This window comes from Mycobacterium sp. DL440 (assembly GCF_011745145.1).
Taxonomy (GTDB): domain Bacteria; phylum Actinomycetota; class Actinomycetes; order Mycobacteriales; family Mycobacteriaceae; genus Mycobacterium.
On sequence record NZ_CP050191.1, the window covers coordinates 3,066,011 to 3,123,681 of the forward strand.

The following is a 57,671-nucleotide window of genomic DNA, read 5'->3' on the forward strand; positions in this document are numbered from 1 at the left end:
CGACTGCTTCTGCGCCTTCTGCACCCGCCAGGGCGGCATCCCCAGTTCACCGGCCAGCCGGTACGGATCCCCGGAGAGCGGGCCGACCCGTGCGATCGTGTGCACCGCCTCGGCCAGCGCATCGGCCAACACCACCTGGGGCTCACCGGCCAGCATCGCCCATCGCAACGCCTCGGCCGCGCCGGCCACATCGCCGGTGACGGCCTTGTCGGCGATGTCGAAGCCCTTCACCTCCGCCTTGCCGCTGTGATAGCGACGCACCGCTACGGCGTCGACCTGGCCGGCCGTGTCGGCCACCAGCTGTGAACACACCGCGGCGAGCTCACGGATGTTCGATCCGACCGCATCGATCACCGCGGTCACCGTGTCGTCGGAGACCTTGACCCGCAACTGGCGGAACTCGGCACGTACGAAATCCGCACGCTCTGCCGGTTTGGTGATACGCACACACGGATGCACCTGTGCGCCAAGCTTTTTCAATTGATCGGCCAGCGCCTTGGCCCGCCCGCCGCCGGAGTGGATGACGACCAGAACGGTGCCGGGGGGCAGATCTGCTGCGGCCGAGGCGATCAGGGCCACGGCATCCTTACCCGCCTCGGCGGCGGCCTCCAGCACCACCAGGCGCTCCTCGGCAAACAGCGACGGGCTCAGCAGCTCGGCGAGCTCACTGGTGCTGACCTCGCCCGCCCGCATCCGGTCCACCGGAACGTCATCGGAGCCGGCCTGCTGGCGCAGCGCCCGCAGCACCGCCCCCACTGCTCGTTCGACCAGCAGTTCCTCATCGCCCAGAACCAGGTGCAGACCGTCGATCTGTTGACTCACACCGATGATCGTGTCACGCCTACCCGACAGCTCCGACCACCTGGCCCGCCAGCGCCCAGGCCAGCAGGCCGAGCACCAAAGCCGCCAGTCCGCGACGCATCCAGCGCAGCCGCCACAGCACCGTCAGCGCCACTCCTCCCAGCGCTACCGACACCACGCCGGCCAGCCCCGAGGGCGACGGCAGGGCGGCCGCCGGGAGCGCCGAACCCCACCGTGCCACCGACAGCAACCACCACAGCTCCGGTCCGGTGAACCGGATCAGTAGTTGGGCTCCGCCCGGCCAGACCGCCGAGCACACGGCCGCCGCGGTACCGAGGACCGTGATCGGCGGAATCACCCCGGCCACCGCGAGATTGGCGGCGACAGCCACCAGGCTGACGGTCCCCGAGATCCCGGCCACCAGTGGGGCGGTGACCAACTGGGCCACCACCGCGACGCTGACCGCTGCCGCCACCGGGCGCGGCCAGCCACGGGCCTGCAGCCGGCCCGACCACACCGGGGCGAGGACGACGATGCCTGCCGTCGCACACACCGACAACGCGAACCCGACATCGACCGCAAGTTCGGGGGTGGCGGTCATCAGCGCGATCACGCTGGCCGCCAGCGCCGGCACCGCCTGTCGTCGCCGATGGGTCAACACCGCGAGCAGCGTCACCGCACCCATCACGGCAGCCCGCAGCACGCTGGCCGAGGGCTGCACGACGATGACGAAACCGACCAACCCGGCGCCGGCGAGCAGCACAGCCGCACTCGGCCCGACCAGTACCGCGCTGAGCAACAGCGCTCCCCACACGATGGTCACGTTGGCCCCCGACACCGCGGTCAGATGTGTGAGACCCGACGTGCGGAACTGCGCGGTGGTGGTGACGGTGACCGCCGAGGTATCCCCCAGCACCAATGCGGGCAGCATGGCGGCCTGATCGGCGGGCAGTACCGCACGGGCCGCCTCCGCGAAGCCGGCCCGGATCCGTTGGGCGATGCGCTGTACGGCCGAGGCCTCCCCCAGCGACGGCTGTCCCGACGCCGCCAGCACGGCAACACTCAGGTCCCTGCGGCCCGGGCGCCCCAGGGAGGCCCGGAATGTCGCCGGACGCCCCGGGCCTACCTCGCCGAAGCCCGCTGGAGCGAACACCAGGACTCGGCCCGACATCGGGACCTGATCGACCCGGCGCAGCTCGGCCCGGAACATCATCCGACCGCCCTTGATCGTCCGCGGTGTCTCGGCAGGAACGACCTCGACCGTCGCAGTTCCGCCGTAGAGACGACCGAGCGGATGATGTTCGACCTGGTGCACGCGCAGTCCGACAGCCACGGTGAATCCGGCCGCGATGGCCGCCACAGCCAGAACCGCAGCGGCGACGCCCGTACCGTCACTGCCTCCCCACCGTGCGGCCAGCCAGGTCAACCCCACGGCGCCGAGGCCCACCACCACCGCGGCGCCCGGATGCCAGACGATTGCGGCGGCCGACACCGACCACGCGGTCAGGGCGGCCGGGACGAGGCGCAGATCCAGTGGCTGCCCCGCGGCCCACCCGTCGCCGGTCTGCCCGTCCCTGTCGGAGGCATCACGCCCGGACCAGCTCACGCAGTTTCTCCAGCCGGGCCGGGCCGATGCCGTCGACGTCGCCGAGTTGATCGACACTGTCGAACCGGCCGTGGGCGGCCCGCCAGGCCACGATCGCCTCGGCGGTCACCGGGCCGACACCAGGCAGCGTGTCGAGGTCTTCGACCGTCGCCGTGTTGAGGTCCACCGGCCCCGACGGCGCCCCGGCCTTGGCTTTCGGAGCCCCTCTTTGCGATGCACCGGGTTGTGTCGGAGCCGGCGGGTCGCCCGCGACCGAACTGCCCATGGTCGTCGGTTGTCCCGGCGGCGCGTCGACACCGACCACGATCTGTTCACCGTCACCGACCCGGCGGGCCATGTTCAGCCCGATCAGGTCGGCACCATCGAGTGGCCCACCGGCGGCTTCCAGCGCATCGGCGATCCTCGCCCCGGGCTGCAAGGTCACCAGCCCGGGCTTGTGCACCAGGCCGACCACGCTGACCACCACCGGTCCTGGCGGGGCGTTCGCTTCCGGTGTCGGGCCTGCCGACGAAACCATTTGCACCGGTGGCAGATTCGCCGAGGCGACCGGCGGTGGCTGCTGACGGATCAGGGTGAAAACGGTGACCAGAATCGCGAGGACCCCGACACCGGCCAGCACCAGGGCCCCGGCGCGGCCCGGGTCGGCGCGCACCCTGGTCAGCCAGCCCGGGCCGTCCCCCGGCGCGGTATCGGGCAGCCATCTCGACAGCGCGCTCTCAGACGCGGTGTCCTGGTCGGCGCCGCCGCCTTCTTCGGTATCGGGATCATCCCCACCACCCGGACGGCCCCCACCCAGGCGACGGAGGCGCTCCACCGCCAATTCGGTTCCCATGCCCGCGACGGTAGGTGCGGGTCACGACGATTCCGGGCTCCCCGACCTTCGGCACCGGCCGACTGTGGATGAATCTCGCGCTGTGGATTACCTATCCCACCGACCTGGTGGAGGGGCGCTGGGGCGTGGCCCGTTCCAGGTATCGCAGCAGTTCCACCGGGAACGGCAGGACCACGGTGGAGTTCTTCTCCGCGGCCACTTCGACGACGGTCTCCAGCAGTCGCAGCTGCAGGGCCGCCGGGTCCGCGGACATCACATCGGCCGCCGCGGCGAGTTTCTCGGACGCCTGCAGTTCGCCGTCGGCGGTGATGACCCGGGCCCGCCGCTCCCGCTCCGCCTCAGCCTGACGCGCGATGGACCGTTTCATCGAATCCGGCAGCACGACGTCTTTGATCTCGACCCGGTCGATGTGTATCCCCCAGCCCACCGCAGGGTTGTCGATGAGCAGTTCGAGGCCCTGGTTGAGCCGCTCGCGGTTGGACAGCAGGTCGTCCAGATTGCTCTTGCCGATGATCGACCGGAGCGAGGTCTGCGCCACCTGACCGATCGCCGACATGTAGTCCTGCACGTCGACCACGGCCCGTACCGGGTCGAGCACGTTGAAGTAGATGACCGCATCGACCCGCACGGTGACGTTGTCGCGGGTGATGCCGTCCTGCGCGGGGACCGGCATCGTGATGATCTGCATGTTGACCTTCTGCAGCCGGTCCGCGACGGGAATGAGCATCGTCAGGCCGGGCTGCCTGACGTTGTCGCGGACCCGGCCGAACCGGAACACCACACCGCGTTCGTACTGTCTGACGACCCGGATGTTGCTCAAACCCAGCCAGACCAGGGCGATGGCGCCGGCCCCCGCCGATGCGAGCGCGTAGAGCATGTCCATGATCTGACCTCGATTCATGGCTTCGCGGGGCGAACTCGCCCCACAGTTCGATTGTGCGACGCCGGCGAGTCTCCCGCCAGCAGGGACCGGTGCGCCTACCGCGGGTGAACAAGTCCCCGATAGTGTCTAGAGTCCAGCGCAGGGCTCAGCGACGGAGGCGATCATGACCGCAGTGGGTAGGCCGATTCGGGTCATCCAGTGGACCACCGGCAACATCGGACGACGCTCGCTGCACGCGATCATCGGCCGCGACGACATGGAACTGGTCGGCGTGTACGCCCACGGCGCGGACAAGGTCGGTGTCGATGCCGCCGAGTTGGCCGGCTGGCCCGAGCCCACCGGCATCAAGGCCACCAACTCCATCGACGATCTGATCGCTCTGAAACCCGACGCCTGCTGCTACAACCCGATCTGGCCCAGCATCGACGAACTGGTCCGCCTCCTGGAGGCCGGGATCAACGTCTGTTCCAGTGCCGCCTGGATCACCGGCGGCAAGCAATCCCCCGAAGACCGGCAGCGAATCGAGAAGGCTTGCCAGACAGGTAATTCCACGATTTTCGGCAGCGGGGCCCACCCCGGCTTGACCAACATGATGGGCATGGTGCTGTCCAGCGCATGCGAGAGCGTGGACGAGATCCGGATCACCGAGTCCGTCGACTGTGGGGTCTACGAATCGGCCGGAACCATGGCCGCGATGGGATTTGGGCAGGATCCCGAGACGCCCGGGCTGGCCGAGAGTGTCCGTCTCGAGAGTGAGGTGTTCGCCGAGTCGGCGGCGATGATGGCCGACGCCATCGGCGCCAAGCTGGACCGGATCACCTTCGACGTCACGTTCACCGCGGCCACCGATGATTCCGATCTGGGGTTCATGCAGATCCCCAAGGGCACGGTGGCCAGCGTGTTCGGTTACCACCGCGGCTGGGTGGGCGACAAGAATGTCGTCAGCGTCGGATTCAACTGGATCATGGGCAATCACGTCACCCCGCCGAAGCCGGTCGCGCACGGTCACGTGATCCAGGTCTTCGGCGTCCCCAACATGCGCACCGTCGTGTACTGCCTGCCCTCGAAGGACTGGAGCGAGGTCAGCCTCAACGGGCTCGGCATGATCTACACCGCGCTGCCGGTCACCAATGCGGTGCCCGCCGTGGTGGCCGCGGCGCCCGGCATCCTCACGCTCAAGGACCTGCCGCCGGTGACCGGCCGGTTCGCCGGCTGACGCCCGCCGCGACGTCGGCTCCGCCGACGATGCCCGTTGCGTCGGCTCCGCCGACGATGGCTCGCAGGGCCGCGACGTGACCGTCGAACGCCACCCGGCCGGCGTCGGTGAGCCTGGCGTGCACCTTGTGGCGGCTTCGGTCTAGGCGCCGCTCGGTGATCACGTACCCGGCGTTCTCCAGAACCGACAGTTGTTTGGACAACGCCGAATCCGAAAGCCCCAGGGTCTCTTTGAGATAGGAGAACTCCGCCCAATCCGCGGCAGCCAACATCGCGACCAGAGTCAGCCGCGTGCCGGGGTGAATCAGTTCGTCAAAGCGCGGCACCGTCGTCATGCATTTGTCCAGCGGCACAGGGTGCGCAGAATCTCGGGGCCGCCCAACCCGACGATCGCGGCGACGAACACCGCCGCGGCAATCCCGGCATGACGGGTTCCGTCGGCATCCAGCGCCATTCCCACCGCGATCGTCAGGCCGACCAGTGCGATCAGCATGCCGATCACCACCAGCGGTATCCGATGCCAGGCCGTGTCCGCGCTGACCTGCAGGCGATTGGTCCTGCGGCGGCCGTCCAGACGACGCGAGGCGATCCCGGAGTGAACGGCACCGAACCCGATCGTCGCGGCGATGACGAGCCATTGCGGGCCGACATCGCCGATGACCCCGAGAAATACCCAGCCCGCCGCCAAGATCCACCAGTACCACCGGGGCAGGCCGACTTCATCGGCGACCCGCGCCGTGGCGCGGTCGACAGCATCCAACGCGGCACGCGCATCGGCCGGCGTCGTGTCTCCCATGGCTCCATCTCCACTTTCCCACATGGAAAGTAGGATTCACTTTCCAGGTGGGAAAGTCAAGGTTTCACGCGGGATGAAACCGGCTGCGCCGTTTTCCACCAGAGGGTTGTGCGCGCAGTCGATCTACAGCCTTCCGGTAGAAACCGGCGGCAATAATCCGGAGATTGCCGGACCTGCTAAGCGTCCGCCACAGCGATGCACGCACCGACTGCGCCGCCACCGACATGAACGGCCAGCACCGGGCCCATGTCGGCTACCGACAGGGACCGCAGGTTCGGTAGCCGGTCGGTGAGTGCCGCTGCGACCTCCTCAGCGCCGTCCGGGTTGTCGACGTGGTGCACGACCACCCGCACGGCGCGGTCCCCCGCGGCATCGGCGATCTGATCGACAAGTGCCGCATGGGCTTTCGATATCGTCCGGATCCGCTGCGAGAGCACGAGCCGGCCATCCACGTCGAGGCGCAGCAGAGGTTTGAGTGACAGCGCGGTCCCCAGCCACGACGCCGCCGTACCGATCCGGCCGCTGCGTCGCAGATTGTCCAACCGGTGCACGACGATGAACGCCTGCCCGCGAGGTACGGCAGCCCGAGCTGCCACCTCGACAGCGTCGAGGGAGTCTCCGCGGCGGGCCGACTCGGCGGCGGCCAGGGCGACGAAACCCACGCCCATGGCCGCTGCGCGGGAATTCACCACCCGCACGGCCTGCCCGATCTCACGGGCCACCGCCGCTGCGGTGCTGTAGGTGCTCGACAGCGCAGCCGAGATGTGGACTGCGACAACACCGTCGCCGTCACTGTCGGCCAGCGCCTGCCGATAGGTGTCGGCGAGATCGGCCGGCGAAGCCCCGGAGGTGGTGACCCTGGCCCGGTCATGGATGTCCGACGGCATCGGATCGATACCGTCGCGCCAGTCATGACCGTCGTCGAGGATGTGCAACGGCACCTGCCGAATGCCCCACTTTTCACACAACTCGGGCCGCAACCGCGACGTCGAGTCGGTCACCACCATGACCGCCATCGTCAGTCGGTGGAATCCAGTTGTGGCACACCGGCCTCGGCCAGACCCTTGAGCATCAGCTCGGCTACCGCCCGGTGGGCTTCGAAATTCCAGTGGATGCCGTCGGGATTGCCTCGTCCGCCCAGCACCTCGTCGGCCACCGCGGCCTTGAGGTCCACCAACGCCACGTCATGCTCGGCCGCCCAGTCCGTGATCGCCTTCACCGTGGGCTCACGACCGTGATGGGCCTTGCCGTACGTGTCGGCGATGTGCACCGACGGCAGCGAGGCCACCACCGGAATGCCCGGCCGGTTGAAATCGATGGCGTTGCGTGTCATCTCGAGGTACTCGACCGTCACGTGCGGGGGCAGCGCCGATCGGGCGATCGGCGACAACCGGGGTTGGAGCCAGCCGTAGCCGTCGCGTGCCCACCGACGCAGCCACGCCGGACGCATGTAGCGGATCGACTCGCGCAGCGCCGTCGGCAACGGCGAGGGCAGCGAATCCATGCCGCTGGTGGCGAAGACCACCGCGCCGGCACGCGGTAGCGCGGCCCACGCCCGTGGATCCTGGGTCGAAGCCCACCAGACGTCGCGGCAGGTCCAGCCGATCCGGCCGATGAGTTCCACGTCCCAGCCGAGCTGCTCGGCCACGATGTTGGGCCAGATCCGCGGATCATCGGACGGCAGACCGCCGGTCGGGCCGAAATAGGACAGCGAGTCGCAGAACACCAGCAGCACCGGCCTGCGGTCAGGCACGCGATCAGAGGACATCGTTGGCCACCTGCGCCGAGGCATTCCACACGTCCAGCCGCCAGCGGATCGAGTCCAAGTCCGGCACATCGCCGGAACCGCCTGACTCGTCGGAATGTCCCGACAGCTGAACCCAACTGGCATTACCCATGCCGCCGAGCACCGGCCAGTTGTCCACCGGCAGGCCGAGCAGCCCGGCGGTCAGCGCCGCGATCAGCCCTCCGTGAGCCACTAGTACGACGGGGCGGTCCGATCCATCCAGGCCCCACTCCTGTTGTCCGGCAACGAGTTCGGTGACCACCGGAACACTGCGGTCAGCCACGTCGACACGGCTCTCACCACCATGCGGTGCCCACCGCGCGTCCTCACGCCAGGCCGCGCGAGCGCCCGGGGCCGCCGTGTCCACCTCCTGGTGGGTCAAACCCTGCCAGTCCCCCAGATGCGTCTCACGCAACCGCTTGTCCACGGCTACCGGGATCCCCGCGCGGTCACCGAGGGTCATCGCGGTGTCCAGGGCACGCTTGAGGTCCGAGGACACGATCAACAACGGTTGACGCTTGGCCAGCACCTCGGCCGCCGCGGCAGCCTGGTCGCGGCCCAGATCGGACAACTCGGTGTCGAGCTGACCCTGCATCCGACTGCCCGCGTTGTATTCGGTCTGGCCATGGCGCAGCAGCACCAGCCGACGCACCCTCATCGCGCCCTCATTCGTCGACCTCGGGCGTTTCCAGCTCCACCGGAACCGCCGGGCAGTCACGCCACAGCCGTTCCAGGGCGTAGAACTCCCGCTCGTCCTGATGCTGGATGTGCACGACGATGTCCACGTAATCGAGCAGCGTCCAGCGCCCCTCCCGGGTGCCCTCGCGCCGGGCGGGCTTGTAGCCGGCCAGGCGCATCTTGTCCTCGACCTCGTCGACGATCGCGTTGACCTGACGCTCGTTGGAGGCCGACGCGATCACAAAGCAGTCGGTGATCACAAGCTGGCCCGACACATCGATGACCACCACATCGTCGGCCAACTTGGCCGCGGCGGCCTGGGCGGCCACCGTCGCCATGGCGACAGCTTCTTCGGTAGCGCTCATCGAACCGGCTCCATGATGTGTTCACCCTTCCCGTCTGCGGAGTACAACCCGCGTTTGGTCACGTACTGCACGACGCCGTCGGGCACCAGGTACCAGATCGGCCGGCCTTCGGAGGCCCGCCTACGGCAGTCGCTGGACGAGATGGCCAACGCGGGCACCTCGACCAATGTCAATGTGTCAGGCGGCAGCTCACGCAGCGCCGCCTCGATATGTTCACCGTCCAGCTCATAGCCTGGCCGGCTCACGCCGACGAACCTCGCCATGGAGAACAGGTCCTCCCAGTTCTGCCAGGACAGGATCGAGGCCAGGGCATCGGCTCCGGTGATGAAGTACAAGTCGGACTCGGCGTTGAGGTCACGCAGATCTCGCAAGGTGTCCTTGGTGTAGGTCGCCCCGCCCCGGTCGATATCGACCCGGCTGACCGAGAACCTCGGGTTGGACGCGGTGGCGATCACCGTCATCAGATACCGGTCCTCAGGAGCACTGACCCGCCGGTCGTGTTTCTGCCACGGCTGACCGGTCGGGACGAACACCACCTCGTCGAGCTCGAACAGGTCGGCCACCTCACTGGCGGCAACCAGGTGCCCGTTGTGAATGGGATCGAACGTCCCACCCATCACACCCAGCCTGCGCCGTCTTGCCACAAAGAGGCAGCTTACGGGAGCGTTGACGTGCGTCGGCACCCGTGCGAAGGCTGCGGCACGGGGCGAGTGGGTTGCGCGGTGCTCAGACCGGCAGCAACCCGTCGATCACCGCGGCCAACTGCTTGGCCGAGCGGCACTCGTGCATCGGGATGGTTTCGAGGTATTTGGGAACCGCAGAATCCCCGCTGCCCCACAGGTGCTTGGGCTCCGGGTTGAGCCAGTGCGCGTGCCGGCTGGCCGACACCATGTGTCCGAGCAGCTCCGTCTCGGGGTTGCGGTAGTTGTTCCGGCCGTCGCCCAGCACCAGCAGCGAGCTGCGCGGGGACAACACATTGGGGTACTTGTCCAGGAAAGACACGAACGCGTGCCCGTAGTCGGAGTGCCCGTCGCGGGTGTAGACACCGGCCTCGCGGGTGATGCGCTGCACCGCGACCGCCAGATCGGCCTCCGGACCGAACATGTCGGTGACCTCGTCGGTGGTGTCTATAAAAGCGAAGACACGAACCCGGGAGAACTGCTGACGCAGTGCCGAGACCAGCATCAGCGTGAAGTGGCTGAACCCGGCCACCGACCCCGACACATCGCAGAGCACCACGAGTTCCGGACGGGCCGGATGCGGCTTCTTGAGCACGACGTCGATGGGCACACCGCCGGTGGACATCGACTTACGCAGCGTCTTGCGAAGGTCGATCTCCCCGGACCGGGACCGCCGGCGCCGGGCCGCCAGCCGCGTCGCCAATGTGCGCGCCAGCGGCTGCACGGTCTTGCGCATCTGGCGGAGCTGCTCGCCGGAGGCCCGCAAAAACTCGACGTTCTCGGCCAGCTGCGGCACCCCGTACATCTGTACGTGGTCACGGCCCAACTGCTCGGCGGTGCGCCGCTTGGTCTCGGACTCAACCATCTTGCGCAGCTGGGTGATGCGCTGGGCGGCCAGCGCCTTGGCGATCTCTTCCTGGGTCGGTGTGGGCTCCTCGCCGTAGGGGGCGAGGAGCCCGGCCAGCAGCCGGCCCTCCAGATCGTCGAGGCTCATGGCCTTGAGCGCCTGATACGACGAGTACGATGGGCCGCGGCTGGAGTTGTAGCGACCGTAGGCCTCGACGATCCGCGCGATCATCGCCGCCATCCGGTCGTCGAGATTGGCCAGATCCTCGTTGTCGGCCAGCATCTGCACCAACGCGTCGCGCATCGCCTCGATGTCCTCGGGCGGCAGTTGGAGCCGATCCTCACCACCGGTGTCTGCCTCGTCCTCGTCCGAGAGCACGGTGCGTGCGCCCAGTGCGGCCGGGAAGAACAGGTCGAACATCGCGTCGTAGGTCTCACGGTGGTCGGGGCGCCGAAGCACCGCGCACGCAATGCCCTCGCGCAGCGCTTCACGATTGCCCAACCCGAGCACGGTGATCACCCGGCCGGCGTCCACGGTTTCCGACGGCCCGACCGAGATTCCTTGCCCGCGAAGGGCTTCGACGAACTCTACGAGGTGCCCGGGCAGGCCGTGCGGGGCCAGCGGCTGGGGCGGTCGAACCCGGCGGGGCACCACTAGTTCAGCCCCATCAGTTCAGCTTCAGTTCGCCGGCCGCTTTGACCTGGTCGGACTGGTGTTTGAGCACCACACCGAGGGTGGCGGCGATCATCTCGTCGTCGATGGTGTCCAGGCCGAGGGCCAGGACGGTGCGGCCCCAGTCGATCGTCTCGGCGACCGACGGCACCTTCTTGAGCTGCATAGCGCGCATCACCCCGATGATCCGCACCAGCTCTCCTGCGATGCGCTCGGGCAGTTCGGGTACCCGGGACAGCAGGATGCGGCGCTCCAGGTCCGGGTCGGGGAAGTCGATGTGCAGGAACAGGCAGCGACGCTTGAGCGCCTCGGAGAGCTCACGGGTGGCATTCGAGGTGAGCAGCACGAACGGCGGCCGCTCCGCGGTGATCGTGCCGAGTTCGGGGACGGTCACGGCGAAGTCGGAGAGCACTTCCAGCAGCAGGCCCTCTATCTCGATGTCTGCCTTGTCCGTCTCGTCGATCAGCAGCACGGTCGGGTCGGTGCGCTTGATCGCGGTGAGCAGCGGGCGGGCCAGCAGGAACTCCTCGCTGAACACGTCCATCTTGGTCTGGTCCCAGTCGCCGCCGTTCGCGCTCTGTCCGGCCTGGATCCGCAGGATCTGCTTGGCGTGGTTCCACTCGTAGAGCGCGCGGGCCTCGTCGACGCCCTCGTAGCACTGCAACCGCACGAGTTCGGAGCCTGTGGTCGCGGCCACCGCGCGGGCCAGCTCGGTCTTGCCGACACCCGCAGGCCCCTCCACGAGCAATGGCTTGCCCAGCCGGTCGGCGAGGAAAACCGCTGTCGCGGTGGCGGTATCGGGCAGGTAGCCGGTCTCCGCCAAGCGCCGCGCGACATCGTCGATGTCGGTGAACAACGGAGCGGGGCGAGCGGGCACGCTCATGTGGTCTCCTGGTCTCTATCTGGTCGGCGGCTAAGCCGGGCGGGTCTGACCGTCTCCCCACACGATCCATTTGGTCGAGGTCAGTTCGGGCAGGCCCATCGGTCCGCGGGCATGCAGCTTCTGAGTGGAGATGCCGATCTCTGCGCCGAAACCGAACTGCTCTCCGTCGGTGAACGCGGTGGACGCGTTGACCATCACCGCGGCCGCGTCCACCTGTTCGGTGAAGCGCTGGGCCGCAGCAAGATCCGTTGTCACGATGGCCTCGGTGTGACCCGTGCCGTACTCGTTGATGTGGGCGATCGCGGCGTCGAGCCCGTCGACCACCGCGACGGCGATGTCCATCGAGAGGAACTCTGTGTGCAACTCTTCGTCGGTGGGGTCGGCGTGCACGGTCACCCCGGCCTCGCGCAGCGCGGCGGTCAGCCTGGGCAGCGCGCTCGCCTTCAGCGCCTCGTCCACCAGCAGGGTCTCGGCGGCATTGCAGACGCTGGGACGCCGGGTCTTGGAGTTCAGCAGGATCTTCTCGGCCAGGACGATATCGGCCGAGGAATGAACGTAGACATGACAATTGCCGACACCGGTCTCAATGGTGGGCACCTGCGCGTCGCGCACCACGGCCTCGATCAGCCCGGCTCCCCCGCGCGGGATCACCACGTCGACCAGGCCCCGGGCCTGGATCAGGTGGGTGACACTGGCACGGTCGTGACTGGGCAGCAACTGCACCGCGTCGGTCGGCAGGCCCACCGACTCCAGCGCCGACCGCAGGGCGGTCACCAGTGCCTGATTGGACCGGGCCGCCGACGAACTGCCGCGCAGCAGAGCGGCGTTGCCGGATTTCAGGGTGAGACCGAACGCGTCCACCGTGACGTTGGGGCGGCCCTCGTAGACCATGCCGACCACGCCGAGCGGCACCCGCTGCTGACGCAGCTGCAGCCCATTGGCCAGGGTGCGGCCCTGCAGTACCTCGCCGACCGGATCGGGTAACCCGGCGACCTGGCGCAGCCCGGCCGCGATGCCGTCGACCCGCTGCGGGTTGAGCGCCAGGCGGTCGAGCATTGCCTCGGGGGTTCCGGCCTGCCGGGCGGCCTCGACATCGGCCGCGTTGGCGGCCAGGATCGCGCCGACGGCGGCCAGCACGCTGTCGGCAGCGGCATGCAGCGCACGGTTCTTGGTCTCGGCGCTCAGGGTGCCCAGGGCGCGGGCGGCGACGCGGGCACGACGTGCGGCCCCGTGCACCTGCTCGCGCAGGTCTGCTTGCGGCACCGCCGGCGACTGCGTCTGAACGCTCATCTAGCCAGCGTATCGGACCTGTTGACGCCCTTCGACAGGTGTCAGGCGCCCTAGGACGAGCACGCCGGGCTAGCCTTTTCGTTTATGGCCGCTGCGCGGGTTTGCGTCGTCGGAAGCATCAACGCCGACCTCACGTTCACCGTCGGCGCGCTGCCGCGTCCAGGACAGACGGTGCTCGCGTCGTCGCTGGCGTCCGCGCCCGGCGGCAAGGGCGGTAACCAGGCGGTGGCGGCCGCGCGGGCCGGCGCCGAGGTCGCGCTGGTGGCCGCAGTCGGCGACGATGCCTCCGCGACAAACCTGCGGGAACATCTCCGGGTCAACGGGGTGGCGACCGATTCCGTGACGTGCGTACCCGGTCCGAGCGGATCGGCCGCGATCCTGGTCGACACGGTCGGCGAGAACTGCATCGTGGTGGCACCGGGCGCGAACGCCCGTCTCGAAGTGGATTCCGCCGCAGCGCGCACGGCCATCGTCTGGAGCGAGGTCGTGTTGATCCAGTTGGAGATCCCGGTGGCGACGGCGATCGCGGCGACCCGGCTGGCCAAGGCCGCGGGGGCGGTAGTGATGCTCAACGCCTCACCGGGAGGTACCGCCGCCCATCAGCTGCTCGCCTTGTCGGAACTGGTCGACGTGGTGGTGGTGAACGAGACCGAGGCAGCCGAGTGGCATTGGCCGGTGCGACATCTGGTGATCACCCGGGGCGCACGAGGGGCCAGCTACGTGGGCACCGACGAACGCTTTGACGTGCCGGCACCCGCGGTGCGGGCGCTGGACACCGCCGGCGCCGGGGACGTGTTCGCCGGGGTGTTGGCCGCCGCCTGGACCGCCGGCCACGAGTCGGCGCTGCGGCGCGCGTGTGCGGCAGGGGCGTTGGCCACCTTGGTACGCGGGGCCGGCGATTGCGCCCCGTCGGCTGCCGACATCGACGCCGTCCTGACGCACTGAGCCAGTCAACTGAGGCCGATACCGTTGGGGTTATAGTCGCCGCCATGACCCAGGGAAACACTCCGCGACCACCCGAAGGTGACTGGCTCGGCACCCCGTACCTCACGTTCGAGCGGCGGGGTCCGTTCGGCGTGGTCACCCTGGACCGGCCCGAGGCCCGCAACGCGATGACGCCGGCCATGTACTTCGGCATCCGCTACGCCGTCACCCACGTCGAGGCGGACCCCGACCTGGCGGGCCTGCTGATCACCGGCACCGCAGACGTGTTCGCCCCCGGCGGTGATCTCGGCGGCGGCAACGGTGTGGACGACTGGATGAGCTTCGGAGCGGCCCTTTCGATGGACGTCACCCCGTTCGAAATGCTGCGCCAGTCGGTCAAACCGGTGGTGAGCGCGGTCAACGGGTTGTGCCAGGGCGGTGGACTGCAGATCGCGATCTGCAGTGACATGGCGGTGGTCAGCGACCGCGCCACATTCCGGGTGCCCGAGTTGTACCGCGGCATCGCCGACACCTACTACAGCCAGATGCTGGCCCGCCTGATCGGCCCGGTCCGCACCCGCGACCTGATGTTCACCGGCCGCACCCTCAGTGCGCAGGAGGCCGTCGACTGGGGCATGGTCGCCCGGATCGTGCCGCACGACGAATTGATCGCTGCCGCAACCGAAGTGCTCGCCCAATGCTGCCGGACCGCACCCCGGGCACGCGGGGTGGTCAAGTCCAGCCTGGACAGCTACATGGGCCTCTACGACCGGATCGGCATGAAGGCCAGCTACAACGGCGACGAGGCCGCCGAGGGATTCCGCGCGTTCAAGGCTCGACGCTCACCGGAGTGGGTCCACCCGGACCTGCGCGTCGATGGCCGACTCTAGACGCTGACCAGTTCCTCCCTGGCAGCTGCCGCGGGCTGCACATTGGCTCCGGGTCCTGCCGTCGGCAGGGACACCTCGACACCGGAGATGTTGATGGCGCCGAACTCGGTGAAGTTGAGGAACGGCGTGGCCGAAGTGGTGATCTGCACCGTGGCGGTGTGGCCGGGCTCCAGCGTGTAGGCCACGGCTTCCATCGGAATGGTGACGGTGTGCTCCTTGCCGTCGAGGGTGACGGGCACCGCCGTGACGATGTTGCCGATCACCTGCCCGGTTTGGTCGTCGATGATCTGGGCGTAGACGTGGCGGCTGGTGCCGATACCGGAGTACGTCATCGTCAACTCGGGCGCACCCACGATCTGGGTGGCCGTGCCCGACGGCGCGGTCACCTTGACGTTCACCGCGTTCGCCGCCTTGGTACCGTCCCCGAGCCCGAACGGAATCCCCGCCGCGCCCGGGCCGGAGCCACCGAGAATCGGGACGATCCCCAGTAGCCCGCCGCTGCCCGACGCGGTGACCGGAGTCCCGGTGAAATTCGCGTCGGTCGGCAGGAGATCGGACGTGTAGTGGTCACCGTTCTGGTCGATCCACTGGAACTTGGGAAGCCCGTCGTCCAAGGCTTCGCCCTTGTGCTTGACGTAGGCGTCCAGCCAGCTCAGGGTCGCGGTCTGGACCATCTCGTCACTGTCACCGGGTGGGGTCTCGCAGTTGCCGTGGCCTCCGCAGAACCAGACCATCTTCACCGGCACGCCGTTGGCGTCCAGGATCTGTGCGTTGTCGATGGCCTGCTGCAGCGGGAACAGCACGTCGACGGTGCCCTGGATGATCAGCGTCGGCGCGGTGATCTTGTTGACCAGGACGCTCGGCCCGCTGCTGGCCAGCAGGGCTTGTTGCTCGGGCGTGAGAACACCCAGCAGTGCACCGGTGAAGATGCCGCCGTACAGCTGCGAATTGATGTTCGCGCCCGACGTCACCAGGGACAGCAGAAGCAGTGCCGCGTAGGACGTCTTGAACGCCTCGTTGGGGTAGAGCGAGCTGTTCAGCGAGTTCCACGCGATGGTCGGGACGATGGCGTCGATCCGGTTGTCGGTACCTGCGGCCACCAATTGGATGCCACCGCCGTACGAGGGGCCCACCATGCCCATCCGCGGATCATTCACCCCGTCGAGCTGGGTGCCGGACTGCTTGGCGACATAGTCGATCATGGCCGAGACATCGCGGCCCTCGAAGAACGGGCTGTCCAACTGCAGAATCCCGCCCGAGTCGTGCTCGCCGCGTGAATCCCAGGTGACGACGTTGTAGCCCGCCTCCCGGAACGTGCCGACGCCGGTGGCGCCACCCGTATACGGATTGGTGTCACCCGCGCTGGACAGGCCGGCTCCACTGAAGATGGTCGGCGCCTGGTCACCTTCCTGAAGGCCCGATGCCGGGAAGTAGTTCATGCTGATCTGCGTGCCGTCGAAGGACGTCACCTTGACCGTGTACGCCACCGGGGTGCCGGCCGGTGCCAGCTGGCCGACGTCGACATTGACGTCGACCACCTCCGATTTGCCGATGAGCGGCGCCAGCAGGTCGTTCACAACCGGAACCTGATGCACGATCACCAGCACCTGCGGCACGAACGAGCCCACAATCGGGATCTGTTGCAGCGCAGCGTCGAACGCCGTGGTCTCGGCGACCAGGACGGTGAATTTCTCCGTGCCGCCGCTGTCGACGACGGTCGCGTAGGGCAGGAACGTGAAGGTGCCGTTCGCCGAGTTGAGCCGGACCTTGCCGCCTGCGCTCGGGTCTCCGATCACGGTGTAGGTGAGCGGCAGACCGCTGGAACTCGTGGCCCCGGTGATGCCGTGGATGATGCCGTCGGTGATGCCGACCGAGGGACTGGCCGTGATGCCGGCGGTGGCGCTGACGGACGGTGCGACGGCCGAGGTGGAGAACTCTCGGCGCGCGGCGGCCAGCAGAACCCACCCGGCCGGCGAGTCGGCCGGTGGTGCGGTCGGCGAGTTTCCGGCCAGCGTCGTGGCGATGTCGTTGACCACGGTGGCGATCAGGCCCCGCACGGGAGCTACGGCCGCGGCCGGCGGGGGTGCCGCTTCGGCCTTGGCCGTGACTGCCGGGGTCGCTGCGGATTCGTCGGCCACACCGGTGTAGATGGCTTCGATCATGGGCTCGCCGGCGGGTACGCCCGACGTCGGCGCCTGGGTGCGATCACGCAGCGGACGGGGCAGGTTCGGTTTGACGAACGACAGACCGCGCGCCGGCGCTTCAGCGGGCGGGGTGGTCTTGATCTTGGCCTGCGCCCCCGAGAGCCGGTCGGTGATCGATTGCACGACATCGGACTTCGGTGCCGTCGAACTCACGCGATGGCGACCGGGCTCACCGAGCTTGGCCGCCCGGCCCTTGATGGCTGCACGCACCGTCGCCTGCCGCGACGAGCGGGCGCTCTGCCGGTCCTTGGCAGGGCCCTTCTTGGCCGCCGGGGCCGACGAGGATTCCGACGATGTGTCGCTGGAGCCGGGCGATGCCGAGGCCACCGGGGCACCCAGGACTTGCCCACCCAGAACGACGGCCGACCCGACCCCGAGCGCGACTGCCAATCCGCCTACCCGACCGACGTACTTTCCAGCCCCCAACGCGACCTCCTAGACCGACGTCCGGCGATGCCGAACTGTGACTCGACGCACGTTAGCGCGTCGATGTGGTCCAGAAGGTTAGCTTGTCAATTTTTTTTGTCGTCAATTGGAATGGGCCGGTGGGTGAGGCAAAACTACTGCTCAGGAATGCTCCGCTCGATCTCGTCGAGCCAGATCCGCGCTGACATGTCCGACGGCGCCCGCCAGTCCCCACGCGGCGACAGGGCACCGCCGTGCGACACCTTGGGGCCGTTCGGCAGCGCCGAACGCTTGAACTGTGAGAACGAGTAGAACCGCTGCGCGAAGACCTGCAGCCAGTGCCGGATCTCTTTCAGTGAGTAGGCCGGGCGCTTGTCCTCGGGGAACCCGGTGGGCCAGTCGCCTTGGGCCGCGTCATGCCAGGCATGCCAGGCCAGGAAGGCCACCTTCGACGGACGGAAGCCGTAACGCAGCACCTGGAACAACGAAAAATCCTGCAGCACATAGGGACCGACCTTGGCCTCGCTGCTCTGGATCTCCTCGTCCTCGCCGGTGGGCACCAATTCCGGGGTGATCTCGGTGTCCAGCACCGACTGCAGCACCTCGTTTACTTCAGAGTCGTCGCCGCTGAATTGACCGGATGAGATCACCCATCGGATCAGATGCTGGATCAGGGTTTTCGGCACCCCGCCGTTGACGTTGTAGTGCGACATCTGGTCACCGACACCATAAGTCGACCAACCCAGAGCCAGCTCCGACAGGTCACCGGTGCCGAGCACGATGCCGCCACGCTGATTGGCCAGCCGGAACAGGTAATCGGTGCGCAGGCCGGCCTGGACGTTCTCGAAGGTGACGTCGTACACCTTCTCTCCGCGGCCGAACGGATGGTCCATCTCGGTGAGCATCAGCTCGGCGGTCTTCTTGATGTCGATCTCGGCGAATGTCACGCCCAGGGCCCGACTCAGCCGGATCGCGTTGTTCTTGGTGTGCTCGCCGGTGGCGAAACCAGGCAGCGTGAACGCGAGAATGTCACTGCGCGGGCGGTTCTCCCGATCCATCGCCCGCGCCGCCACGATCAGGGCGTGGGTGGAATCCAGGCCACCTGACACCCCAATGACCACCTTGGGGTAGTTCAGCGCCCGCAGTCGCTGCTCCAGTCCGGAGACCTGGATATTGTAGGCCTCATAGCAATCCTGTTGCAGCCGGGCGGGATCCACCGGCACGAACGGAAACCGCTCAACCTCACGCAGCAGCCCGATATCGCCCGTCGGCGGGTCGAGCTGGAACTCGACGCGGCGGAACGAATCTACTTGGGCGCCATGGTGTCTGGCATTGTCGTCGAACGTACCCATTCGCAGCCGTTCGGCGCGCAACAACTCCAGATCCACATCGGCCACCGAGCGTCGCTCACCGCGCGGGAACCGCTCGCTCTCCGCGAGCAGCAGCCCGTTCTCCCAGATCATCGTCTGGCCGTCCCAGGCCAGATCGGTGGTCGACTCACCCTCACCGGCAGCGGCATACACGTAGGCAGCCAGACACCGCGACGAGGCCGAGCGGGCCAGCAGTGCACGGTCTTCGGCGCGGCCGACGGTGATCGGGCTGCCGGAGAGATTGGCCAACACCGTCGCTCCGGCCAGCGCGGCCTGCGCGCTGGGCGGGATCGGCACGAACATGTCCTCACAGACCTCGACGTGCAACACCAGCCCGGGAAGATCAGATGCCACGAACAGCAGGTCCGGCCCGAACGGCACCTCGGCACCGGCCACCCGGATGGTGCCGCGCACGTCGGCGCCGGTTGCCATCTGCCTGCGCTCGTAGAACTCCCGGTACGTCGGCAGGTAGGACTTGGGGGCCACCCCGAGCACCGCACCGCGGTGGATGACGACCGCGGTGTTGTAGATGCGGTGCCGGAATCGTAGCGGTGCACCGACCACCAGCACCGGTGTCAACACCACCGAAGCCGCAACGATTTCGATGAGCGCCTGCTCTACCGACTCCAGCAGGGTGTCCTGCAGCAGGATGTCGTCGATCGAGTAGCCCGACAGGGTCAACTCGGGGAACACCGCGACAGCCACCCCGTCGTCATGGCAGTCCTGCGCCAACCGGAGCACCGATTCGGCGTTGGCCGGCGGATCCGCCAGCGCCGTGTGGTGGGTGCAGGCGGCAACCCGCGCGAAACCGTGGCGGTAGGCGCTGTAGAAGTCCATCGCGCCCATTGTCACCCGAAAAGTGTCAAGATCGGGCGACTGGGTACCAAATGACGCATGAGTGATACCGCCCTGGTGGTTGTGGACATGCTCAACGCCTATCGGCATGAGGATGCCGAACTACTGGCACCCACCGTGGCGGCGATCATCGATCCGCTGGTGGGATTGCTCGGGACCGCCCATGAGCGCGATGACGTCGATGTCATCTACGTCAACGACAACTACGGCGATTTCACCGCACAGTTCAGCGACATCGTCACCACCGCACTGGCCGGCGAGCACCCCGATCTGGTCCGCCCGATCGTGCCCGCCGACGGCTGCCTGCTACTGACCAAAGTGCGCCACAGTGTCTTCTATGCCACCGCGCTGGATTACCTTCTGGGCCGGTTGCGCACCCGGCGGGTGGTGCTGGCCGGTCAGGTCACCGAGCAGTGCATCCTCTACAGCGCACTGGATGCCTATGTACGCCATTTCGATGTGGCGATCCCGGTGGACGCAGTCGCCCACATCGACGACGACCTGGGCGATGCCGCACGGGACATGATGCGCCGCAACATGAGCGCCAAGGTCGTGCCTGCATCCGAATGCCTGGGCTGAGCGACGGCCTATCCTGGCGAGCGTGGATGCACCCGAACTCGTCGCCCTGCTGCAGGGACGCCGCGTCGCGGTGCTGACCGGGGCCGGGATGTCGACCGATTCAGGCATCCCCGATTACCGCGGCCCCGACTCCCCGCCGAGCAATCCGATGACCATCCGACAGTTCACTGCCGATCCGGTGTTCCGCCAGCGGTACTGGGCCCGCAATCATGTCGGCTGGCGCCACATGGACGACACCCTGCCCAATGCCGGGCACCGCGCCCTGGCCGCGCTGGAGTCCACCGGGGTGGTTGCCGGACTGATCACCCAGAACGTAGATCTCCTGCACAGCAAGGCGGGTAGCCGATCCGTGGTCAACCTGCACGGCACCTACGCACAGGTGATCTGCCTGGATTGTGGCGCGGCGATGGCCCGGGACGAGCTCGCCACTGCACTGGAGGCGGCCAATCCCGGTTTCCTCGAACGCGCCGAGGCGGTCGGCGGCATCGCGGTGGCACCCGACGCCGACGCCGTGGTCAGCGAGACGGACTCGTTCGTCATCGTGAACTGCCCGGTCTGTACGGGCATGCTCAAACCCGACATCGTCTACTTCGGCGAGAGTGTCCCCAAACCCCGTGTCGATCAGGCGTATTCGATGATCGATGATGCCGAGGCCCTGTTGGTGGCGGGGTCCTCGCTGACCGTGTACTCCGGTTACCGCTTCGTCCGGCACGCGGCCGCACACGGCATCCCGGTGGGGATCATCAACCGCGGGCCCACCCGCGGCGACGACCTGGCCACCGTCAAGGTCGAGGCGGGGTGTTCGGAGATGCTGGTGCTGCTGGCCGGTGAACTCAGGAGAACGTGCACGGCATCGACCGGATAGCGTGCACGAAATTGCCCTCCAGGTAGGCCGGCTCACCGGCGGCGATGTCGGGCAGTTGATGCAGCAGCTCACCGAAGATGGCCCGCAGCTGCGTCCGGGCCACATGAGCGCCCAGGCAGAAGTGACGCCCGCCTCCACCGAACCCCAGGTGCGGGTTGGGCTTTCGGCTCAGGTCGAAAGCCTCGGGCCGGTCGAACACGTCGGCGTCCCAGTTACCCGAGGCATAGAACATCACCACCTTCTCCCCCGCCGCGATCTGCTGCCCACCCAGTTCGACATCGACCGCGGCGGTGCGACGGAACGTCATCACCGGGGTCGCCCACCGGACGAACTCTTCTACGGCGCCACCGATCCGATCGTCGAAATCCGCCACCAGCCATGCCCGTTGATCGGGGTGGTCGGTCAGCGCCTTGAGCGCGTGACTGGTCGTCTGGCGGGTGGTGTCGTTGCCCGCCACGGCCAGCAGGACGAAGAACGCCGCAACCTCCGCATCGGTGAGGCGATCCCCATCGACTTCGGCGTGGACCAGCGCGCTGATCAAATCGTTGCCGGGGCTCTCCCTGCGTTCTGCGGCAAGCGCATTCGCCACCTGGTGCAGGTACATCTGGTTCTGCAGCAACACCTCCAGCGGGTTGCGCCCGGCCAGATAGACCGGGTCGGCCCAGGACACCAACGCGTCGGCGGCATGCGCCACCCGCTGGCGTTCGGACGCGGGGATCCCGACCATGTCCGACAGGGTGCGGATGGGAAGTTCCTTCGCGCACTGGTCGACGAAGTCCACGCCGCTGCCGACCTCTTTGAGCTCGGCCACGATCTGGCGTGCGTTCTCCTTGATCGAGGTTTCGATGCGGGCCACCTGGCGGGGCGTGAACGCCGAGTGGACCAGCTTGCGGATCAGCGTGTGCCGCGGGGCGTCCATCGCGAGGAACGACTGTGAGGCCTCCAGCAGCTCTTCCGGCACGGATTCGAACAGCACCCCTTTGCCGGACAGGAATGTGTCGCTGTCGCGGCTGATCGCCACGATGTCGGCGTGCCGGGTGACCGCCCAGAACCCGCGATCGGCGGGATCGGGCATGAGCGCGTCCTCGACTGGTGGATGCCAGCTGACGGGGCGAGAGGCCCGCAGTTCGGCGAACGCGACTTCGCGATCGGCCGCCGTGGTGGCCCAGAACACCCGCGACGACAGGTCGATCGGGTCGTAGGGGCGTGCGTAGGAGGCAGCGGATGTGATGGGCGACACAGTCATGTTTGTGACGATAAGTCTAGACAATATGTCTAGTCAAGGTGTGGCGAAAGCCGATACCCTGGGCCCATGCCATCGGTAACGCGAAAACCGCAGGCCAACCGAGAGGAACGCCGCGAGCGGATCGAACGGCAACTGCTCGACGCCACCGACCGGCTGATGGCCGACGGCACCAGCTTCACCGAGCTCAGCGTCGACAAACTGGCCACCGAGGCGGGGATCTCGCGGGCCAGCTTCTACATCTACTTCGAGGACAAGGGCCATCTGCTCCGCCGATTGGCCAGCCAGGTGTTCGGCGATCTGACCCAGGCCGCTGAGCGATGGTGGAGTGTCGCCGGACGGCGCGACCCCGCCGACGTCCGCGCCGCCATGTCCGGCATCATCGCCAGCTATCGCCGCCACCAGCCGGTGTTGATCGCGCTCAACGAGATGTCTGGCTACGACCCACTGGTCGGGCAGACCTACCGTGAGCTGCTGGCCGGGATCTCCGACCAACTCACCCGGGTGATCGAGGGCGGCCAGGCCAACGGGTCGATCAGGCGTCAACTCCCGGCCGCCGCCACCGCGAGCACCCTGACCTGGATGGTCGAGCGGACCTGCCATCAGAATCTGCCGTCACACCCGAGCAGCTACGACGCCGAGTTGGCCGACACGCTCACCGAAATCATCTGGGGTGCCCTGTATCTGGAGTCCCCCACCCAGTGATTCGGGTGCGTTCAGCGGCGGTGGGCGCCGCCAAACGCACCGAAATGGCTAGGTGGCGACCAGATCGTCGGCGTGCACCGCGGGCCGACGCAGCTCGGCCGGCAGATCGGGCGTCGAGCGGCCGATGATCGCAGCCAGCTCCGAGGCCTCATAGGCCACCACGCCACGTGCCACGGTCTGCCCGTCGAGCCCGCGCAGATCCACTACGTCACCGCCGTGGAAGTGCCCGGTGACCTCGGTGATCCCGGCAGGCAGCAGCGAGCGCCGCTGCTTGACGACCGCCCGCACCGCACCGTCGTCGAGGGTCAGCGCCCCGTGCGACTCCGCGGCGTGGCGAACCCAGAACCGCCGCGCCGACATCCGCTCGGGACGCGGCGCGAAGACGGTACCGACCGAGGCATCGCTCAGTGCCGCAGCGGCATCCGCCGCGGCGGCCAGCAGCACCGGCACCCCGGCATCGGCGGCCAACAGCGCCGAGGACAGCTTCGAGGCCATGCCGCCGGTGCCCAGGTGGCTGCCGCCGCCGGCCACCACCTCGTCGAGATCCCCATGCGCGCCAACCTCAGGAATGAAGCGTGCGGGGTTGTCCGCGGACGCTTTCCGGGGGTCACCGTCATACAGGCCGTCGATGTCGGACAGCAAGATCAGCGCGTCGGCACCGACCAGTTGAGCCACCAGCGCCGAAAGCCGGTCGTTGTCACCGAATCTGATCTCATTGGTGGCCACCGTGTCGTTCTCGTTGACGATCGCGACCGCGTGCAGGGCACGCAACCGGTCCAGAGTGCGCTGAGCGTTGTTGTGCTGGACCCGCATCGCGATGTCATGGGCGGTCAGCAGTACCTGTCCGACCGTACGGTTGTAGACGGCGAAGGCCGAACTCCAGGCGTTGACCAGGGCTACCTGCCCGACGCTGGCCGCTGCCTGCTTGGTCGCCAGATCAGTGGGGCGCTTGGACAGCCCGAGCGGCTCGATACCGGCAGCGATGGCACCCGAGGACACGATCACCAGATGAGAGCCGGCGCGCATCCGGCCTTCGATGGCCTCGACCAGGACAGCGAGCCGGCCGGCGTCGAACACACCGGACGGAGTGGTCAGCGCAGTGGTGCCGATCTTGACGACGACACTGCGTGCGGTCCGGACCGCGTCCCGATGTACCGAGGGTGCCGAGCCTGCACTCGTCACTCGTCGTCACTCCCGGGCTGGCGCCGTTCGCGTCGCGCCGCCTTACGTTCGGCGGCACCGATCCGGTCGGTCTGCTCGAGCCGGACGTCGGTACCACGCCCGGTGAGCGGCATCTCCACACCGGCGGGGGTCTGCGGTTCCCAGTCGAAGGTCATATCGCCGATGGTCACGGCGCACCCGGGCTTGGCACCCTTCTTCCACAACGCGTCCTCGACGCCCAACCGCGCCAAGCGGTCACCGAGGTACCCGACGGCCTCGTCGTTGTCGAAGTTGGTCTGGGCAATCCAGCGCTCAGGACGGGTACCGCGCACGATGAATCCACCGTAGCCATCTGTCTCGACGGTGAAGCCGCTCTCGTCGACCGCGATCGGCCGGATCACCGGACGCCTGGGCACCACCTCAGGTTGCGCATCGCGGTAAGTCTTCACCATCTCCCACAGCGCAAAGATCAACGGCCGCAAACCATCACGGCTGACCGTCGAGATCTCGTACACCGGCCAGCCGAACTGGGACTGCACCTCTTCCCGCACGAAGTCGGCCAACTCGCGGGCGTCGGGAACATCGATCTTGTTGAGCACCACCGCACGTGGCCGCGATGCCAAGTCACCCAGGGTCGAATCGCCTTGCAGCGTCGGGGTGTACGCCGCGAGTTCGGCCTCCAGCGCCTCGATGTCGGAGATCGGGTCACGCCCGGGTTCCAGAGTGGCGCAGTCGACGACGTGCACGAGCACCGCGCAGCGCTCAAGGTGCCGCAGGAATTCCAGGCCGAGGCCGCGGCCCTCGGACGCGCCGGGGATCAGACCCGGAACGTCGGCGACGGTGAAGGTGTTGTCGCCGGCCGACACCACGCCCAGGTTGGGCACCAGCGTGGTGAACGGATAGTCGGCGATCTTGGGCTTGGCCGCCGAAATGGTCGACACCAGAGACGATTTGCCTGCCGAGGGGAAGCCGATCAGGCCGACATCGGCGACGGTCTTGAGCTCGAGCGTGAGGTCGCGGGTCTGGCCCTTCTCACCGAGTAGGGCGAAGCCAGGTGCCTTGCGGGCCCGGGAAGCGAGTGCGGCGTTACCGAGGCCACCGCGGCCACCGGCCGCAGCCTCGAAGCGGGTACCGGCACCGACCAGATCGGCCAGCATGCGGCCGTTCTCGTCGAGCACCACGGTGCCGTCCGGCACTCGGACCATCAGATCGTCGCCGGCAGCGCCGTCACGATTGCTGCCTGCACCCTGCTTGCCCGAGGGTGCGACGACATGGGGATGGAAGTGGAAGTCCAGCAGGGTGTGGACCTGTGGATCCACGACGAGCACGATGCTGCCGCCGCCACCACCATTACCGCCGTCAGGGCCGCCGAGGGGCTTGAATTTCTCGCGGTGCACCGACGCGCAGCCGTGGCCGCCGTTGCCTGCGCTCGCATGGATCACGACGCGGTCGACAAACCGGGGCATCGGACATCCTCTCCATCGAATGTGAAGCTATCGCGAAAGTCCTATCGAGAACTCGCAGCTGCTTCACATTCGCGGAGAATCCTCGGAGTCTCAGGCCTCCGGGCGGCGCACGGGAACGATGTTCACGTGCTTGCGGCCACGCTTGGAACCGAACTCCACGGAGCCGGGGGCCAGCGCGAACAGCGTGTCATCGCCACCACGACCGACGTTCACGCCGGGGTGGAAGTGAGTGCCGCGCTGGCGGACGAGGATCTCGCCGGCCTTGACGACCTGACCACCGAACCGCTTCACGCCGAGCCGCTGTGCTGCGGATTCACGACCGTTACGAGAGCTGGAAGCGCCCTTTTTGTGTGCCATTAGTACGCTCCCTCGTTACTTGATGCCGGTGACCTTGAGCACGGTCAGCTGCTGACGGTGCCCCTGGCGCTTGTGGTAGCCGGTCTTGTTCTTGAACTTGTGGATCCGGATCTTGGGACCCTTGGTGTGCTCCAGCACCTCGCCCGTCACGGCGACCTTGGCCAGGTCATCCGCCTTGCTGGTGACGTTGGCGCCGTCGACCACCAGGGCGACAGGCAGCGATACCGACGCGCCGGGCTCGGTCTCGAGCTTCTCAACCTTCACCACGTCACCGACGGCAACCTTGTACTGCTTGCCGCCGGTCTTGACGATTGCGTATGTCGCCATCGTGTCCTCTGCTCTGCTGCTCTCTGCGGGCGCGCGCTACCGGTCGGTGCGTGCGCGGGTCTTGGGTGGCGGGATGCCCCGCCGTCACCGGCCTGCGACTACCGCAGGCACTGGAGACAACTGGTCAAGGGTACTTGACCAGCGGGTAGAGGGTCAAACCGCCCTCTACTCCTGGGTGGGCGGCCCCGCGGGCCTGGCTGCGGCGCGTCGACGAATGCGGCCGCGGCTCGGTGGCACGTCCGCTACCACCGGCTTCGGCGCCTGGTAGACGTCTTCTTCGGGCTCATCGAACTCGTCGTCCTCGTCCTCCGAGTCGTCCTCGTCGTCGTCGTCGAGGTCCTCGTCGTCGTCATCGAGGTCCTCATCGTCGAGGTCGATCTCGTCTTCGTCCTCGTCCTCGTCTGATTCCTCATCAGATTCCTCGGACTCGTCGGCGTGCTGCGCGTCGAACTCGCCGTCGGGAGATTCGTCGGTCACGTGCTCGGGCGTCACCTGCTCGTCGCCCTCGCCGTCGTGAGTCTCGACGGCGTGCTCGTCGAAGTCCTCGTGGCCCTCATGACCTTCGTCGTCTTCGTCGGGTCGACCGTTCGCCGCAGCCATGGCCTTGAACATCGGGTGTTCGCCGGCCGGATGGTCGGGCACCTTGACGACGGGCACCTCTTCAGGCTCCGGACGGGCATTGCCCCGCTTGCCGCGCTTACTACGGCGGCCACCGCCACCACCACCACTGGATTCGGTCTTGCGGCCGGCGTTCGACGATGAGGCCGTGTCGACCGGGTCACCGTGCAGCACGATGCCGCGGCCGGCGCAGTGCGTGCACGACGTCGAGAACGCCTCGACCAGACCGGTACCCAACCGCTTTCGGGTCAGCTGCACCAGGCCCAGCGAGGTCACCTCGGACACCTGATGGCGCGTGCGGTCACGGCCTAGCGCCTCGGTCAGCCTGCGGAGCACCAGATCCCGGTTCGATTCCAGGACCATGTCGATGAAGTCGATGACCACGATGCCGCCGATGTCGCGCAACCGCAGTTGCCGAACCACCTCCTCGGCCGCTTCCAGGTTGTTGCGGGTGACGGTCTGCTCGAGGTTGCCGCCGGCGCCGGTGAACTTGCCGGTGTTGACATCGACGACGGTCATCGCCTCGGTGCGGTCGATGACCAGGGTTCCGCCCGAGGGCAGCCATACCTTGCGGTCCAATGCCTTGGCCAGCTGCTCGTCGATGCGATGCACGGCGAACACGTCGGGAGCGTCGGCACCACCGGCGGGTTCGTACTTCGTGAGCCGGCCCATCAGGTCAGGGGCGACGTTGTTCACGTACTTGTTGATCGTGTCCCAGGCCTCCTCGCCGGAGACGATCAGGCCGGAGAAATCCTCGTTGAACAGGTCACGGATGACCTTGACCAGAACATCGGGCTCTTCGTAGAGGGCAACGGCCGCGCCGGCCTTCTTGCCGGTGACCTCGGCCGCCTTGGCGTCGATCTCGGTCCAGCGCTGCTGCAGCCGCTCGACGTCGGAGCGGATGTCCTCTTCTTTGACGCCCTCCGACGCGGTGCGGATGATCACGCCCGCGTTGGCAGGAACGACCTCTTTGAGGATCTCCTTGAGCCGTTGGCGTTCGGTGTCGGGCAGCTTGCGGCTGATGCCGGTCGACGACGCACCCGGCACGTAGACCAGGTAGCGGCCGGCCAGCGACACCTGTGTGGTGAGCCGGGCGCCCTTGTGCCCCACCGGATCCTTGCTGACCTGGACGACGACATAATCGCCCGGCTTGAGGGCCTGCTCGATCTTGCGGTTCGACCCGCCGAGGCCGGCAGCCTCCCAGTTCACCTCACCGGCGTAGAGCACACCGTTGCGCCCGCGGCCGATGTCGACGAAGGCGGCCTCCATCGAGGGCAGCACGTTCTGCACGATGCCGAGGTAGATGTTGCCGACCAGACTGGCGGATGCCGCTGAAGTAACAAAATGCTCGACGACGACGCCGTCTTCCAGCACGGCAATCTGCGTGTAGCGGGCACCTTCATGCGGCGGCTCGGTGCGGACCTTGTCGCGCACGATCATCGTGCGTTCGACGGCCTCGCGGCGGGCCAGGAACTCGGCCTCGCTCAGGATCGGGGGACGACGACGGCCGGCGTCACGGCCATCGCGGCGGCGCTGACGCTTGGCCTCCAGTCGGGTCGATCCGCTGATCCCCTGGATCTCCGAGTCATCGCTACTCTTGCCCGACCGCTCGGGGCGGGGCGCACGTTCGTGCACGACAGTGTTGGGCGGGTCATCCGGGGAGCTCGCGTCGTCGTTGTCAGCGGAGCCGGACTTGCGCCGGCGACGGCGACGCCGGCGACGGCTGTTGCCGTCGCCGCCCGCGGTGTCCTCGTCGTTATTGTCGTCCGACTCATCGGAGTCGTCATCGGAATCCTGGTCGCCGGACTCGCCCTGATCATCGGCGTTGTCGATGTCGGAATCCGGGCCGCCATCAGCGCCGGATTCGGGCGCGTTGTCGTCCAGCTGCTCGCCGCGGCCACGACCGCGGCCCCGACGGCCCCGACGGCGTCGACGCGCGGCAGGGCGATCGGCCTGCTCGTCGTCGGTATCGGAGTCGACGTCGGCATCGCTGGCGGCATCGCCGTCATCGTCCTCGTCGTCGTCGTCATCGTCGTCGTCGTCTTCTTGGACGCGCACCGGCACGAAGCTGACGGGCTGCGGCGCGACGAACAGCGGCAGGTAGTCGGCGCGTTCGGAGTGGGCTTCCCGGACCGTGGGAATGTTCGCGGTCTCCAGGATCAACCGGGACTCGGGCTCATCGCCCACCAGGACGGCGTCGGCCTCGGCGGCCAGCTGGGTTTCGGCAGTCGGGGCTTCAGCTGAAGTCTCGACCGGAGCCGCGACGGACTCGGTCACAGCGACGCTGACCGCCTCGACCTGGACCGGTTCTGCCTGCTCAACCGGCGCGGGCTCGGTGGCTCCGAGGGCGAGTGCGTCACGGACCCGCTCGGCGTCAACCTTGTCGATCGTGGAATGCGCACTGCGCTGACGGCCATCGAACTCAGCCAGAGCGTCGAGCACCTGCCTGCTTGTGGTGCCGAGCACCCGCGCCAGGGAGTGGACTCTCAGCCGCTCGGGCAGTCCCTCCTGCTGCGGAGTCTGGGTTGATAGGTCGTCATTCTGGGCATCTTCGGCCACGAATTCTCCTCAAGCCCCCGGGCGCGTCGTAACGACGCGGCCACGCGAGGGCTTCCGCTATTGGCCCGGGACGCTTTCCCCGGGCTTGTTGTGGTCTCGCTCCGGGCAGTTCGCTACCGAACCCACCCGGTGCCTGGCTGAATGATGGCTGGACGGCCCGCGCCGCACCGGATTGCGGTGGTCGCGCTCGTCGAAGTCTTCATTCGGGTGGTCAGCCCCGGTTGAGGCCGGCTACCCGCACCCAGTATCCCACATCACTGACGCGGTACAGACCAGACTGCGAGAAGGTTATCCAGCGGAGGCTTCGCCAGGGAACCAAAGAGCGATCTCACGGGCCGCCGACTCCGGCGAATCCGATCCGTGCACGAGGTTGTCCTGGGTCACAAGCGCCAGGTCACCGCGGATGGTGCCGGGCACAGCCTTCTCCACCGGATCGGTGCCACCGGCGATCTGACGGAACGCCGCGATAGCGCGCGGCCCCTCCACGATGGCGGCGACGACGGGTCCGGAGGTGATGAACTCCAGCAGCGAGTCGAAGAACGGCTTGCCGTCGTGCTCGGCGTAATGCTGCTTGGCCAGCTCGACACTGACGTTCTTCAGTTCGAGCGCCGCCAGGGTCAGACCCTTGCGCTCGATCCGGCCGAGGATCTCCCCGACCAGGTGGCGCTGCACGCCGTCGGGCTTGATCAAAACGAGGGTCTGCTCAGTCACGAGCAGAGAGCGTACCGGTCGGTAACCCCGCCGCGCCATCGCGGGCCTCCGACGGAGCCCGCACTGTGGTCCAGCTACGGCGCGGCTATTCGCTGGGAGGTTGCTGGCCCGGCAGCAGGCCACGATCCTGCCGGCGTTTGACCTCACTCCGCAGGTACACGATCAGCAGCCAGACCACGGCGAAGATCACACCGATGAAGCCGATCGCCCCGTGGATGAATGCCCCGGCGATCACGACCAGTTGGATGCCCAGGTTCGCCCAGATGGCCCACGGTCGGCCCTGCAGCCCCGACATCAGGATCAACACGACGGCCAGGCCGACCACGAATCCGCCCGACGTCCAGTTCAGCCCAGCGCCACTGACACCGACCACCGGTAGGGCCAGCAATACGACGATGGCTTCGAGGATCAACGTCCCCGCCATCACCCCCCGGAAGCTCTTCCAGGGGTCGGGCGGTACCGGCTGATCGCCGGGCCTCTGATCGCTCGGGGTCTGATCGTTCATTGCGGGTCCCGTCCGAACAAGGTCCGGGCCACGCCGGCCGTCACCACCGAACCGGTGATCACCATGCCGGCCCCGGACAGGCCTTCGTCTGCGCCGGCCTCCTCGACCAGCGCGGTGGCCGTTTCAATAGCATCGGGCAGCGTCGTGGTGGTGATCACCCGATCCTGCCCGAAACGCTCCTCGGCCAGCGACGCCAACGACTCGATATCCATCGCCCGTGGTGAACCGTTGTGGGTGACCACGATCTGGTCGAACACCGGCTCCAGCGCGGTCAGGATGCCACCGGCGTCCTTGTCCCCCATCACCGACACGACCCCGACCAGATAGCGGAAGTCGAACTCCTGCTGCAGGGCCTGCGCCAACGCCGCCGCTCCGGCCGGATTGTGTGCCGCATCGATGAAAACTGTTGGCGCACTTCGCATGCGCTCCATACGGCCGGGGCTGTACACCGTCGCGAAGCCGGCCCGGATCGCCTCGACGTCGAGTTGACGGTCGGCACCCGCACCGAAAAACGCCTCGACCGCGGCCAGTGCGAGCACCGCGTTGTGGGCCTGATGCTCACCGTGCAACGGCAGGAAGATCTCGGAATACACCCCGCCCAGGCCCTGCAACTCCAACATCTGCCCGCCGATGGCCACCTGTCGGGACAGCACGGCGAACTCCGAGTCTTCACGGGCGACGGCTGCGTCGGCGCGCACTGCCTCTTCCAGCAGTACCTCCATGGCCTCGGGGACCTGCCTGGCGATGACCGCCACCGTGTCGGTCGGCACCAGGGCGTCGGGCTGCCGGGTGATGATGCCGGCCTTCTCCCCCGCGATCGCGGCGATCGTGTCACCCAGATAGTCGGTGTGGTCGATGCCGATCGGGGTGATCACCGCGACGGGGGCGTTGACGACGTTGGTGGCGTCCCAGCGTCCACCCATCCCGACCTCGACGACCGCGACATCGATGGGCACGTCGGCGAACGCCGCGAACGCCATCGCGGTCAGGACTTCGAACTTGCTCATCTTTGGACCACCGGCCGCCTCGGACTGCCGGTCCACCAGTTCCACGAACGGTTCGACCTCGGTGTAGGCGTTGACGTATTGCGCTGGCGTGATGGGCTTTCCGTCGATCGAGATGCGCTCCACCGCGGACTGCAGGTGCGGACTGGTGGTGCGTCCCGTACGCCGGTGCAGTGCGCTCAGCAGCGCATCGATGATGCGCGCCACCGACGTCTTGCCGTTGGTCCCCGCGACATGGATCGACGGGTAGGCCTGCTGCGGCGAGCCCAGCAACTCCAGCAGCGCCGCGATCCGTGCCGTGCTGGGGTCCAGCTTGGTCTCGGGCCAGCGCTGATCGAGCAGGTGCTCGACCTGCAGCAGCGCGGCGATCTCGTCCGGTGTGGGTTCTGTCATCGTGGCCATCGCCCCTTCGGGGTTCGCCGAAACGGCATTCCGGCAGGAAAAGTTCGAGTGCGGGCCTGCCGGAATGCCGTTTCGGCGCCAAGCATGCGCACCTACTTCAGACCGGCCAGGCGGGCAGTGATCCGCTCGACTTCTTCCCCGGCCAACTTTTGGCGGCCGCGGATCTTGTCGACGACGTTCTCGGGAGCCTTGGCCAGGAACGCCTCGTTACCCAGTTTGGCCGTCGTGGTGGCCAGTTCCTTCTGTGCGGCGGCCAGATCCTTGTCCAACCGGCGCCGCTCGGCCGCGACGTCGACGGTGCCCGAGGTGTCCACCTCGACGAGCACCGTGGCCTGCGTCAGGCGCACCTCGACCGAGGCCGACGGGGTGAACCCGTCACCGGCATCGGTCAGCCAGGCCAACGCGGTGACCGCGGGCAACTGCTCGCTCAGACCGGCCTCGGTGATCGCCGACAACCGGGCCGGAACCCGCTGCCGGTCGGCGAGGCCCTGGTCGCTACGGAAGCGGCGCACCTCGGTGATCAGCTTCTGCATGTCGTCAATATGTTGTGCCGCAACCGAATCCAGCGCGATACCGGAGGTCTGCGGCCACTGCGCGATGACGATCGACTCGCCGTCGGTGAGTGTCTTCCACAGCGTTTCGGTGACAAACGGCATGACCGGGTGCAACAGCTTGAGCAGTGAGTCGAGGACAGCGGCCAGCACCGCCGTCGTATGAGTTACGCCTTCTCCCAGCTGCACCTTGGCCAGCTCGACATACCAGTCGCAGAACTCGTCCCACGCGAAGTGGTACAGCGATTCGCAGGCCCGGCTGAACTCGTAGTTGTCGAGCGCGGCATCCACCTCGGCGCGAACCTCTTCGAGGCGGCCGAGGATCCAGCGGTCGGCATCGGTCAGGTCGTCGATGGCGGGCAGCGAGGCCGGGGCCGCTCCGTTCATCAGTGCAAAGCGCGTGGCATTGAACAGCTTCGTGGCGAAATTGCGCGACGCGCGGGCATGGTCCTCACCGATGGAGAGGTCGCCGCCGGGGCTGGCGCCGCGGGCCAGCGTGAACCGCAGGGCGTCGGCACCGAACTTCTCCACCCAGTCCAGCGGGTCGATGCCGTTGCCGCGCGACTTGCTCATCTTGCGGCCGAACTCGTCGCGGATCAGGCCGTGCAGGAAGACGTTCTCGAACGGAACCTGCGCGCCACGCTGACCATCGAACGTGATGGCCGGATCGTCGCCGACGAAGGTGCCGAACATCATCATCCGGGCCACCCAGAAGAACAAGATGTCGTAGCCGGTGACCAGCACCGAGGTCGGATAGAACTTGGCCAGGTCCGGGGTGTGCTCGGGCCAGCCCATGGTGGAGAACGGCCACAGTGCCGAGGAGAACCAGGTGTCGAGCACGTCGGGGTCCTGTTCCCAGCCGGCCGGCGGGGTCTCATCGGGGCCGACGCACACGGTCTCGCCGTTGGGTCCGTGCCAGATCGGGATCCGGTGGCCCCACCACAACTGCCGCGAGATGCACCAGTCGTGCATGTTGTCCACCCAGGCGAACCACCGCGGCTCCAGGCTCGGCGGGTGAATCACGGTGTCGCCGTTACGCACCGCATCGCCGGCCGCCTTGGCCAGGCCGTCCACCTTGACCCACCACTGCAGGGACAGCCGCGGCTCGATGGGCTCGCCGCTGCGCTCGGAGTGCCCGACGCTGTGCAGGTAGGGCCGCTTCTCGGCGACGATCCGGCCCTGATCGGCCAGCGCCTCGCGCACCTTGACCCGAGCCTCGAAACGGTCCATGCCGTCGAATTGCGTTCCGGTGTCGGCGATCCGGCCCTTGGTATCCATGATCGTCGGCATCGGAAGCTGATGGCGCAGCCCGATCTCGAAGTCGTTCGGATCGTGTGCCGGGGTGACTTTTACTGCGCCGGTACCGAATTCGGGGTCGACGTGGGTATCGGCGACCACGATCATCTCGTGATCGACGAACGGGTGCGGCAGGGTCTTGCCGACCAGGTCACGGTACCGCTCGTCGTCGGGGTGCACCGCGATCGCCGTGTCACCGAGCATGGTCTCGACCCGGGTGGTCGCCACGATGATGTGGGGCTCGTCGTCGTTCATCGAGCCGTAGCGGAACGAGACCAGCTCGCCCTCGACGTCCTCGTATTTGACCTCGAGGTCGCTGATCGCGGTCTCCAGCACCGGCGACCAGTTGACCAACCGCTCGGCCTGATAGATCAGACCCGCATCGAAGAGCCGTTTGAAGATAGTGCGCACCGCCCGCGACAGACCCTCGTCCATGGTGAAGCGGTCACGGCTCCAGTCCACGCCATCACCCAGGCGGCGCATCTGTCCGCCGATCGTGCCGCCGGACTCGCGCTTCCAGTCCCACACCTTCTCGACGAACAGCTCGCGGCCGAAGTCTTCCTTGGTCTTGCCGTCGACGGCCAGCTGCTTTTCCACCACGGTCTGGGTCGCAATGCCGGCATGGTCCATGCCCGGCAGCCAGAGCACCTCGAAGCCCTGCATGCGCTTGCGGCGCGTGAGCGCGTCCATCAGCGTGTGGTCGAGCGCGTGGCCCATGTGCAGGCTGCCGGTCACGTTGGGCGGCGGCAGAACGATCGAGTACGGCGGCTTTTCGCTGGCCGGATCGGCGGTGAAGTATCCGGCATCCACCCAGCCCTGGTACAGCTCGGCTTCTACCGCAGCCGGATCCCAGGATTTGGGGAGGGCATCGGCACGATTGTCAGGGGTGGGGGTCACCGAGCCATTCTAAGAAGGACGTGGCCGAATACGCGAAAGCCCCCGATGCCCGGTGCGTTCGCTGGGCGTCGGAGGCTCTCGAGCTGGTGCGTGCGAGGTGCTACTTCTTGCCGCCGAGCAGGCCGCCGAGGATCTCACCGATGGCATTGCCCTGGCCGCCTCCGCCGCCGAGCACACTGCCGAGGATGCTTCCCAGCGGGTTGTTGGCGGCGGCGCCGCCGCCGGTCGCACCGCCCAGGATGCTGCCGAGAATGTCCCCGAGCCCGCCCCCGCCGGAAGCCTGAGCCTCGCCCGCGGGTGCGGCGTTCTTCTGAGCGAACTGCTTGCCGATGTAGGCCAGCACGATGGGCGCCAGGATCGGCAGCAGCTTCTTGACCAGATCACCGCCGCCGGCGCCGGTGCCCGCCAACGCCGACGCGACCTGGTTGCTGTCGTTGCCACCGAAGATCTTCGAGACGATCTGGTTGCCCTCGTTGGCGTCGACCTGGTCGACGCTCACCCCACCGTCGAGCAGGCCGCTGACGCCCTGCGCGGAGACTGCGGACTCGAGGTCACTCGAATCGATGTTGTCTGCTTGTACGTTCTCTGCAACACCGCCGACCAGGGCCGGAACCAGGGTCTTGATGGCGGCGCTCACCTCGCCTTCATCTGCGCCGAGCTTGCTGGCAATATCCGCTACCGGGATCTGTGCGAAGAGATCGTCGAGACCGGCCATTTTTCTATCCCACCTTCGTTGCTGGCGTACTGGAAGTCCTCAGAACCGACACTAGTCGAATCTGATCTTGCCCCACAGGTGTTCGACGCAGGCCGATCCATTCGTGTTGCGACCGCTCAGCCCAGCTTGGTGGTCTCCAGCGACACTCCGGCGGCCGGCAGCCGGGTGAGCAGAGCATCCCCCATCGCGGCCACCGGTGTCAGCACGCCGCGCCGTTCCGACAGCGCCTCACGGTCGGTTGCCAGCGCAAGCCCGCATTCGCCGAGCAACACCGCGGTCGACTTGTATCCGGGATCGCCTTGCTGGGCCATGCTTGCCACATACCGGGCGCCCGTTGTCGTCGTGGTGTAGGTCTCGACGCGGTAGTGACCCCGCTCGCGGGCCCGCTCGCTGGGACCGGTTCCCGGCTTGGGCGCCAACTTCGCGACCAGGCCGCTGGGCAGTCGGTTGAAGTAGCGGCCACCGACCCCGAGGGTGAAGGCGTTGGCGCCGGTCACCGCGGCTGCGGCCACCGGCGCGGCGAGTGAACGACCCACGCTCATCTGCTCGGCGTACTCGAACCGGCGTCCGTACGCGTAGTCCAGTAATGCATTGCTGCGCCGCACAATTCGAGTGTTGGGCGCCGCCATGGCAAATGCACCGGTCCAGTAGCCGGCGAGCTCCGGAGCGATCTCACCGCCGCGGCGCCACCGCACGTCGGGTTGAGCACCGAGTTCGGGCTCTGCGCCGCGGTCGGGGCTGAGCGTGTATGGATCGTTCATCAGCGCTCTGGCCTCGGGATCGGAAGACAGGGTGTCGAGCAGTTCCAGCATCGAGGCCACGGTGCCGCCCGACACGCCGCCGGCGAAACTGCGCACCACCAGGTTCGTGTCGCCGAGTTCGCCCGCGCCGTCCGCGAGGGCCCGCTGATACAGCGCGTACACCGTGAGATCGGATGGCACTGAATCGAATCCGCACGAATGCACGATCCGCGCGCCGGTGTCGACCGCCTGCTTGTGATGCAGGTCGATGCTGTCGCGGATGAATGTCGTCTCACCGGTGAGATCGGCGTAGTCCGTCCCGGCGGCGGCGCAGGCCGCCACCAACGGCATTCCGTAGCGCGCGTACGGGCCCACCGTCGTCACCACGACCTGGGTACGCGCGGCCATCGCGTCGAGGGAGGCTTGCGCCGTCGCATCGGCGGTCACCAACGGCCACGATTGCGCGCCGGGCCCCAGGCCGTCGCGGATCGCCCGCAACCGCCCCTCGGACCGGCCGGCCAGGGCGATACGGGCCGATCCCCCGGCTCTGGCCAGGTACTCCGCGGTCAACTTTCCGGCGAATCCCGTGGCGCCGTACAGCACCAGATCAAACTCACGCTGTGTCACGCTTCCGACGCTACCCGAGCAGTTCGGGCACTTGTACCGGTTCACCGCGCAGGTGGTGGCCCAGGAACGCCGTCACCACCTGATACCAGATTTTGGCGTGCTGCGGCGCCAGGACCCAGTGGTTCTCGGTCGGGTAGTAGAGGAACCGGTGCGGACTTTCGCCGTGTTCGTCGGCGGGCAGCGCCGAGTAGGTGAGCAGCTCGTACCACAGCCGCAACGCCTCGCCGATCGGTACCCGGTAATCCTTGTCGCCGTGGATGACCAGCATCGGAGTGGCGATGTCACCGACGAACCGGTGTGGCGAATTGTGCTGGGCCATCTCGGGTGTCATCTCCCGGGCCCACCAGTAGGCGCCGTCGGTGGTGGGCCCGAACTGATCCAGCGCCCACAGGCTGGCATGCGTGACGATCGCGGCGAACCGATCGGTGTGCCCGGCGATCCAGTTGGCCATATAGCCGCCGAAAGACCCGCCCATCGCGGCCGTACGCGTGGCGTCGATACGCGGGTGCGCGCACGCGGCATCGGTGGCGGCCATCAGGTCCGTGTAGGGGTCAGCGCCCCAGGCTCCCCAGCCGCGAGCGATGAAGTCCTGTCCGTAGCCGGTGGACAGTCCCGGATCCGGCATCAGCACCGCATAGCCCTGGGCGGTGAGCAGCCACGGGTTCCACCGCCAGTGCCAGCTGTTCCAGCTGCCCAGCGGCCCGCCGTGGATCCACAACACCAGCGGGGCCGGCTCGTCGCCGTCGGGCAGGGTGAGCCAGGACCGGATCGGCGTGCCGTCGGCAGCGGTGGCAGTGATCTCGGTCAGCGTGCCGGGCAGTTCGGGCGCGTCGAGGCAGGGGATGTCTGTGACCCTGCCGTCCGCATCGATCCGGACCGGGTGCGCCGGCACGGCATAGGAGCTGCGCAGGGCATAGATCACTCCGCCGGGTGCGGGCCGAACATCGGTGTAGGTGAAATCGTCGTCGGTCAGTTGGGTGACCCTGCCGGACGTGGGGTCGACGGAGAAGATCGGTCCCCGGCCGCCGTCGTCGGCCGTCACGATCAGCGCGGAAGAGTCCGCTGACCAGGCCACCGACGAGGGCCAGCGGTCCCATTGGGCGGTCAGCTCGACCGGGTCGGCGCCGAACCGCATGCAGCACAGCGTGATTCGTGGCGCCAAGGCGGGAGTGGAGTGCGTCTCGCGGGTGAAGGCCACCGCGCTGCCGTCCGGTGCGATGGCGGGGTGCTCCAGGTCAGCGCCGGGTTCTCCGGCGATCGTGATGCGCTCCCCGGTGGCCCGGTCGATGCGCACCAGGGTCCACCGCATGGCCGCGCCCGGGCCCGGAACCCGCCAGGACGTCACCACGAATCCGCCGTCGGCGCTGAGATCGAAGGTCGTCTCCCGCAATGCCACGCCCGGGTCGGTGGTCAGGTCGCGCCGTCCGTCGACGTCGAAGATGTGGGGTCGGTCCGGGCCGAGATCGTGATCCCATTGCCGGACCGGGTAGCCGGTGTGCAGGATCGCCGACACCTTGGTGTCCTTGCGCGCCTCGCGCCGGGTCTTGTCGTCGTCGACTCCGGACGATGACGGCAGCAGAGGCGCGGTCACCACCGTGGCGTCGGCATTCCGGGCGCTCGCCGCACCGTTGACACCACCGGGCATCGCCAGCACTTCACATGCCTCGCCACCGCTCGCGGGCAGGCGCCACAGGGCAGCGGGGGGTTTGTCCTCGCCGTCGCCGGCGCGCACCGCGATGAACAGCAGGTCCCCCTCGGCGGTGAACACCGGCGCGGTCTCCCCCTTGACTCCCCGGGTCAGCCTGCGTGCCGGTTCGGCGCCGGTGGGGTCCAATTCCCAGATGGCGCTGAGGAATTCGGTGCCCTTGTCGTTGAGGGTGCTGACCGTGGTGACCAGCCGGGAGCCGTCAGGCGACAGCGCGAGACCTGACATCCTGGGCAACGCGAGGTAGTTGTCGAGATCGTCGAACACCGTCATGGCTCCCCACCGTAATGGCGAGTCACCTTTATCCCGCCCGCTAGATTCGACTGATGGCACAATCCGTCCTGGTCGTCGGTGCCGGCATCACCGGCCTTGCCACCGCAGTCGCGTTGCAGCAGCGGGGGTTCGACGTCTGCGTCACCGAGGCGCGCGACGATGTCACGCCGGGGGCTGGAATCAGCCTCTGGCCCAATGCGTTGGCCGCCCTCGACGAGATCGGCCTCGGCGATCAGGTGCGCGCTGCGGGTGGCCGGGTCACCGCGGGGGCGCTGCGCCGACCCGACGGCTCCTGGCTACGCCGGCCGGCAGCGCAGCGGTTCACCCGGGCGCTGGGCGAACCGCTGGTGGTGATCAGGCGCGCGACGCTGACCGAGATCCTCACCGGAGCGCTGTCTCCAGGGAGCGTCCACTACGAACTCACCGCCGAGACCATCGACGCCGACGCCTCAGGCGTACGGGTCACGTTCGCCGACGGCTCGGTTCGCGAGGCAGCCGGCCTGGTCGGCGCCGACGGTGTCGACTCCGTGGTGGCACGCCACCTGAATGGTCCGCTGCCCCGCCGCTACGCCGGCTACACCGCGTGGCGCGCGGTGGCCGCCTGCCCGCTTGATCCCGAACTGTCAGGTGAAACGCACGGCTCCGGCCTGCTGGTCGGTCACGTGCCGCTGGGCGCCGAGCACACGTACTGGTTCGCCACCCAGCGCGCGCCACGCGGCCACGCGGCGGCCGACGGAGAGTTGGCCCACCTGAGACGGCACTTCTCGTCGTGGGCGGAGCCGGTCCCGACACTGCTCGCCACAACCGATCCCGATGAGGTGCTCCGCAACGATCTCTACGACCGGGCCCCTGCCCGCTGCTGGGCCCGGGGACCGGTAGTGATCGCCGGGGATGCCGCCCATCCGATGCGCCCGCATCTCGGCCAGGGGGGCTGCCAGGGGCTGGAGGATGCCGCCACGCTGGCCGCCCTCACGGTTCGGGAGCCGGATCTGTCGACTGCCTTCGCCCGATTCGCGACCTTGCGCCGCAAGAGGGTCATGGCGATCGTGCGCGAGTCACAGTTCATCGGCCGGGTGGTGAACCTGCGTCCGGAGATACTCAGCGCCGCGGCCACGCGGGCTTCCGTCCTCGTGCCGGAATACGTGTTGACCCGGCACCTGGCCTCGATCGCTGCGCGCACGGCCTTCACCCCGGTGCGTTGAGCTCAGCGCGGGGCGGCGAACGCCCCCAGCGGGTCGAGGAAGGTTGTGCAGATCCGGCGTAAGTCGAAAATGCCCAGCACTGCACCCGGACGTACGGTCTGGCAGCCGGTCGGGGCGGTGGGCGCCGCCCAGCCTGCCGGCATTCCACCGCGGGCGCCGCATTTCGGCCAGGCCCCGATGCCCTGAGTGGCCAGGACGTTCTCGGCGACCCTTATCTGCTCCTCGCGGGGGGCGAAGGCAGGCGACCCGATGCCGCCGTGCGAAGCCCAGGTAGTGGGCTTGAACTGAAGACCCCCGTAGTGACCGTTGCCGGTATTGGTCGACCAGTTACCGCCCGACTCACAATCGGCGATCGCGTCCCAGTTCACCGTGTCCGCACCGGCGGTCGCCGTGCCGGTGAACAGGGGCGTGAGCATGAAGCCCGCCGACGCTGCAGCAATCCAGAAAACCCTGGTAAATGCCCTTCGTATGGTCATCTCGCGGCCCTTCCCCGACCTTTGACACCAGGACCGCTGCAGATGCCGATCACATTCGTGCAACTGGGCGGTCACCAATAGGTTCGTGTGACCAACGTCACGCGTTACAGGGGAGGCTGAAGTTTTTTAGGAGGTTGTCGTGGCTGGAGTAACCCGAGGGCTTTCTGATGAAACAGAGGCGGTGCCGGGCAATAGCCCGGCACCGCCTCGTATGAAGTTTTTGTCGTGCTGGTGGCGCTGGTACTAGCCGCGCTTGCCGCACACCGGCCACGCGCCGATGCCCTGGCTGCGCAGCACGTTCTCAGCGACGCGGATCTGCTCCGAGCGCGAGGCCTGGTGCGGCGAACCGGAGCCGCCGTTGGCGCGCCAGGTGCCCATGTTGAACTGCAGGCCACCGTAGTAACCGTTACCGGTGTTGATCGCCCAGTTGCCACCCGACTCGCAGGAGGCGACGGCGTCCCAGTTGACGCTGTCCGCATTGGCGGTGCCGGCACCCAGTGCCACGGGAGCCACAGCGAGCGCTCCAGCAATGATGCCCAGGCCAAACGTCTTGCGGATGTTCTTCACTTCATTCCTCTCGCCAAGCGCGCGCCATCGACACCCGCGTAGGCGGGTGCGGCAGCCTGTATCCAGGCCGGAAGGGTTGGTTCGTGCCGTCTCGGTCAGGCACGAAAGGGAGGGCCACAGTGCCCGGCCCGGGATCAGACCCAGGCCCCCGCGTCGGGCGTAATCGCCACCGCGGCCCCACTCACACGCAGGTTCTTGGTATTGAAATTATTTGCTCCGTGTCGGAGACGCTTTGGACCGTACAAAGGTCTCGAAGAGAAGTCATGTCGATGTAGAAGCGATCGCGGAAAGATCACGGACAGATAACGAGCCGTCGGACGAATCGTTTGTGCAGGTCAACGCGGCAATGCCGCCGTTACCGTTTCGTGATCGGCGTAAACGGAACGTGAGCGAGATCACGCAATTTTTGTGAACTGGCCCACTTGATTCAGACGCAGCAAAACCAACGCACATGGCCGCAGGGGACGAAAAGCGCAGGTAGATGCCACCGGCGAGTGTCATCAATCGTCACATCGCGCGAATTCGTTCGCTGTAGCGCCCCCCGTTCCCAAAGCCAGCACATGATCCAAACACACTGGAACACAACACATATCACGCGCACCCTGGCCCCGGTCGCGGTCGGCCGGCGTGCCACCTGACACCTCGGACACACCGCCGTAGCGGCTTAACCTGTTGTGTCACAGACGTTTACAATGTTCAATCAAGAAGCGTCAGGCCGCCTGGACAACCCAGACGCCAGGCGCACCAACTCTCAAGTCGCCCAAAGCGCACGGTCAGAGTTGTTTTGTCCAGAATCGGTCACACTCAGCGCGGGACTCAGCGAATAGTGTGCGTCATTCACACAGCGCCTGCTACAGCGAATAATCCTGAACGCCAGCAGCTTTCGCGGATCACCCGGATACCCTGGCCGATGACGTTTCCAGAATTCACCCGACTTACAGAGCTCCGAATATGGAGAAATAATCGGTCAATTATTTCGAACCGATAAATTGCGTCCTGTTCGAGTGCGAATTCGTAATTTGCTGTACCCATCCCGACCGAATAGCTCCGCTCACGGCAGATCAGCCACGGTGTTGACATTGGTCAGGGCTCGCTGCGGTGGCATCACGATCCGCTGCGTGTCGACGGACTCGGCCAACGCGCGCATGCTCCGCCGTCCGTCGTGCACCAAGGTGGCGATCTGGTCGGTGAGCGCGCTGCGATAGATCCCCGCCAGGTAATGAGTCCTGCCGTCCCAGGGCAGCACGATGTCAGCGGGTACCCGATAGGCGGAGGCGGCCAGGACATCGATCAGCTCGGAATTCAGATACGGCATGTCGACCGCGCAGACGAACGCGCGATCGAGGCCGGCCTCGGCGACAGCCCGCAACCCACGACCCGTCGCCACCAGCGGCCCGACACCGCGCACCTCGTCGCGCAACACCTCGGCACGCAGTTCGGGCAGCGGCTGACCGGGTGCGGCGATGACAAAAACCGGTGAACACCGCGCACTCACGGCGGCGACCACCCGCTCGACCATCGTGGCGCCGTCGAACGGCAGCGTCGCCTTGTCACGCCCCATACGACGAGAAGCCCCGCCCGCCAGAACTACCGCGGCGAGCGGGGCTGTGCTCAGATTCTGTCGATCGATCGGGTCAGTGCTACTCGTCCACGGTCCAGGTGTCTTTGCCACGCAGCAAGGATTGCAGAGCTGCGGTGTCATGGGGCTTGGATTCGATGGCCGTGTTGACCTGCTGACGCGCGGCGTCGTCGTAGCTGGGCCGGCTGACCTTCCGGAAGATACCCATCACCATGTGATCGAGGTTCTGCTCACTCAACCGCGACAGCGCGAATGCGTAAGCGGGATCATCGATCTCGGCGTTGTGCACCACGATGTCGTCGGCTGCGACCTCGGCGGTCTTGGCGACCTCCAAGCCGTACCCGGACTTGACCACGCAGTACTCGCCATCGGTACCGAACTTGATCGGCTCACCGTGGCTCACGTTGATCAGCCGCTCTTCGGCGCCTTCCTTGCGCAGCGCGTCGAACGATCCGTCGTTGAAGATCGGGCAGTCCTGCATGATCTCCACCAGCGCGGCACCGCGGTGCTCGGCCGCTCCGCGCAGCACCTCGGACAGGCCCTTGCGGTCGGAGTCCAGGGCGCGGCCGACGAACGTGGCCTCGGCACCCAGCGCCAGCGACACCGGGTTGAAGGGGTAGTCCAGCGAGCCCATCGGGGTCGACTTGGTGACCTTGCCAACCTCGGAGGTCGGTGAGTACTGGCCCTTGGTCAGGCCGTAAATCCGGTTGTTGAACAGCAGGATCGTGATGTTGATGTTGCGGCGCAGCGCGTGGATCAGGTGGTTACCACCGATCGACAGCGAGTCACCGTCGCCGGTGACGACCCACACCGACAGGTCCGGCCGAGCCAGCGCCAGGCCGGTGGCGATGGTCGGGGCACGACCGTGAATCGAGTGGAAACCATAGGTCTCCAGGTAGTACGGAAACCGGCTGGAGCAGCCGATGCCGCTGATGAATGCGATGTTCTCGCGCTTGAGGCCCAACTCCGGCAGGAAGTTGCGGATCGTGTTGAGGATGACGTAGTCACCGCAACCCGGGCACCAGCGGACCTCCTGGTCGCTGGTGAAGTCCTTACCCTTCTGCGGCTGGTCAGTGGCAGGCACCAGGGAGTTCTTGGTCAACGGGGCTTCACTCAGCCCGAGGTCCGCGCCGATCAGGTCAGTCATGCGTTCGCTCCCACAGCATTCGACTCAGTTGGTTCCTCGATGGTGGCCGCCGCCAGCCTCGCGAACTTGGCCTTGTCCACTTCCTTGTCGGCCAGCGTGCCGTCCAGGGCTGCATCGATGATGCCCTCGACCTCGTCGGCGAGGAAGGCCATGCCCTCCACCTTCGTCACCGACTGGACGTCGACCAGGTACTTGCCGCGCAGCAACAGCGCCAGTTGACCGAGGTTCATCTCCGGCACCACCACCTTCGGGTAGCGGCGCAGCACCTCCCCGAGATTGGCCGGGAAGGGATTCAGGTGGCGCAGATGGGCCTGGGCCACCTTGATGCCCTTACGCCGGGCGCGCCGGCACGCCTCGCCGATCGGGCCGTAGCTGCTACCCCAGCCCAGCATCAGCAGTTCTGCGTCGCCGGTGGGGTCGTCGACCTCCAGATCGGGCACCGTGATGCCGGCGATCTTCTCCTGGCGCAACCGCACCATGAGGTCGTGGTTCTTGGGCTCGTAGGAGATGTTGCCTGAACCGTTGGCGGCCTCAAGGCCACCGATCCGGTGCTCCAGACCCGGGGTACCGGGTACCGCGAACTGGCGGGCCAGGGTCTCGGGGTCCCGGGCGTACGGCGCGAAAGGCTCGCCGGACTTGGCGAAGTTGTGCTCGATCGCCGGGTAGGTGCTGATGTCCGGAATCTGCCAGGGCTCAGAACCGTTGGCGACCGCACCGTCGGACAGGATGATGACCGGGGTGTGGTAGTCGATCGCGATCCGCGAGGCCTCCACGGCGATGTCGAAGCAGTCCGACGGCGACTTCGGGGCCAGGATCGCGACCGGCGACTCGCCGTTACGGCCGAACAGCGCCTGCAGCAGGTCGGCCTGCTCGGTCTTGGTCGGCAGGCCCGTCGACGGGCCACCGCGCTGCACATCGACGATGAGCAACGGCAGTTCGGTCATCACGGCCAGGCCGATCGCCTCGGACTTGAGCGAGACACCCGGGCCCGAGGTGCTGGTGACACCCAGCGCGCCGCCGTAGGAGGCGCCGATGGCGGCGCCGATGCCGGCGATCTCGTCCTCGGCCTGGAAGGTCAGGACGTTGAAGTTCTTGTGCTTGGACAGCTCGTGGAGGATGTCCGACGCCGGGGTGATCGGGTAGGTGCCCAGCACCACCTGGATCTGGGCCAGGTGTCCGGCGGCCACGATGCCGTAGGCCAGCGCGGTATTGCCCGAGATCTGGCGGTATTCACCGGACTTGAGCTTGGCCGGCGACACCTCGTAGGTGGTGGCGAACGCCTCGGTGGTCTCGCCGTAGTTCCAGCCCGCCTTCAGTGCCAGGACGTTGGCCTCGGCCACGTCGGGCTTGCGGGAGAACTTCTCCCGGATGAAGGCCTCACTGGCCTCCAGCTCACGGCCGTACATCCACGACAGCAGGCCGAGCGCGAACATGTTCTTGGCTCGCTGGCCGTCCTTCTTGGTGGCACCGATCGCCTCGACGGCGCCCAGGGTCAGCGTCGTCATCGCGACGGACGTCACCACGTAGTCGGACAACGTGTCATCCTCTAGCGGATTGTTGTCGTATCCGACCTTGGCGAGGTTGCGCTTGGTGAACTCATCGGAGTTGGCGATGATCATGCCGCCGCGGGGCAGATCCGAGACGTTGGCCTTGAGCGCGGCGGGATTCATCGCCACGAGCACGTCGGGGCGGTCACCGGCGGTGAGGATGTCGTAGTCGGCGATCTGGATCTGGAACGACGACACACCGGGCAGGGTGCCCTGTGGCGCGCGGATCTCGGCCGGATAATTCGGCTGGGTCGCCAGGTCGTTGCCGAACAGTGCGGCTTCAGAAGTGAAGCGGTCACCGGTCAGCTGCATACCGTCGCCCGAGTCGCCGGCGAATCGGATGACGACCTTCTCGAGCTTCTGCCGCGGCGCGGCGCCATTGCCGTTGCCGTTCTCACCCACGGCTACCGCCTTTCACACTGCTTTGACCACGTCTTTCCGGACCGCTGTCGCGTGACGCGCCGCCGGATCGAACGTCCACCGAATTTTGATGTCACTACCAGTACCGATTATTGCACTGCCCTTAGGCTGGACTTCACCGCGTTGCGCCCCGACACGCGGGTGAGGTCCTGACGAAGATGCAGTTCACCGACGTGAACAAGCCCCATTTGAGACAAAACTGTGGTTTTCGTCACGTTTAGGAGAATGCCATTCTCTAAGGAAAAGACTACCGGCCGGTAGCTCTGCGCTAGCACCGGCAAGCATGAACTTGACACCCGTCGAGTCTAACCCCGGGCCGCGTTCACCCCTGATCGGCGGTACCGGCGTGCACCCGCTTGTCCAATTCCTGCGCCACGAGGGCACTCGCCGCCTCTGCCGCGCGATGCGGGTCATGGCCCGCCGCGCGGTGTGCCACATAACAGGCGGTGAACATGTCCCCCGCCCCTGTGGTCTGGACATCCAGAACCCGCCAGGCGGCCGGCACGCGTTGCACCGCACCGTCGATATAGATGTCGCATCCCTCTGAGCCGTAGGTCACCAGGATCTCCGCGACGCCGAGTCGTTGCGCCGTCGACGCGTCGAACGCGCCGTCGGCGACGATCACCGCCTCATCCTCGGCGAGTTTGAGGATGTCGACGTTGACCAGCAGATCGGCGGGGAAGTGACGATCCTCGACCAGCGGCCCCAATCGGTCGGCCCGCACCAGGCCTTGCCCGTCATAGGCGACCCGATGGCCGCGCGCCGCCAGGGCAGCCAGCGTCTCGGCCGGGAAATCGGTGCGCAGCAATGGAGCGAGATGCACCCAGGTCGTCGTCGGATCGGCCACGTCGATGTCTGCGGCCGTCCACACCGGACCGATCGCCTGCACGCCCATGCGCCGATGATCGGTGTCGTCGTAATCGAGGCTGAACGAACTCGTCGCCTCCGACGGCAGGATCTGCACCAGCGACCCGAACCGCGCGCGAAGCCCGTCGAACAGAGCGTGATCGCGTTCGGCACCCATCGCGACGATCCGGCCGGGTCCGCCCGCCGCCTGCAGTGCCACCCCGGCGAACGAGGCACATCCCCCCGGACTGGGCGGCGCCCCGTTGATGATGTCGATCGCGAGGTTGCCGAGCACGGTCGCCCCAGGGGCTAGCTCTCGTGGCATGGATGAAGTCTCCCGATCAGAGCAGCCTCCACGCTCCCCGGCCCCGCCCGATCCCCGACCCGAGATCGAAATGTGACCCATGTCGCACCGGTAGATATGGAATGCCCCACGCCGAATACGCATTGGAACTCACATAGGCAACCAATGTGACGATGAAGGGTGTTGCGAAATGCGCATGGATTCGAGGATCAAGCCTCTCCTCTGTACGGCCGGATTTGCAGCAGTAGCAGCCATGGCTGTGCTGGGTCTCGAGACCACCCAGGCCCACACAACACCTGAAATGTCCGTTCCCGTAGCCGAACCCACCATGCACGTCGGCGAGACCGTGACCCAGTCCGTAGCGCCATCAGCGCCCGACACACCCGCTGCCACGCCCCCGGTCAAGGCCGAGCCGGCCCCCACGGCAGAGCCCGGATAAGCACCGGCGCCTAAGGGGAGCTCCCGGCGCCCGCCTGCCCAGCCTCGTCCCACCAGCGGTCTATGCGTGCGCCGATATCCACATCGGCGGCCACCTCGACGAGCGCGGCGGCCACGATCGACGCAGGCGCACGGTCGAGCACCACCAGCCCGATCGACGGGCGCGGACCGTGCTGCACCATCGGCCGCGCAGTAAAGCCCGACGGCACCCCGAGCTGTGGCAGCCATGCGGTGGATGCGATGGTCACGCGCGGCGAGTTCGTCAGGTGCGCATACAGCGCATCGACCGAATCCGCCTCGACCACGGGGCGATAGCGCACCCCTTCAGCGGCCATGTTGGCATCGAGGATGCGCCGGTTGCGCATGGTGGTATTCAGCACGCAGAGTTCCAGTCCGGCCGCATCCGACCACGCGACCTCTTGGCGACGCATCAGTGCATGGTCGGCCGGCGCCACCAGGACATAGCGCTCCCGGTACATCTCCACCGACCTGGTTCCGGGCGGGGCTTCGTCATCGAGATAGGTCAACCCAGCGTCGATCTCGAAATCAGCGAGCCGCCGGGCAATCTCGCGTGACGACAACGCCTCGATACGCACCGACGCCGCCGGATTGCGGCGCAGAAATTCGGTGGTGATAAACGGGCCCGTGGGCACCGCTGTCGGTATCGCACCGATCCGGGCTGTGACAGTCAGCCGGCCGCGCATGCGGTCGATGTCGGCGAGCATGTCATCGCGTTCCGCAACGATCCGCTGGGCCCACGTCACGACGCGATGACCCTCTTCGGTAAATCCTTCGAACCGATGGCCCCGCTGCACGATGACGATGCCCAACTCGCGCTCGAGCCGCCGGATGGCCACCGACAGCGTCGGTTGACTCACATGACACCGCGCGGCCGCCCGGCCGAAGTGCCGCTCGGTCGCGAGCGCCAGCAGATAGTCGAGCTGCTGAAGCAGCACGTCACTCGCCATGGGTCCCCGCATTCGTCGCAGTTCGATAGAAAGCATCTATCACTGCATGTGAAATATCGAATATCGACGCCCGCCAAGCGGCGCACCCCTTGGTTTTCGGGGACTAGATTGGGTTTCATGACCAGCGCCAAGGACATCGACGCCGATTACGACGAGCGCACCGCGTTGATCACCGAACCCAAGGATGAAGCTGCCGGGGTCAAGGCCGTCATGGTGTCCATGCAGCGCGGGTTCGAGCAGATGGGGCCGCTGCGGACCGCCGCCGCGCTGACCCGACTCAACCAGCGACACGGCTTCGACTGCCCAGGCTGCGCCTGGCCCGAGGAGCACGGCGGCCGCAAACTGGCCGAGTTCTGCGAGAACGGCGCCAAAGCCGTCGCCGAGGAAGCCACCAAACGCGTGGTGACACCCGAGTTCTTCGCGCGCCACACCATCGCCGAACTCGATTCCAAGCCCGAATACTGGCTGTCCCAACAGGGTCGGCTGACCCATCCGATGGTGTTGGCGCCGGGCCACGATCATTACCGGCCGATTTCCTGGGACGACGCCTACCGGTTGATCGCCGAGCACCTCAACGCGCTGGCCTCCCCCGACGAGGCCCTGTTCTACACGTCCGGGCGGACCAGCAACGAGGCCGCGTTCCTCTATCAGCTGATGGTCCGCAGCTTCGGCACCAACAACCTGCCGGACTGCTCGAACATGTGCCACGAATCCTCGGGCACCGCGCTGACCGAGTCGATCGGCATCGGCAAGGGCTCGGTCACCGTCGAGGACGTCACCGAGGCCGACCTGATCCTGATCGCCGGGCAGAATCCGGGCACCAACCACCCGCGCATGCTGTCGGTGCTGGAGAAGGCGAAAGCCAACGGCGCCAAGATCATTGCGATCAATCCCCTGCCCGAGGCCGGGCTGATCCGGTTCAAGGATCCGCAGAAGGTGCACGGCGTCGTCGGGCACGGGATTTCGATCGCCGACGAGTTCCTGCAGATCCGCATCGGCGGGGACATGGCCCTGTTCGCCGGACTGGGCCGGTTGCTGCTGGAGGCCGAAGACTGTGCCCCGGGGACCGTTCTAGACCACGAGTTCATCGCGGCGCACTGCGCCGGATACGACGAGTACGCCGCCCAGACCCGCGGCGTCGACCTCGACACCGTCACCGAGGCCAGCGGCGTCGACCTGGCTCAGTTGCGGCGGGTGGCAGACCTAATGGCCGCCTCCCAGCGCACCGTGGTGTGTTGGGCCATGGGGCTCACCCAGCAACATCACGCGGTAGCGACCATCGGCGAGGCCACCAACCTGCTGCTGCTGCGCGGCATGATCGGCAAGCCCGGTGCCGGGGTGTGCCCGGTGCGTGGCCACTCCAACGTGCAGGGCGACCGGACCATGGGCATCTGGGAAAAGATGCCCGAGGCGTTTCTCAACGCGCTCGACAACCGGTTCGGCATCACCAGCCCGCGCAAGCACGGCTACGACACCGTCGACGCCATCCGTGCCATGCGCGACGCCCGGGCCAGTGTGTTCATCGGGATGGGCGGCAACTTCGTCTCGGCCACCCCCGACACCGAGGTCACCGAGGCCGCACTGCGCAGTTGCGCTCTGACCGTTCAGATTTCGACGAAACTCAACCGCAGTCACCTGGTGCACGGCCGGACCGCACTGATCCTGCCGACCCTCGGCCGCACCGACCGCGACATCGTCGACGGACACAAACAGCAGGTGTCGGTCGAGGATTCGATGTCGATGGTGCACCTGTCCCGCGGCAGCCTGCACCCGCCCAGCGATCAGCTGCGCAGCGAGGTCGGCATCGTCTGCGAGCTCGCCCGCACCTTGCTGGGCCCGGATCACCCGGTGCCGTGGGAGGCCTTCGCCGCCGACTACGACACCGTGCGCGACGCGATCGCCGCGGTGGTCCCCGGCTGCGCCGATTACAACACCAAGGTGCGTCAGCCCGACGGGTTCCAGCTCCCCCACCCGCCGCGCGATTCCCGCGAATTCCCTACCACCACAGGCAAAGCCAATTTTGCGGTGAACCCGCTGCAGTGGGTGCCGGTCCCCGAGGGACGGCTCGTGCTGCAGACCCTGCGCAGCCACGACCAGTACAACACCACCATCTACGGCCTGGACGACCGCTATCGCGGCGTCAAGGGCGGACGCCGCGTGGTGTTCGTCAATCCCGCCGACATCGAGCGCTTGGGGTTCCAGGCAGGCGACCGCGTGGACCTGGTGTCGGAATTCGACGGCCAGGAACGCCGCGCCGACGATTTCCTGCTGGTCCCCTACTCCACACCGGCCGGCAACGCCGCGGCCTACTACCCGGAGACCAATCCACTGGTACCGCTGGACCATACGGCCGCGAAGTCCAATACACCGGTGTCCAAGGCCGTGGTCATCCGGTTACAGCGACGCGAAACGGAAGCCCCCTAGTGGGACGGGTGACCGCTCGCCGTCGCGCCCACCACGTCACCGGTGCGACGGCCGAGGCCCGGCCGGAAACCCTGGTGGTCGAGGAACCTCTGGAGATCCGGGTCGACGGCACACCCATCACCGTCACGATGCGAACCCCGGGCGCCGACGTCGAGTTGGCGCAAGGGTTTCTGCTGACGGAGGGATTGATCCGCCAGCGCGAGGATCTGGTTTCGGTGCGCTACTGCCGGGGTGCGGAGGAAGACGGGGTCAACACCTACAACGTGTTGGATGCGACCTTGGCCCCGGATGTGCCCAAGCCTGAGGTTGACGTCACCCGCAACTTCTACACCACCTCGTCATGCGGGGTATGCGGCAAGGCCTCGCTGGACGCGGTGCGGTTGAGCAGCAGGCACTGCCCGGGCGATGACCCGTCCACGGTTCCCGCCGCGGCGCTCTCGGCGATGCCGGCGAAGCTGCGCGATGCCCAGAAGGTCTTCGCCAGCACCGGCGGCCTGCACGCGGCAGCGCTGTTCACCGTCGATGGCACCATGCTCGTCGTCCGCGAGGACATCGGCAGGCACAACGCCGTCGACAAGGTGATCGGCTGGGCACTGGAGCACAACGGGATTCCGTCAACTGCCACAGTGCTTCTGGTCAGCGGCCGGGCGTCGTTCGAGCTCACCCAGAAGGCTGTGATGGCGGGTATCCCGATCCTGGCCGCCGTCTCGGCGCCGTCCTCATTGGCCGTCGATCTGGCCAGCCAATCGGGGCTGACCCTGGTGGCCTTCCTGCGGGGCGACTCGATGAACGTCTACACCCGCCCCGATCGCGTCACCCGCTGAGGACTCCATTGAGAATGCACTCAGGGCCGTGATCCGGCTGGGATCACGGCCCTGAGTGCACTATCTGCGTGGACCTAAGCGGTCTTTTCGCGGCGCTCCGAACGCGACGGCTTGCGCGGCACGATGGTCGGCAGCACGTTGTCCTCGACGGTCTCCTTGGTGACAACCACCTTGGCGACGTCGTCGCGGCTGGGGATGTCGTACATCACCGGCAGCAGGACTTCCTCCATGATGGCGCGCAGCCCGCGGGCTCCGGTGCCACGGTGGATGGCCTGATCGGCGATGGAGTCGAGCGCGTCCTCGGTGAATTCCAGCTCCACACCGTCCATCTCGAACAACCGGACGTACTGCTTCACCAGAGCATTCTTGGGCTCGGAGAGGATCTTGACCAAGGACTCCTTGTCCAGGTTGGTCACCGAGGCCACGACCGGTAGACGACCGATGAACTCCGGGATCAGACCGAACTTGATCAGATCCTCGGGCATCACCTCGGCGAAGTGGTCCTGAGTGTCGATCTCGGCCTTGGACCGCACCTCGGCGCCGAAGCCCAGTCCGCGCTTGCCGACGCGGTCGGAGACGATCCTCTCCAGGCCCGCGAATGCGCCCGCCACGATGAACAGCACGTTCGTGGTGTCGATCTGGATGAATTCCTGGTGCGGGTGCTTGCGGCCTCCCTGCGGCGGGACCGACGCCTGGGTGCCTTCCAGGATCTTCAGCAGCGCCTGCTGCACGCCTTCGCCGGAGACATCACGGGTGATCGACGGGTTCTCGCTCTTGCGGGCGATCTTGTCGACCTCGTCGATGTAGATGATGCCGGTCTCGGCGCGCTTGACGTCGTAGTCGGCGGCCTGAATCAGCTTGAGCAGAATGTTCTCGACATCCTCGCCCACATAGCCGGCCTCGGTCAGCGCGGTGGCGTCGGCGATGGCGAACGGGACGTTGAGCATCTTGGCCAGGGTTTGGGCGAGGTAGGTCTTGCCGCAGCCGGTGGGGCCCAGCATCAGGATGTTGGACTTGGTCAGCTCGACCGGCTCGGACCGGGAATCGCGGGCCTTCTCCTGCGCCTGGATGCGCTTGTAATGGTTGTAGACCGCCACGGCCAGCGTCCGCTTCGCGGTGTCCTGTCCGATGACGTAACCCTCGAGGAAGTCCCGGATCTCCGCGGGTTTGGGCAGCTCGTCGAGCTTGACGTCGTCAGCGTCGGCGAGTTCCTCCTCGATGATCTCGTTGCACAGATCGATGCACTCGTCGCAGATGTACACGCCCGGGCCGGCAATGAGCTTTTTGACCTGCTTCTGGCTCTTGCCGCAGAACGAGCACTTCAGCAGGTCACCGCCATCTCCAATGCGCGCCATGTGGGGGGGTCCTACTTCCTTTTGCAGTCGGTCGTTACGCCACTTGCTGGATCACCTCGGGCGTAAACCCGACGCTACCCGTTCGTTCCGTTGCGGTGCGACCGATAAGGCCGAATCGCCCCGGTGGTATTTGTTTGTGTGCAGGAGAACATATCTCTCCTGGCGGCTCGTCACCCGTCGGCGCGCTGACCGTGTCCCTGGCGTGTCGTTGGGTAACGCGGACGGGCGTCACTCGGACGCCGAGGCAAACGCAGGTCAGCGGGATTTCCAGGTCGCCCCTCGACGACGCACGCCCCGCACCGGAGGTGACCGGGCAGGGCGTGTGTCGTCGAGGCGGAAGTCGCCACTGGTAGCACCGGAGGCGCTAGGCCTGGGCGGACAGCTTGCGGTACTCGAGGACCGTGTCGATGATCCCGTATTCCTTGGCCTGCTCGGCGGTGAGGATCTTGTCCCGGTCGGTGTCCTTGCGGACCTGCTCGGGATCCTTTCCGGTGTGGCGGGCCAGGGTGGTCTCCATCAGGGTGCGCATCCGCTCGATCTCGGCGGCCTGGATCTCCAGATCAGAGAACTGGCCCTGGATCACGCCGCCCAGCGACGGCTGGTGGATCAACACCCGGGCGTTGGGCAGGGCCAGACGCTTACCGGGCGTGCCGGCCGCCAGGAGCACCGCGGCGGCCGAGGCGGCCTGCCCGAGGCACACCGTCTGGATATCGGCGCGCACGTACTGCATGGTGTCGTAGATCGCCATCAACGAGGTGAACGAGCCACCGGGCGAGTTGATGTACATGGTGATGTCGCGGTCGGGATCCAGCGACTCCAGCACGAGCAGCTGGGCCATGATGTCGTTGGCCGACGCATCGTCCACCTGCACACCGAGGAAGATGATGCGTTCCTCGAATAGCTTGTTGTACGGGTTGGACTCCTTGACGCCGAAGCTCGAGTGCTCGATGAACGACGGCAGGATGTAGCGCGCCTGCGGCTGGAGCCGGGGATCAGTGTGATCGGTCATTTGTCTAGTCCTGCTCCCGGTCCGGTGCCGTTGACGTTGGCGCTGGTGATGATGTGGTCGACGAACCCATACTCCAGGGCTTCGGGCGCAGTGAACCAGCGGTCGCGGTCGGAGTCCGCCTCGATGCGCTCGATCGTCTGCCCGGTGAACTCAGCGTTGAGCCGGAACATTTCCTTCTTGATGACCGCAAACTGCTCGGCCTGGATGGCGATGTCCGCGGCACTACCGGTGACGCCACCCAACGGCTGGTGCATCAGGATCCGGGCGTGCGGCAGGGCGTAACGCTTGCCCTTGGTGCCCGCCGCCAGCAGGAACTCACCCATCGAAGCCGCCATGCCCATCGCGTAGGTGGCGATGTCGCACGGCGCCAGGACCATCGTGTCGTAGATGGCCATGCCGGCGCTGATCGAGCCGCCGGGCGAGTTGATGTAGAGGTGGATGTCTTTGGTCGGATCCTCCGCCGACAGCAACAGGATCTGCGCGCACAGCTTGTTGGCGATGTCGTCATCCACTTGGGAGCCCAGGAAGATGATCCGCTCGGCAAGCAAGCGCTCATAGACGGAGTCGACGAGGCTGAACCCGCTCCCGTTCGAACGCATGTCAGTCACGACTGGATACCTGCTTTCTCTTACGCATTGGTACTGACGACACTAACGAAACTGCGGCGCCACGCACTCCCGTACGGGGCCGCGTTCGCTCACAGCGTCACTCGGCGGTGTCTGCATCCTTTTCGGCGGACTCTTCGACCGACTCGTCAGCAGACGCGTCGTCGGCACCCTCAACCTGCGCAGCCTCGGGCGGACCGAAGAACTCAGTGGTGTCGATCACGGTGCCGTCCGTGTCGGTCACGGTGGCGGCGTGCACGACAGCGGCGATGGTCAGCCCGCGACGCACGTCGGCGAACATGGCCGGCAGCTGGTTGTTCTGCTGCAGGATCTGGATCAGCTGCTGGGGCTCGATGCCGTACTGACGCGACATCAGCACCAGCCGCTCGGTGAGATCGTTCTGGCCGACCTGGATGTCGAGCTTGTCGGCCACGGCGTCCATCAACAGCTGCGTCTTGACGGCCTTTTCGGCATTCGACTTGTTGTCGGCGTCGAATTCCTCACGGCTGCTGCCCTGTTCGGTCAGCTGCTCGGCGAACTTGTCCTCGTCATGCTCGAGGCCGTGGATCGCGTTGTGCAGGGCGTCGTCGATCTGAGCCTGAACGATCTTCTCCGGCAACGGAACCTCGGTCTGCTCCAGCAGCGCCTCGATGGCCTTGTCGCGGATCTGCTCGGCCTGCTGCACGCTCTTGGCCTTCTTGACCTGGTCGGTGAGGCTCTCCTTGAGCTCGCCGATGGTGTCGAATTCGCTTGCCAGCTGGGCGAAGTCGTCGTCAGCCTCGGGCAGCTCGCGCTCCTTGACCGACTTCACGGTCACCGTCACGTCAGCGTCCTGGCCGGCGTACTCACCGGCGGCCAGCTTGGTGGTGAAGACCTTCGACTCGCCGACCTTCAGACCGGTGATCGCGTCGTCGAGGCCCTCGATCAGCTGACCGGAACCGACCTCGTGGGACAGGCCTTCGGTGGCAGCCTCGGGCACCTCGGTGCCGTCGACGGTGGCCGACAGGTCGATCGAGACGAAGTCACCTTCCTGGGCACCACGCTCGACGCCGGTCAGGGTGCCGAAGCGGGCCCGCAGCGACTGCAGCTCCGCGTCGACCTCGTCATCGTCCACCTGGATCGGGTCAACGGTGATCTTGAGCGCGTCGAACTCGGGCAGGGTGATCTCGGGACGCACGTCGACCTCGGCGGTGAACGCCAGCTCCTGGCCGTCCTCCAGCTTGGTCACCTCGATTTCGGGCTGACCCAGCGGCTTGACGTCAGAGGCCGTGACGGCCTCGCTGTAGCGGCTCGGCAGCGCGTCGTTGACGACCTGCTCCAGCACCGCGCCACGGCCGACACGGGCCTCCAGCAACTTGCGCGGGGCCTTGCCCGGACGGAAGCCGGGCAGGCGGACCTGCTGGGCCAGCGCCTTGAAAGCGCGATCGAAATCTGGCTCAAGCTCGGTGAAGGGCACCTCCACATTGATGCGCACCCGGGTGGGGCTCAACTGCTCGACTGTGCTCTTCACTCTTCCTGCTCCTAGATAGTTCTTTCGCACTGGCGGGTGAGTCGGGGTGACAGGATTTGAACCTGCGGCCTTCCGCTCCCAAAGCGGATGCGCTACCAAGCTGCGCTACACCCCGTGGTGGTCGTCGATCCGCTGCGGCAAAACCCACGAACGGACCACGCGAGATACTACGTGCTCACGGCACGGAGGATTCAATTGGCTTTGGTCGGGGGCGCACCGGTACAGTGCTGATGCTGCACATGCGGGCGTAGCTCAATGGTAGAGCCCTAGTCTTCCAAACTAGCTACGCGGGTTCGATTCCCGTCGCCCGCTCCACAAGGACCGCCCTGCTGGGGCGGTTTTTTGTTTGTTCGGCCCGTCGCTTTCCACCTGAGGCTCGCTCCCCGACGAGTTCCACGACCCAGGAGTGGAAAAGCGACGCCTACCCGGCTGCGGAGCCCTGTGGCGGATCGATGGGTGTGAGCGATATCGGCAGCCAGTGGGTGCCTGGTCCCTCACCTGGGCATCCAACCCCTTCGGTGATGAGCGTGCGTTCTCCGAAGAAGCTGCCGTCAGGGTTCGGGATCCAGTAATCCGAGCGCTGGGCCTGCACGGCGCTAGTCGGGTCGCTGCGATCGCAGAAGTAGGGATACTCGCCGCTCGTCTCCCAACGATCGCCGTTCCAGCTGTACTCATAGGCCACGGGGGCGCCTGGGTTGCGGCCGTGATCGTCCGTGTTGTCCATGCGCGCAACGCATCCGTTCGCGTCACAGTTGGTGGTGAATTCGACGGGCACCGTAATCGGATTCATCGCTGTCGACATTCCGTTGAATGTCTGCTTCGAGAAGTCGATGAGCAGGTTGTAGTGCCCGTACAGCGGCGGTGGTTCGACTCGATCCGCATGAGCGGCCGGAGACACGATCGATACGGCGCCCGCAGCCAGCGCTCCGACGATCATCGTTTTCATGGCGCTAGTCGTCCTTGTCGTCATCACGGTGCGCAGCCTCGATCACTTCGGGTGGCACCGGCTTGCCGAGCCAGGCGCGAATCCGCAACAACCCACCGGCGACGGCACCGATGGCGAATACCGCGGCAAACACCCAGAGCACAACGGACACGAGGCCGATTATCGCGCGGTCACAGCGATCTACGTGCTGTTTCGAACCCGACAAATGGCCATCGG

General features: G+C 66.9%; 50 protein-coding genes, 2 tRNA genes and 1 pseudogene (1 of these 53 cut by a window edge). 10 read left to right on the forward strand and 43 right to left on the reverse strand.

Annotated features, from left to right (window positions below):
• The 4 genes from holA to HBE63_RS14830 form a co-directional block, all read right to left on the reverse strand.
• Positions 1-801, reverse strand: the 5' portion of a protein-coding gene (gene holA / locus HBE63_RS14815; protein WP_243858728.1) for a DNA polymerase III subunit delta. The gene continues 141 nt to the left of window position 1, outside the view; 801 of the gene's 942 nt are visible here — the first part of the coding sequence; the start codon lies at positions 799-801; the stop codon falls past the left edge of the window.
• A gap of 40 nt (positions 802-841) precedes the next feature.
• Positions 842-2,335 carry a ComEC/Rec2 family competence protein gene (locus HBE63_RS14820; RefSeq protein ID WP_243858729.1) on the reverse strand — a complete coding sequence of 498 codons (1,494 nt, stop codon included), beginning with the start codon at positions 2,333-2,335 and terminating at the stop codon, positions 842-844.
• Positions 2,336-2,387: 52 nt separating this feature from the next.
• Positions 2,388-3,239, reverse strand: a complete 852-nt coding sequence (locus tag HBE63_RS14825) for a ComEA family DNA-binding protein (RefSeq protein ID WP_166905414.1) — start codon at positions 3,237-3,239, stop codon at positions 2,388-2,390.
• Between the two features lie 91 nt (positions 3,240-3,330).
• Positions 3,331-4,122: an SPFH domain-containing protein gene (locus tag HBE63_RS14830; RefSeq protein WP_166905415.1), complete on the reverse strand. Its 792-nt coding sequence runs from the start codon at positions 4,120-4,122 to the stop codon at positions 3,331-3,333.
• A 163-nt stretch (positions 4,123-4,285) separates the two neighbouring features.
• On the opposite strand from HBE63_RS14830, the gene HBE63_RS14835 reads away from it, so the two are divergent.
• Entirely contained in the window at positions 4,286-5,338 is a 1,053-nt protein-coding gene (locus tag HBE63_RS14835; RefSeq protein ID WP_166905416.1) for a dihydrodipicolinate reductase, read from the forward strand.
• Here the strand turns inward: HBE63_RS14835 and HBE63_RS14840 are convergent.
• From HBE63_RS14840 to HBE63_RS14885, 10 genes are all read right to left on the reverse strand, one after another.
• Positions 5,298-5,672 carry a transcriptional regulator gene (locus HBE63_RS14840; protein WP_166905417.1) on the reverse strand — a complete coding sequence of 125 codons (375 nt, stop codon included), beginning with the start codon at positions 5,670-5,672 and terminating at the stop codon, positions 5,298-5,300. The genes HBE63_RS14835 and HBE63_RS14840 overlap by 41 nt on opposite strands.
• On the reverse strand, positions 5,669-6,133 hold the full coding sequence (locus HBE63_RS14845; protein ID WP_166905418.1) for a hypothetical protein: 465 nt from the start codon (positions 6,131-6,133) through the stop codon (positions 5,669-5,671). Before HBE63_RS14845 ends, HBE63_RS14840 begins: the two co-directional genes overlap by 4 nt.
• Positions 6,134-6,309: 176 nt before the next feature.
• Positions 6,310-7,149, reverse strand: a complete 840-nt coding sequence (locus tag HBE63_RS14850) for a DegV family protein (RefSeq protein ID WP_166905419.1) — start codon at positions 7,147-7,149, stop codon at positions 6,310-6,312.
• A gap of 2 nt (positions 7,150-7,151) precedes the next feature.
• A complete protein-coding gene (octT, locus tag HBE63_RS14855; protein WP_166905420.1) occupies positions 7,152-7,901 on the reverse strand; it encodes a diglucosylglycerate octanoyltransferase in 750 nt (249 codons plus the stop codon).
• Positions 7,891-8,577 (reverse strand): glucosyl-3-phosphoglycerate phosphatase, encoded by a 687-nt coding sequence (gene gpgP, locus HBE63_RS14860; RefSeq protein ID WP_166905421.1) that lies wholly within the window; start codon positions 8,575-8,577, stop codon positions 7,891-7,893. The genes octT and gpgP overlap by 11 nt, the downstream gene beginning before the upstream one ends.
• A 7-nt stretch (positions 8,578-8,584) precedes the next feature.
• Positions 8,585-8,962, reverse strand: coding sequence for a ribosome silencing factor (gene rsfS, locus HBE63_RS14865; RefSeq protein WP_166905422.1), 378 nt, complete (start codon positions 8,960-8,962; stop codon positions 8,585-8,587).
• The gene (nadD, locus tag HBE63_RS14870) at positions 8,959-9,579 is read right to left on the reverse strand and encodes a nicotinate-nucleotide adenylyltransferase (RefSeq protein ID WP_243858666.1); all 621 of its coding nucleotides are present in this window, start codon (positions 9,577-9,579) and stop codon (positions 8,959-8,961) included. Before nadD ends, rsfS begins: the two co-directional genes overlap by 4 nt.
• Before the next feature lie 109 nt (positions 9,580-9,688).
• Positions 9,689-11,143, reverse strand: a complete 1,455-nt coding sequence (locus tag HBE63_RS14875) for a VWA domain-containing protein (protein WP_166905424.1) — start codon at positions 11,141-11,143, stop codon at positions 9,689-9,691.
• Between the two features lie 13 nt (positions 11,144-11,156).
• The gene (locus tag HBE63_RS14880; protein WP_166905425.1) at positions 11,157-12,044 is read right to left on the reverse strand and encodes a MoxR family ATPase; all 888 of its coding nucleotides are present in this window, start codon (positions 12,042-12,044) and stop codon (positions 11,157-11,159) included.
• A gap of 30 nt (positions 12,045-12,074) precedes the next feature.
• The gene (locus HBE63_RS14885; protein WP_166905426.1) at positions 12,075-13,334 is read right to left on the reverse strand and encodes a glutamate-5-semialdehyde dehydrogenase; all 1,260 of its coding nucleotides are present in this window, start codon (positions 13,332-13,334) and stop codon (positions 12,075-12,077) included.
• Positions 13,335-13,418: 84 nt separating this feature from the next.
• On the opposite strand from HBE63_RS14885, the gene HBE63_RS14890 reads away from it, so the two are divergent.
• Both HBE63_RS14890 and HBE63_RS14895 read left to right on the forward strand, forming a co-directional pair.
• Positions 13,419-14,279, forward strand: a complete 861-nt coding sequence (locus tag HBE63_RS14890; RefSeq protein ID WP_166905427.1) for a ribokinase — start codon at positions 13,419-13,421, stop codon at positions 14,277-14,279.
• Between the two features lie 44 nt (positions 14,280-14,323).
• Positions 14,324-15,148: an enoyl-CoA hydratase/isomerase family protein gene (locus HBE63_RS14895; protein WP_166905428.1), complete on the forward strand. Its 825-nt coding sequence runs from the start codon at positions 14,324-14,326 to the stop codon at positions 15,146-15,148.
• Here the strand turns inward: HBE63_RS14895 and HBE63_RS14900 are convergent.
• Both HBE63_RS14900 and HBE63_RS14905 read right to left on the reverse strand, forming a co-directional pair.
• Positions 15,145-17,778, reverse strand: coding sequence for a CocE/NonD family hydrolase (locus HBE63_RS14900; protein ID WP_166905429.1), 2,634 nt, complete (start codon positions 17,776-17,778; stop codon positions 15,145-15,147). The two genes, HBE63_RS14895 and HBE63_RS14900, sit on opposite strands and share 4 nt — an antisense overlap.
• 134 nt (positions 17,779-17,912) lie before the next feature.
• A complete protein-coding gene (locus HBE63_RS14905) occupies positions 17,913-19,964 on the reverse strand; it encodes an NAD(+) synthase (RefSeq protein ID WP_166909811.1) in 2,052 nt (683 codons plus the stop codon).
• 57 nt (positions 19,965-20,021) lie between these two features.
• Between HBE63_RS14905 and HBE63_RS14910 the strand changes: the two genes are divergently transcribed.
• Entirely contained in the window at positions 20,022-20,561 is a 540-nt protein-coding gene (locus HBE63_RS14910; RefSeq protein WP_166905430.1) for a cysteine hydrolase family protein, read from the forward strand.
• A 22-nt stretch (positions 20,562-20,583) separates the two neighbouring features.
• Positions 20,584-21,426, forward strand: a complete 843-nt coding sequence (locus HBE63_RS14915) for an NAD-dependent protein deacetylase (protein ID WP_166905431.1) — start codon at positions 20,584-20,586, stop codon at positions 21,424-21,426.
• Here HBE63_RS14915 and HBE63_RS14920 read toward each other — a convergent pair.
• Entirely contained in the window at positions 21,395-22,672 is a 1,278-nt protein-coding gene (locus HBE63_RS14920) for a cytochrome P450 (RefSeq protein ID WP_166905432.1), read from the reverse strand. The two genes, HBE63_RS14915 and HBE63_RS14920, sit on opposite strands and share 32 nt — an antisense overlap.
• A gap of 66 nt (positions 22,673-22,738) precedes the next feature.
• On the opposite strand from HBE63_RS14920, the gene HBE63_RS14925 reads away from it, so the two are divergent.
• Positions 22,739-23,374, forward strand: a complete 636-nt coding sequence (locus HBE63_RS14925) for a TetR/AcrR family transcriptional regulator (RefSeq protein ID WP_166905433.1) — start codon at positions 22,739-22,741, stop codon at positions 23,372-23,374.
• Positions 23,375-23,422: 48 nt separating this feature from the next.
• Here HBE63_RS14925 and proB read toward each other — a convergent pair whose 3' ends face one another.
• From proB to HBE63_RS14985, 12 genes are all read right to left on the reverse strand, one after another.
• Positions 23,423-24,556, reverse strand: a complete 1,134-nt coding sequence (gene proB / locus HBE63_RS14930; protein ID WP_166905434.1) for a glutamate 5-kinase — start codon at positions 24,554-24,556, stop codon at positions 23,423-23,425.
• Positions 24,553-26,001 (reverse strand): GTPase ObgE, encoded by a 1,449-nt coding sequence (obgE, locus tag HBE63_RS14935; protein ID WP_166905435.1) that lies wholly within the window; start codon positions 25,999-26,001, stop codon positions 24,553-24,555. Before obgE ends, proB begins: the two co-directional genes overlap by 4 nt.
• A 90-nt stretch (positions 26,002-26,091) precedes the next feature.
• Positions 26,092-26,358 carry a 50S ribosomal protein L27 gene (gene rpmA / locus HBE63_RS14940; RefSeq protein ID WP_166905436.1) on the reverse strand — a complete coding sequence of 89 codons (267 nt, stop codon included), beginning with the start codon at positions 26,356-26,358 and terminating at the stop codon, positions 26,092-26,094.
• Between the two features lie 15 nt (positions 26,359-26,373).
• A complete protein-coding gene (rplU, locus tag HBE63_RS14945; RefSeq protein WP_166905437.1) occupies positions 26,374-26,685 on the reverse strand; it encodes a 50S ribosomal protein L21 in 312 nt (103 codons plus the stop codon).
• A gap of 165 nt (positions 26,686-26,850) precedes the next feature.
• Positions 26,851-29,862 carry an Rne/Rng family ribonuclease gene (locus tag HBE63_RS14950; RefSeq protein ID WP_166905438.1) on the reverse strand — a complete coding sequence of 1,004 codons (3,012 nt, stop codon included), beginning with the start codon at positions 29,860-29,862 and terminating at the stop codon, positions 26,851-26,853.
• A 288-nt stretch (positions 29,863-30,150) separates the two neighbouring features.
• Positions 30,151-30,573 (reverse strand): nucleoside-diphosphate kinase, encoded by a 423-nt coding sequence (gene ndk / locus HBE63_RS14955; RefSeq protein WP_044522837.1) that lies wholly within the window; start codon positions 30,571-30,573, stop codon positions 30,151-30,153.
• An 85-nt stretch (positions 30,574-30,658) separates the two neighbouring features.
• Positions 30,659-31,078, reverse strand: coding sequence for a DUF4233 domain-containing protein (locus HBE63_RS14960; protein WP_166905439.1), 420 nt, complete (start codon positions 31,076-31,078; stop codon positions 30,659-30,661).
• Positions 31,075-32,484 carry a folylpolyglutamate synthase/dihydrofolate synthase family protein gene (locus HBE63_RS14965; RefSeq protein WP_166905440.1) on the reverse strand — a complete coding sequence of 470 codons (1,410 nt, stop codon included), beginning with the start codon at positions 32,482-32,484 and terminating at the stop codon, positions 31,075-31,077. The genes HBE63_RS14960 and HBE63_RS14965 overlap by 4 nt, the downstream gene beginning before the upstream one ends.
• Positions 32,485-32,576: 92 nt before the next feature.
• A complete protein-coding gene (locus tag HBE63_RS14970) occupies positions 32,577-35,228 on the reverse strand; it encodes a valine--tRNA ligase (RefSeq protein ID WP_166905441.1) in 2,652 nt (883 codons plus the stop codon).
• Between the two features lie 100 nt (positions 35,229-35,328).
• Positions 35,329-35,943, reverse strand: coding sequence for a DUF937 domain-containing protein (locus tag HBE63_RS14975; RefSeq protein ID WP_166905442.1), 615 nt, complete (start codon positions 35,941-35,943; stop codon positions 35,329-35,331).
• Between the two features lie 116 nt (positions 35,944-36,059).
• Positions 36,060-37,310, reverse strand: a complete 1,251-nt coding sequence (locus HBE63_RS14980) for a trans-acting enoyl reductase family protein (protein WP_166905443.1) — start codon at positions 37,308-37,310, stop codon at positions 36,060-36,062.
• 10 nt (positions 37,311-37,320) lie between these two features.
• On the reverse strand, positions 37,321-39,288 hold the full coding sequence (locus tag HBE63_RS14985; protein ID WP_166905444.1) for a S9 family peptidase: 1,968 nt from the start codon (positions 39,286-39,288) through the stop codon (positions 37,321-37,323).
• 53 nt (positions 39,289-39,341) lie between these two features.
• Between HBE63_RS14985 and HBE63_RS14990 the strand changes: the two genes are divergently transcribed.
• Positions 39,342-40,490 carry an FAD-dependent oxidoreductase gene (locus HBE63_RS14990; protein WP_166905445.1) on the forward strand — a complete coding sequence of 383 codons (1,149 nt, stop codon included), beginning with the start codon at positions 39,342-39,344 and terminating at the stop codon, positions 40,488-40,490.
• 2 nt (positions 40,491-40,492) lie between these two features.
• Here the strand turns inward: HBE63_RS14990 and HBE63_RS14995 are convergent, their stop codons facing one another.
• The 7 genes and pseudogenes from HBE63_RS14995 to HBE63_RS15025 all read right to left on the reverse strand — a co-directional run bounded on the left by HBE63_RS14995 (position 40,493) and on the right by HBE63_RS15025 (position 48,782).
• A complete protein-coding gene (locus tag HBE63_RS14995; protein ID WP_166905446.1) occupies positions 40,493-40,966 on the reverse strand; it encodes a transglycosylase family protein in 474 nt (157 codons plus the stop codon).
• A 243-nt stretch (positions 40,967-41,209) separates the two neighbouring features.
• Positions 41,210-41,443 (reverse strand): annotated as a pseudogene (locus tag HBE63_RS15000) (transglycosylase family protein); the annotation flags it as partial.
• A 1,141-nt stretch (positions 41,444-42,584) separates the two neighbouring features.
• A complete protein-coding gene (mobA, locus tag HBE63_RS15005; RefSeq protein WP_243858668.1) occupies positions 42,585-43,094 on the reverse strand; it encodes a molybdenum cofactor guanylyltransferase in 510 nt (169 codons plus the stop codon).
• Positions 43,095-43,173: 79 nt separating this feature from the next.
• Positions 43,174-44,259, reverse strand: coding sequence for a 2-oxoacid:ferredoxin oxidoreductase subunit beta (locus tag HBE63_RS15010; protein ID WP_166905448.1), 1,086 nt, complete (start codon positions 44,257-44,259; stop codon positions 43,174-43,176).
• A complete protein-coding gene (locus tag HBE63_RS15015) occupies positions 44,256-46,208 on the reverse strand; it encodes a 2-oxoacid:acceptor oxidoreductase subunit alpha (RefSeq protein WP_166905449.1) in 1,953 nt (650 codons plus the stop codon). Before HBE63_RS15015 ends, HBE63_RS15010 begins: the two co-directional genes overlap by 4 nt.
• 340 nt (positions 46,209-46,548) lie before the next feature.
• Entirely contained in the window at positions 46,549-47,397 is an 849-nt protein-coding gene (locus tag HBE63_RS15020; protein WP_166905450.1) for a PfkB family carbohydrate kinase, read from the reverse strand.
• Positions 47,398-47,825: 428 nt separating this feature from the next.
• Positions 47,826-48,782 carry a LysR family transcriptional regulator gene (locus HBE63_RS15025; RefSeq protein ID WP_166905451.1) on the reverse strand — a complete coding sequence of 319 codons (957 nt, stop codon included), beginning with the start codon at positions 48,780-48,782 and terminating at the stop codon, positions 47,826-47,828.
• Positions 48,783-48,899: 117 nt separating this feature from the next.
• Here HBE63_RS15025 and HBE63_RS15030 point away from each other — a divergent pair, with 117 nt between their 5' ends.
• Both HBE63_RS15030 and fdhD read left to right on the forward strand, forming a co-directional pair.
• Positions 48,900-51,206 (forward strand): FdhF/YdeP family oxidoreductase, encoded by a 2,307-nt coding sequence (locus tag HBE63_RS15030; RefSeq protein WP_166905452.1) that lies wholly within the window; start codon positions 48,900-48,902, stop codon positions 51,204-51,206.
• Positions 51,206-52,030, forward strand: a complete 825-nt coding sequence (fdhD, locus tag HBE63_RS15035) for a formate dehydrogenase accessory sulfurtransferase FdhD (protein ID WP_166905453.1) — start codon at positions 51,206-51,208, stop codon at positions 52,028-52,030. Before HBE63_RS15030 ends, fdhD begins: the two co-directional genes overlap by 1 nt.
• A 74-nt stretch (positions 52,031-52,104) precedes the next feature.
• Here the strand turns inward: fdhD and clpX are convergent, their stop codons facing one another.
• The 5 genes from clpX to HBE63_RS15060 form a co-directional block, all read right to left on the reverse strand.
• On the reverse strand, positions 52,105-53,385 hold the full coding sequence (gene clpX, locus HBE63_RS15040; protein WP_166905454.1) for an ATP-dependent Clp protease ATP-binding subunit ClpX: 1,281 nt from the start codon (positions 53,383-53,385) through the stop codon (positions 52,105-52,107).
• Between the two features lie 364 nt (positions 53,386-53,749).
• Positions 53,750-54,394, reverse strand: a complete 645-nt coding sequence (gene clpP2 / locus HBE63_RS15045) for an ATP-dependent CLP protease proteolytic subunit ClpP2 (protein WP_166905455.1) — start codon at positions 54,392-54,394, stop codon at positions 53,750-53,752.
• On the reverse strand, positions 54,391-54,993 hold the full coding sequence (locus HBE63_RS15050; protein ID WP_018599225.1) for an ATP-dependent Clp protease proteolytic subunit: 603 nt from the start codon (positions 54,991-54,993) through the stop codon (positions 54,391-54,393). The genes clpP2 and HBE63_RS15050 overlap by 4 nt, the downstream gene beginning before the upstream one ends.
• Before the next feature lie 106 nt (positions 54,994-55,099).
• Entirely contained in the window at positions 55,100-56,509 is a 1,410-nt protein-coding gene (tig, locus tag HBE63_RS15055) for a trigger factor (RefSeq protein ID WP_166905456.1), read from the reverse strand.
• A gap of 41 nt (positions 56,510-56,550) precedes the next feature.
• Positions 56,551-56,624: transfer RNA gene (locus tag HBE63_RS15060), tRNA-Pro, on the reverse strand.
• A gap of 126 nt (positions 56,625-56,750) precedes the next feature.
• On the opposite strand from HBE63_RS15060, the gene HBE63_RS15065 reads away from it, so the two are divergent.
• Positions 56,751-56,824: transfer RNA gene (locus HBE63_RS15065), tRNA-Gly, on the forward strand.
• 106 nt (positions 56,825-56,930) lie between these two features.
• On the opposite strand, the gene HBE63_RS15070 is transcribed toward HBE63_RS15065, so the two are convergent.
• Positions 56,931-57,455, reverse strand: coding sequence for a hypothetical protein (locus tag HBE63_RS15070; protein WP_166905457.1), 525 nt, complete (start codon positions 57,453-57,455; stop codon positions 56,931-56,933).
• A gap of 4 nt (positions 57,456-57,459) precedes the next feature.
• A complete protein-coding gene (locus HBE63_RS15075; RefSeq protein WP_166905458.1) occupies positions 57,460-57,606 on the reverse strand; it encodes a hypothetical protein in 147 nt (48 codons plus the stop codon).
• Positions 57,607-57,671 lie beyond the last annotated feature (65 nt).

Coding starts and splice junctions, on each gene's coding strand:
- HBE63_RS14825 (WP_166905414.1), bottom strand. CDS start 3,239: ATGGGAACCGAATTGGCGGTGGAGCGCCTCCGTCGCCTGGGTGGGGGC.
- HBE63_RS14830 (WP_166905415.1), bottom strand. CDS start 4,122: ATGGACATGCTCTACGCGCTCGCATCGGCGGGGGCCGGCGCCATCGCC.
- HBE63_RS14835 (WP_166905416.1), top strand. CDS start 4,286: ATGACCGCAGTGGGTAGGCCGATTCGGGTCATCCAGTGGACCACCGGC.
- HBE63_RS14840 (WP_166905417.1), bottom strand. CDS start 5,672: ATGACGACGGTGCCGCGCTTTGACGAACTGATTCACCCCGGCACGCGG.
- HBE63_RS14845 (WP_166905418.1), bottom strand. CDS start 6,133: ATGGGAGACACGACGCCGGCCGATGCGCGTGCCGCGTTGGATGCTGTC.
- HBE63_RS14850 (WP_166905419.1), bottom strand. CDS start 7,149: ATGGCGGTCATGGTGGTGACCGACTCGACGTCGCGGTTGCGGCCCGAG.
- octT (WP_166905420.1), bottom strand. CDS start 7,901: ATGTCCTCTGATCGCGTGCCTGACCGCAGGCCGGTGCTGCTGGTGTTC.
- gpgP (WP_166905421.1), bottom strand. CDS start 8,577: ATGAGGGTGCGTCGGCTGGTGCTGCTGCGCCATGGCCAGACCGAATAC.
- rsfS (WP_166905422.1), bottom strand. CDS start 8,962: ATGAGCGCTACCGAAGAAGCTGTCGCCATGGCGACGGTGGCCGCCCAG.
- nadD (WP_243858666.1), bottom strand. CDS start 9,579: ATGGGTGGGACGTTCGATCCCATTCACAACGGGCACCTGGTTGCCGCC.
- HBE63_RS14880 (WP_166905425.1), bottom strand. CDS start 12,044: ATGAGCGTGCCCGCTCGCCCCGCTCCGTTGTTCACCGACATCGACGAT.
- HBE63_RS14885 (WP_166905426.1), bottom strand. CDS start 13,334: ATGAGCGTTCAGACGCAGTCGCCGGCGGTGCCGCAAGCAGACCTGCGC.
- HBE63_RS14890 (WP_166905427.1), top strand. CDS start 13,419: ATGGCCGCTGCGCGGGTTTGCGTCGTCGGAAGCATCAACGCCGACCTC.
- HBE63_RS14895 (WP_166905428.1), top strand. CDS start 14,324: ATGACCCAGGGAAACACTCCGCGACCACCCGAAGGTGACTGGCTCGGC.
- HBE63_RS14905 (WP_166909811.1), bottom strand. CDS start 19,964: ATGGACTTCTACAGCGCCTACCGCCACGGTTTCGCGCGGGTTGCCGCC.
- HBE63_RS14910 (WP_166905430.1), top strand. CDS start 20,022: ATGAGTGATACCGCCCTGGTGGTTGTGGACATGCTCAACGCCTATCGG.
- HBE63_RS14920 (WP_166905432.1), bottom strand. CDS start 22,672: ATGACTGTGTCGCCCATCACATCCGCTGCCTCCTACGCACGCCCCTAC.
- HBE63_RS14925 (WP_166905433.1), top strand. CDS start 22,739: ATGCCATCGGTAACGCGAAAACCGCAGGCCAACCGAGAGGAACGCCGC.
- obgE (WP_166905435.1), bottom strand. CDS start 26,001: ATGCCCCGGTTTGTCGACCGCGTCGTGATCCATGCGAGCGCAGGCAAC.
- rpmA (WP_166905436.1), bottom strand. CDS start 26,358: ATGGCACACAAAAAGGGCGCTTCCAGCTCTCGTAACGGTCGTGAATCC.
- rplU (WP_166905437.1), bottom strand. CDS start 26,685: ATGGCGACATACGCAATCGTCAAGACCGGCGGCAAGCAGTACAAGGTT.
- HBE63_RS14960 (WP_166905439.1), bottom strand. CDS start 31,078: ATGAACGATCAGACCCCGAGCGATCAGAGGCCCGGCGATCAGCCGGTA.
- HBE63_RS14965 (WP_166905440.1), bottom strand. CDS start 32,484: ATGGCCACGATGACAGAACCCACACCGGACGAGATCGCCGCGCTGCTG.
- HBE63_RS14975 (WP_166905442.1), bottom strand. CDS start 35,943: ATGGCCGGTCTCGACGATCTCTTCGCACAGATCCCGGTAGCGGATATT.
- HBE63_RS14985 (WP_166905444.1), bottom strand. CDS start 39,288: ATGACGGTGTTCGACGATCTCGACAACTACCTCGCGTTGCCCAGGATG.
- HBE63_RS14990 (WP_166905445.1), top strand. CDS start 39,342: ATGGCACAATCCGTCCTGGTCGTCGGTGCCGGCATCACCGGCCTTGCC.
- HBE63_RS14995 (WP_166905446.1), bottom strand. CDS start 40,966: ATGACCATACGAAGGGCATTTACCAGGGTTTTCTGGATTGCTGCAGCG.
- mobA (WP_243858668.1), bottom strand. CDS start 43,094: ATGGGGCGTGACAAGGCGACGCTGCCGTTCGACGGCGCCACGATGGTC.
- HBE63_RS15010 (WP_166905448.1), bottom strand. CDS start 44,259: ATGACTGACCTGATCGGCGCGGACCTCGGGCTGAGTGAAGCCCCGTTG.
- HBE63_RS15020 (WP_166905450.1), bottom strand. CDS start 47,397: ATGCCACGAGAGCTAGCCCCTGGGGCGACCGTGCTCGGCAACCTCGCG.
- HBE63_RS15025 (WP_166905451.1), bottom strand. CDS start 48,782: ATGGCGAGTGACGTGCTGCTTCAGCAGCTCGACTATCTGCTGGCGCTC.
- HBE63_RS15030 (WP_166905452.1), top strand. CDS start 48,900: ATGACCAGCGCCAAGGACATCGACGCCGATTACGACGAGCGCACCGCG.
- clpX (WP_166905454.1), bottom strand. CDS start 53,385: ATGGCGCGCATTGGAGATGGCGGTGACCTGCTGAAGTGCTCGTTCTGC.
- clpP2 (WP_166905455.1), bottom strand. CDS start 54,394: ATGACCGATCACACTGATCCCCGGCTCCAGCCGCAGGCGCGCTACATC.
- HBE63_RS15050 (WP_018599225.1), bottom strand. CDS start 54,993: ATGCGTTCGAACGGGAGCGGGTTCAGCCTCGTCGACTCCGTCTATGAG.
- HBE63_RS15070 (WP_166905457.1), bottom strand. CDS start 57,455: ATGAAAACGATGATCGTCGGAGCGCTGGCTGCGGGCGCCGTATCGATC.